Source organism: Actinoplanes sp. NPDC049668 (genome assembly GCF_044465445.1).
GTDB lineage: Bacteria > Actinomycetota > Actinomycetes > Mycobacteriales > Micromonosporaceae > Actinoplanes.
Window position 1 is genome coordinate 1335350 of record NZ_JBITLR010000001.1, and the last position, 55898, is coordinate 1391247.

Annotated in this window: 56 protein-coding genes, 2 tRNA genes, 1 other RNA gene and 1 riboswitch (1 of these 60 cut by a window edge); of the genes, 24 read left to right on the top strand and 35 right to left on the bottom strand. The window is 70.7% G+C overall.

The annotated features are described in order from the left end of the window. The first annotated feature begins 252 nt into the window (after positions 1–252). A complete protein-coding gene (locus ACIBSW_RS06230) occupies positions 253–819 on the top strand; it encodes a hypothetical protein (protein WP_354728706.1) in 567 nt (188 codons plus the stop codon). A 71-nt stretch (positions 820–890) separates the two neighbouring features. Here the strand turns inward: ACIBSW_RS06230 and ACIBSW_RS06235 are convergent, their stop codons facing one another. The 5 genes from ACIBSW_RS06235 to ACIBSW_RS06255 all read right to left on the bottom strand — a co-directional run bounded on the left by ACIBSW_RS06235 (position 891) and on the right by ACIBSW_RS06255 (position 4714). Continuing rightward, positions 891–1169, bottom strand: a complete 279-nt coding sequence (locus ACIBSW_RS06235) for a hypothetical protein (RefSeq protein ID WP_354728704.1) — start codon at positions 1167–1169, stop codon at positions 891–893. 195 nt (positions 1170–1364) lie between these two features. Further along, positions 1365–1679, bottom strand: a complete 315-nt coding sequence (locus ACIBSW_RS06240; protein ID WP_354728702.1) for an SMR family transporter — start codon at positions 1677–1679, stop codon at positions 1365–1367. Between the two features lie 10 nt (positions 1680–1689). Then, positions 1690–1752: riboswitch (guanidine-III (ykkC-III) riboswitch) on the bottom strand. A 46-nt stretch (positions 1753–1798) separates the two neighbouring features. Next, entirely contained in the window at positions 1799–2767 is a 969-nt protein-coding gene (locus ACIBSW_RS06245; protein WP_354728700.1) for a hypothetical protein, read from the bottom strand. 73 nt (positions 2768–2840) lie between these two features. Beyond that, complete coding sequence (locus ACIBSW_RS06250) at positions 2841–3071, bottom strand: hypothetical protein (protein ID WP_354728699.1); 231 nt, start codon at positions 3069–3071, stop codon at positions 2841–2843. Positions 3072–3127: 56 nt separating this feature from the next. Then, a complete protein-coding gene (locus ACIBSW_RS06255; RefSeq protein WP_354728697.1) occupies positions 3128–4714 on the bottom strand; it encodes an FAD-binding protein in 1587 nt (528 codons plus the stop codon). 144 nt (positions 4715–4858) lie between these two features. Between ACIBSW_RS06255 and ACIBSW_RS06260 the strand changes: the two genes are divergently transcribed. Then, a complete protein-coding gene (locus tag ACIBSW_RS06260; RefSeq protein WP_354728695.1) occupies positions 4859–5275 on the top strand; it encodes a hypothetical protein in 417 nt (138 codons plus the stop codon). Positions 5276–5313: 38 nt separating this feature from the next. Here ACIBSW_RS06260 and pyrE read toward each other — a convergent pair whose 3' ends face one another. Beyond that, positions 5314–5829: an orotate phosphoribosyltransferase gene (gene pyrE, locus ACIBSW_RS06265; RefSeq protein ID WP_354728693.1), complete on the bottom strand. Its 516-nt coding sequence runs from the start codon at positions 5827–5829 to the stop codon at positions 5314–5316. Positions 5830–5980: 151 nt separating this feature from the next. Here pyrE and ACIBSW_RS06270 point away from each other — a divergent pair, with 151 nt between their 5' ends. Both ACIBSW_RS06270 and ACIBSW_RS06275 read left to right on the top strand, forming a co-directional pair. Further along, on the top strand, positions 5981–8215 hold the full coding sequence (locus tag ACIBSW_RS06270) for an EAL domain-containing protein (RefSeq protein ID WP_354728691.1): 2235 nt from the start codon (positions 5981–5983) through the stop codon (positions 8213–8215). A 105-nt stretch (positions 8216–8320) separates the two neighbouring features. Further along, the gene (locus ACIBSW_RS06275) at positions 8321–8617 is read left to right on the top strand and encodes a hypothetical protein (RefSeq protein WP_354728689.1); all 297 of its coding nucleotides are present in this window, start codon (positions 8321–8323) and stop codon (positions 8615–8617) included. Between the two features lie 57 nt (positions 8618–8674). Here ACIBSW_RS06275 and ACIBSW_RS06280 read toward each other — a convergent pair whose 3' ends face one another. The 3 genes from ACIBSW_RS06280 to ACIBSW_RS06290 form a co-directional block, all read right to left on the bottom strand. Continuing rightward, the gene (locus tag ACIBSW_RS06280) at positions 8675–9769 is read right to left on the bottom strand and encodes a glycoside hydrolase family 19 protein (protein WP_354728687.1); all 1095 of its coding nucleotides are present in this window, start codon (positions 9767–9769) and stop codon (positions 8675–8677) included. 151 nt (positions 9770–9920) lie between these two features. After that, positions 9921–10985 (bottom strand): aspartate-semialdehyde dehydrogenase, encoded by a 1065-nt coding sequence (locus tag ACIBSW_RS06285; RefSeq protein WP_354728685.1) that lies wholly within the window; start codon positions 10983–10985, stop codon positions 9921–9923. A gap of 7 nt (positions 10986–10992) precedes the next feature. Then, the gene (locus ACIBSW_RS06290) at positions 10993–12258 is read right to left on the bottom strand and encodes an aspartate kinase (RefSeq protein WP_184998508.1); all 1266 of its coding nucleotides are present in this window, start codon (positions 12256–12258) and stop codon (positions 10993–10995) included. A gap of 227 nt (positions 12259–12485) precedes the next feature. Here ACIBSW_RS06290 and ACIBSW_RS06295 point away from each other — a divergent pair, with 227 nt between their 5' ends. The 4 genes from ACIBSW_RS06295 (at position 12486) to ACIBSW_RS06310 (ending at position 16262) form a co-directional block, all read left to right on the top strand. Next, positions 12486–13292, top strand: coding sequence for a hypothetical protein (locus tag ACIBSW_RS06295; protein WP_354728683.1), 807 nt, complete (start codon positions 12486–12488; stop codon positions 13290–13292). Between the two features lie 203 nt (positions 13293–13495). Next, positions 13496–15235 (top strand): 2-isopropylmalate synthase, encoded by a 1740-nt coding sequence (gene leuA / locus ACIBSW_RS06300; RefSeq protein ID WP_354728681.1) that lies wholly within the window; start codon positions 13496–13498, stop codon positions 15233–15235. A gap of 116 nt (positions 15236–15351) precedes the next feature. Then, complete coding sequence (locus tag ACIBSW_RS06305) at positions 15352–16020, top strand: HNH endonuclease family protein (protein WP_354728679.1); 669 nt, start codon at positions 15352–15354, stop codon at positions 16018–16020. Beyond that, positions 16017–16262, top strand: a complete 246-nt coding sequence (locus ACIBSW_RS06310) for a hypothetical protein (protein ID WP_404799232.1) — start codon at positions 16017–16019, stop codon at positions 16260–16262. The genes ACIBSW_RS06305 and ACIBSW_RS06310 overlap by 4 nt, the downstream gene beginning before the upstream one ends. A gap of 9 nt (positions 16263–16271) precedes the next feature. On the opposite strand, the gene ACIBSW_RS06315 is transcribed toward ACIBSW_RS06310, so the two are convergent. From ACIBSW_RS06315 to ffs, 9 genes are all read right to left on the bottom strand, one after another. Next, the gene (locus ACIBSW_RS06315) at positions 16272–17318 is read right to left on the bottom strand and encodes a dipeptide ABC transporter ATP-binding protein (RefSeq protein ID WP_354728677.1); all 1047 of its coding nucleotides are present in this window, start codon (positions 17316–17318) and stop codon (positions 16272–16274) included. Then, complete coding sequence (locus ACIBSW_RS06320) at positions 17318–18355, bottom strand: ABC transporter ATP-binding protein (RefSeq protein ID WP_354728675.1); 1038 nt, start codon at positions 18353–18355, stop codon at positions 17318–17320. The genes ACIBSW_RS06315 and ACIBSW_RS06320 overlap by 1 nt, the downstream gene beginning before the upstream one ends. Next, positions 18355–19368, bottom strand: coding sequence for an ABC transporter permease (locus ACIBSW_RS06325; RefSeq protein WP_404799233.1), 1014 nt, complete (start codon positions 19366–19368; stop codon positions 18355–18357). The genes ACIBSW_RS06320 and ACIBSW_RS06325 overlap by 1 nt, the downstream gene beginning before the upstream one ends. A 91-nt stretch (positions 19369–19459) precedes the next feature. Continuing rightward, positions 19460–21217 (bottom strand): ABC transporter substrate-binding protein, encoded by a 1758-nt coding sequence (locus ACIBSW_RS06330; RefSeq protein ID WP_354718446.1) that lies wholly within the window; start codon positions 21215–21217, stop codon positions 19460–19462. 72 nt (positions 21218–21289) lie between these two features. Beyond that, positions 21290–22267: an ABC transporter permease gene (locus ACIBSW_RS06335; RefSeq protein WP_354718448.1), complete on the bottom strand. Its 978-nt coding sequence runs from the start codon at positions 22265–22267 to the stop codon at positions 21290–21292. An 870-nt stretch (positions 22268–23137) separates the two neighbouring features. Next, positions 23138–23731, bottom strand: coding sequence for a recombination mediator RecR (recR, locus tag ACIBSW_RS06340; protein WP_184998500.1), 594 nt, complete (start codon positions 23729–23731; stop codon positions 23138–23140). 4 nt (positions 23732–23735) lie between these two features. Beyond that, on the bottom strand, positions 23736–24044 hold the full coding sequence (locus tag ACIBSW_RS06345; protein WP_221480028.1) for a YbaB/EbfC family nucleoid-associated protein: 309 nt from the start codon (positions 24042–24044) through the stop codon (positions 23736–23738). A gap of 96 nt (positions 24045–24140) precedes the next feature. Beyond that, on the bottom strand, positions 24141–27671 hold the full coding sequence (locus ACIBSW_RS06350) for a DNA polymerase III subunit gamma and tau (protein ID WP_354718449.1): 3531 nt from the start codon (positions 27669–27671) through the stop codon (positions 24141–24143). 86 nt (positions 27672–27757) lie between these two features. Beyond that, positions 27758–27853: signal recognition particle sRNA small type (gene ffs / locus ACIBSW_RS06355), an RNA gene on the bottom strand. Positions 27854–27935: 82 nt separating this feature from the next. Here ffs and ACIBSW_RS06360 point away from each other — a divergent pair. Further along, positions 27936–28023 (top strand) — tRNA-Ser (locus ACIBSW_RS06360). A 188-nt stretch (positions 28024–28211) separates the two neighbouring features. Here the strand turns inward: ACIBSW_RS06360 and ACIBSW_RS06365 are convergent. Further along, positions 28212–28349: a hypothetical protein gene (locus tag ACIBSW_RS06365; RefSeq protein ID WP_354718451.1), complete on the bottom strand. Its 138-nt coding sequence runs from the start codon at positions 28347–28349 to the stop codon at positions 28212–28214. Between the two features lie 260 nt (positions 28350–28609). Here ACIBSW_RS06365 and ACIBSW_RS06370 point away from each other — a divergent pair, with 260 nt between their 5' ends. Next, positions 28610–29038: a hypothetical protein gene (locus tag ACIBSW_RS06370; protein ID WP_354718453.1), complete on the top strand. Its 429-nt coding sequence runs from the start codon at positions 28610–28612 to the stop codon at positions 29036–29038. A gap of 414 nt (positions 29039–29452) precedes the next feature. Here ACIBSW_RS06370 and ACIBSW_RS06375 read toward each other — a convergent pair whose 3' ends face one another. Then, positions 29453–30886 carry a calcium-binding protein gene (locus tag ACIBSW_RS06375; RefSeq protein WP_354718455.1) on the bottom strand — a complete coding sequence of 478 codons (1434 nt, stop codon included), beginning with the start codon at positions 30884–30886 and terminating at the stop codon, positions 29453–29455. Positions 30887–31150: 264 nt separating this feature from the next. Between ACIBSW_RS06375 and ACIBSW_RS06380 the strand changes: the two genes are divergently transcribed. Continuing rightward, a complete protein-coding gene (locus ACIBSW_RS06380; protein ID WP_354718457.1) occupies positions 31151–31789 on the top strand; it encodes a PilZ domain-containing protein in 639 nt (212 codons plus the stop codon). A gap of 77 nt (positions 31790–31866) precedes the next feature. Here ACIBSW_RS06380 and ACIBSW_RS06385 read toward each other — a convergent pair whose 3' ends face one another. From ACIBSW_RS06385 to ACIBSW_RS06395, 3 genes are all read right to left on the bottom strand, one after another. After that, complete coding sequence (locus ACIBSW_RS06385; protein ID WP_404799234.1) at positions 31867–32196, bottom strand: STAS domain-containing protein; 330 nt, start codon at positions 32194–32196, stop codon at positions 31867–31869. A gap of 95 nt (positions 32197–32291) precedes the next feature. Beyond that, positions 32292–32816, bottom strand: a complete 525-nt coding sequence (locus ACIBSW_RS06390) for a DUF6886 family protein (protein WP_354718461.1) — start codon at positions 32814–32816, stop codon at positions 32292–32294. 105 nt (positions 32817–32921) lie between these two features. Further along, a complete protein-coding gene (locus ACIBSW_RS06395; RefSeq protein ID WP_023562955.1) occupies positions 32922–33131 on the bottom strand; it encodes a hypothetical protein in 210 nt (69 codons plus the stop codon). An 840-nt stretch (positions 33132–33971) separates the two neighbouring features. Between ACIBSW_RS06395 and ACIBSW_RS06400 the strand changes: the two genes are divergently transcribed. Continuing rightward, positions 33972–34385 (top strand): glutaredoxin domain-containing protein, encoded by a 414-nt coding sequence (locus ACIBSW_RS06400; RefSeq protein ID WP_354718463.1) that lies wholly within the window; start codon positions 33972–33974, stop codon positions 34383–34385. A 60-nt stretch (positions 34386–34445) separates the two neighbouring features. Here the strand turns inward: ACIBSW_RS06400 and ACIBSW_RS06405 are convergent, their stop codons facing one another. The 4 genes from ACIBSW_RS06405 to ACIBSW_RS06420 form a co-directional block, all read right to left on the bottom strand. Continuing rightward, positions 34446–34574, bottom strand: coding sequence for a hypothetical protein (locus tag ACIBSW_RS06405; protein WP_354718465.1), 129 nt, complete (start codon positions 34572–34574; stop codon positions 34446–34448). 202 nt (positions 34575–34776) lie between these two features. Then, complete coding sequence (locus ACIBSW_RS06410) at positions 34777–34929, bottom strand: hypothetical protein (RefSeq protein WP_354718466.1); 153 nt, start codon at positions 34927–34929, stop codon at positions 34777–34779. A gap of 26 nt (positions 34930–34955) precedes the next feature. Beyond that, on the bottom strand, positions 34956–35612 hold the full coding sequence (locus tag ACIBSW_RS06415; RefSeq protein ID WP_354718467.1) for a hypothetical protein: 657 nt from the start codon (positions 35610–35612) through the stop codon (positions 34956–34958). 171 nt (positions 35613–35783) lie between these two features. Further along, positions 35784–35873 (bottom strand) — tRNA-Ser (locus ACIBSW_RS06420). Positions 35874–35981: 108 nt separating this feature from the next. On the opposite strand from ACIBSW_RS06420, the gene deoD reads away from it, so the two are divergent. After that, positions 35982–36689 carry a purine-nucleoside phosphorylase gene (gene deoD, locus ACIBSW_RS06425; RefSeq protein WP_354718469.1) on the top strand — a complete coding sequence of 236 codons (708 nt, stop codon included), beginning with the start codon at positions 35982–35984 and terminating at the stop codon, positions 36687–36689. Here the strand turns inward: deoD and tadA are convergent. The 4 genes from tadA to ACIBSW_RS06445 all read right to left on the bottom strand — a co-directional run bounded on the left by tadA (position 36686) and on the right by ACIBSW_RS06445 (position 38422). Further along, the gene (gene tadA, locus ACIBSW_RS06430) at positions 36686–37132 is read right to left on the bottom strand and encodes a tRNA adenosine(34) deaminase TadA (RefSeq protein ID WP_354718471.1); all 447 of its coding nucleotides are present in this window, start codon (positions 37130–37132) and stop codon (positions 36686–36688) included. The two genes, deoD and tadA, sit on opposite strands and share 4 nt — an antisense overlap. Then, entirely contained in the window at positions 37132–37653 is a 522-nt protein-coding gene (locus tag ACIBSW_RS06435; RefSeq protein ID WP_354718473.1) for a tRNA adenosine deaminase-associated protein, read from the bottom strand. The genes tadA and ACIBSW_RS06435 overlap by 1 nt, the downstream gene beginning before the upstream one ends. A gap of 99 nt (positions 37654–37752) precedes the next feature. Beyond that, positions 37753–37956, bottom strand: coding sequence for a hypothetical protein (locus ACIBSW_RS06440; protein WP_354718475.1), 204 nt, complete (start codon positions 37954–37956; stop codon positions 37753–37755). Positions 37957–38023: 67 nt separating this feature from the next. Further along, positions 38024–38422: a hypothetical protein gene (locus ACIBSW_RS06445; protein WP_354718477.1), complete on the bottom strand. Its 399-nt coding sequence runs from the start codon at positions 38420–38422 to the stop codon at positions 38024–38026. A gap of 70 nt (positions 38423–38492) precedes the next feature. Between ACIBSW_RS06445 and ACIBSW_RS06450 the strand changes: the two genes are divergently transcribed. Then, entirely contained in the window at positions 38493–39266 is a 774-nt protein-coding gene (locus ACIBSW_RS06450; protein ID WP_354718479.1) for a M23 family metallopeptidase, read from the top strand. Between the two features lie 78 nt (positions 39267–39344). Here the strand turns inward: ACIBSW_RS06450 and ACIBSW_RS06455 are convergent, their stop codons facing one another. Beyond that, a complete protein-coding gene (locus tag ACIBSW_RS06455; protein ID WP_354718481.1) occupies positions 39345–40484 on the bottom strand; it encodes a hypothetical protein in 1140 nt (379 codons plus the stop codon). 104 nt (positions 40485–40588) lie between these two features. Here ACIBSW_RS06455 and ACIBSW_RS06460 point away from each other — a divergent pair, with 104 nt between their 5' ends. Both ACIBSW_RS06460 and ACIBSW_RS06465 read left to right on the top strand, forming a co-directional pair. Beyond that, on the top strand, positions 40589–41557 hold the full coding sequence (locus ACIBSW_RS06460) for a prephenate dehydrogenase/arogenate dehydrogenase family protein (RefSeq protein WP_354718482.1): 969 nt from the start codon (positions 40589–40591) through the stop codon (positions 41555–41557). Positions 41558–41586: 29 nt separating this feature from the next. Further along, complete coding sequence (locus tag ACIBSW_RS06465; RefSeq protein ID WP_354718484.1) at positions 41587–42171, top strand: DinB family protein; 585 nt, start codon at positions 41587–41589, stop codon at positions 42169–42171. Here the strand turns inward: ACIBSW_RS06465 and mtnA are convergent. Further along, on the bottom strand, positions 42168–43130 hold the full coding sequence (gene mtnA / locus ACIBSW_RS06470; RefSeq protein WP_354718486.1) for an S-methyl-5-thioribose-1-phosphate isomerase: 963 nt from the start codon (positions 43128–43130) through the stop codon (positions 42168–42170). The two genes, ACIBSW_RS06465 and mtnA, sit on opposite strands and share 4 nt — an antisense overlap. Before the next feature lie 9 nt (positions 43131–43139). Next, the gene (locus tag ACIBSW_RS06475) at positions 43140–44981 is read right to left on the bottom strand and encodes a M48 family metallopeptidase (protein WP_354718488.1); all 1842 of its coding nucleotides are present in this window, start codon (positions 44979–44981) and stop codon (positions 43140–43142) included. Between the two features lie 114 nt (positions 44982–45095). Here ACIBSW_RS06475 and ACIBSW_RS06480 point away from each other — a divergent pair, with 114 nt between their 5' ends. The 8 genes from ACIBSW_RS06480 to ACIBSW_RS06515 all read left to right on the top strand — a co-directional run bounded on the left by ACIBSW_RS06480 (position 45096) and on the right by ACIBSW_RS06515 (position 54521). Beyond that, positions 45096–46163: a PHP domain-containing protein gene (locus ACIBSW_RS06480; RefSeq protein ID WP_354718490.1), complete on the top strand. Its 1068-nt coding sequence runs from the start codon at positions 45096–45098 to the stop codon at positions 46161–46163. Positions 46164–46202: 39 nt separating this feature from the next. Further along, positions 46203–47873 (top strand): DUF885 domain-containing protein, encoded by a 1671-nt coding sequence (locus tag ACIBSW_RS06485; protein WP_354718492.1) that lies wholly within the window; start codon positions 46203–46205, stop codon positions 47871–47873. A gap of 460 nt (positions 47874–48333) precedes the next feature. After that, positions 48334–49440 carry a hypothetical protein gene (locus tag ACIBSW_RS06490; RefSeq protein WP_354718494.1) on the top strand — a complete coding sequence of 369 codons (1107 nt, stop codon included), beginning with the start codon at positions 48334–48336 and terminating at the stop codon, positions 49438–49440. Then, on the top strand, positions 49427–52180 hold the full coding sequence (locus ACIBSW_RS06495) for a nitrate- and nitrite sensing domain-containing protein (protein ID WP_354718496.1): 2754 nt from the start codon (positions 49427–49429) through the stop codon (positions 52178–52180). The genes ACIBSW_RS06490 and ACIBSW_RS06495 overlap by 14 nt, the downstream gene beginning before the upstream one ends. Beyond that, positions 52177–52647, top strand: coding sequence for a roadblock/LC7 domain-containing protein (locus ACIBSW_RS06500; protein ID WP_354718498.1), 471 nt, complete (start codon positions 52177–52179; stop codon positions 52645–52647). The genes ACIBSW_RS06495 and ACIBSW_RS06500 overlap by 4 nt, the downstream gene beginning before the upstream one ends. After that, a complete protein-coding gene (locus tag ACIBSW_RS06505) occupies positions 52644–53126 on the top strand; it encodes a DUF742 domain-containing protein (RefSeq protein WP_354718500.1) in 483 nt (160 codons plus the stop codon). The genes ACIBSW_RS06500 and ACIBSW_RS06505 overlap by 4 nt, the downstream gene beginning before the upstream one ends. Further along, positions 53104–53736 (top strand): ATP/GTP-binding protein, encoded by a 633-nt coding sequence (locus tag ACIBSW_RS06510; protein WP_354718502.1) that lies wholly within the window; start codon positions 53104–53106, stop codon positions 53734–53736. The genes ACIBSW_RS06505 and ACIBSW_RS06510 overlap by 23 nt, the downstream gene beginning before the upstream one ends. Positions 53737–53831: 95 nt before the next feature. Next, positions 53832–54521: a hypothetical protein gene (locus ACIBSW_RS06515; protein WP_354718504.1), complete on the top strand. Its 690-nt coding sequence runs from the start codon at positions 53832–53834 to the stop codon at positions 54519–54521. A 58-nt stretch (positions 54522–54579) separates the two neighbouring features. Here the strand turns inward: ACIBSW_RS06515 and ACIBSW_RS06520 are convergent, their stop codons facing one another. Then, on the bottom strand, positions 54580–55898 hold the end of the coding sequence (locus ACIBSW_RS06520; RefSeq protein ID WP_354718505.1) for a DNA repair ATPase. The gene runs 3550 nt beyond the window's last position; only the last 1319 of its 4869 coding nucleotides appear in the window; its start codon lies off the right edge, out of view; it ends in the stop codon at positions 54580–54582.

Sequence of the window (55898 nt, forward strand, 5' to 3'; positions counted from 1 at the left end):
TGGGAGATGTGGATACCGCAGGAGTCGGCACGGGCTTCGGCTCGGTGCAGCCCGACAGCGTTGCCAGTCCGGCGAATACGGCGACTCCGGCGAGCAGCAAGCGACACGCGGCAGACATGACTCTTACATCGGCACCCTCGGTGGCGGGGTGAGCGACTGCGCGGAAGCCATTGCTCAACCCCATGCCCGGAGCTTCCGTTGATGGCATCCGCTTCCCTCAGGTTCGGGCTGCCCTTGCCGATGTTGCGGCCCGTGACAGCGAGGTATCCGTGGCCCCGCGTGATAGCCGTGCTCCTCGGCATCGCGGCGATCTTGGTCGCGTTGGTCGTCGTGACGAACCGATACGGACAGGAGCGGGGAGCGGCCGATATCAACCGCCGCGCTGATGGGCCCGGCGAGTTCGGCACAGATCTTCTCGCCCGCGACATAGTCGAGCGCTCGCCGTTTGTCGGATCGGTTCCCCTCGGCGAGGAGCTGACCATGAGGGGCGATTCCGGCTTCATGGCGCGGGTCCGGGTCCTCCGCGGAATCGATGCGGCGTCCTATACGGTGTGGGTTCGAAACGGTGGGACGGAGCCGTTCGATGGTTCATTCTCGACGGGCGGCGCAGTGCTGTTCACCGACCAGCACAAGTTGTTACGGCCCGAGGTACGAACCCTCTCGACAGGGACTGCCGAGCCGTCCGCGATTGGCTCAGACGGCGAAGCTGACCTTGCTCTCACCTTCAAGATCCCAGCGCAGGAACGGCCCAGTTCGCTAGTGCTCACCCTCCACCTCGGGCAGTACAACCCGCACGCGCTATGGACCCTGACCCCCTGATCCAGTCGGAATCTCGGTCAGAGGTCGCGTCAGAACGACGGTGCCGGTCGTTCGGCTGCGTGCTGAATCGGCTAATGGCAGAGCGCGAGCAGCTTGATACCCGCGCCGCACGAGACGATCAGGGCGATCGTGACGGCGAGCAGGGCGCGGACGACGGTCAAGCCTGCCTCACGGCCGTTCCAGGTGACCGGAAGCAGCTGCTCCACGACGACCGCGAACAGCCAGCCGAGCAGCAGCAGCGGGTAAACCAGGTCCCAGGCTTCGTTGGAGAACGCGCTGGCGTTGCCGCTGCCGCCGTAGTTCGGGCAGTCGCGCACGTCGGTAGCCGGCCGGAGCGCCACCGTCAACATCGCGAGCAGGGCACCGCCTACCAGCAGTGCCCAGAAGCCGGCCAGCGGAGCCCGGCGCTTCGCCAGTCCGGCACGCTCGCCTTCAAAGAAGAAGATCGTCGGCTCCCTGCGTTGCGGTGTTCAAGGCACCGATGAAAGCACGTCCCGTCCACATTGATCAGGTCAGTGGCGAAAGGATCCGGCCGTGCGGGTCGGTCAGTGACTGGCCTTCAGGCCGATCACGCCGCCGATGATCAGGGTCAGAAAGACGATCTTCATGGGCGAGACCGACTCGGTGCCGGCGGCCATCGCGTACACGACGGTGAGGACGGCGCCGATGCCGACCCAGACGGCGTAGGCGGTGCCGACCGGCAGGGTGCGCATCGCGTACGCCAGGCCGGCCATGCTGGCGATGATCGCGACGGAGAAAACCACAGATGGGACGATCCGGGTGAAACCCTGGGTCTTGCCCAAGGCCGTGGCCCAGACCGCTTCGAGGACACCGGACAGCACGAGTACGAGCCAGGACATCAGAGTCTCCCGCGCGCCGTCTTGTCGCTGACCGGGTACGGCACCCTCGTCCGGGAGCCCGTGCGAGCTCTACTACCCAAGCTGTCACCAACGGGCGCGCTAACGCAATGTCAGGTCAGTCACCGTTTGGTGAGCAGATCGGGCAGGTCCGCAGGGGCCTGCCGGAGCGCGTCGGAACCGGTGCCCCGCGCCAGGACTCGCCGGCAGCCGTCCAGCTCAACGTAGATCTCGCCCGGCATCAGCAGGGCGAAGCGGCTGGCCGGGGTGTCGCAGGCTCGCACCGGCCCGGCCGCCTTGATCCGCCGTTTGACGACCGGCCAACGCCCCTCGGGCAGCAGTTCCCGGGAGACGATCTCACCGCGCGGCTTGTCGCCGCCCCGCTCGTCCGCCGGGACCCGGTAGACGCACACGTTCACCAGAGCACCGTCGAACGGCAGGTCGGCCAGGTCGACGGCGGGCCTCGCGGCGCCGTCGGCACCGGTCACCCACACCATGTCGGCCCATTCATCACCGCATCCGGTCACCGCGGCCTCGGCCGATTCCACCTCCTGGAGTACGCGGGTGGAGATGCGATTCCGCGGCGCCCCCTCGATGGCCTTCATGACCTCCGCGCGGGGGCCGCCACAGGCCTCGCGGGGAAGCCCCGGACGTATCCACCGGCCCGCGGCGTCGAGCAGCGCCAGCCATGGCGGGAGGACGAGCATCCTGTTGCAGGCGATGTCGGCCGAATCGTCATCGTCGAAGGGCTGCGGCAGATCGTCAGGCAGCCGTAGCGCGGTGAGCAGCGCCGCCATGTCGCTGACCCGGTCCTCGGTGGCGACCAGATCCGCGCCGCCGTCCGGTCGACGCTGTGGCTCCCGCCCGCAGATGACGGCGGCCACCGGGCGGAAGGTGTCGGCGAGTTGGGGCATCGTCAGCACGTCGCTCTGGGTGAACTGGCGCTGTGCGGACGGTTCGTTGTCGCATGACCGCCAGCGCGGGTGGACCTGCGGTTCACCCCACAACCGCGGGTCAAGATTGGGCACGGCCGGCTGCGCCGCATCGCTCGCCCGGCCGGTACTGCCGAAGGCCGAGAGGGTGAGCAGCATGGCGACCGCGAGCGCGGCGCGACATCGACCCTCGTTCATGACGCAAGGCTAGAACAGCCAGGCCAGCGACCGATTACTGCCGCACGATGCTCAGCACGCCGGCCACGACGACGGCCACAGCGGTGAGGACGATGAGCACCTCACCGGTGACGGCGACCGCTCTGCGCCAGCCGTGACGCGTCTGCTTGAGGCCCGCGGCGAACTTCGTCGCCTGCTCGATCTGCCCCAACGGCGTAAACGCACTGTGCGCGGGCTGGGGAAGGCCATCCCAAGCCTGCGATTCGGCCTTGCTGACGGCGTCCATACCGCCAGTATGCGTTCGATAGTCAAGGCGAATCGTCAAACTACGGCGTGAAATATTCAGACATCACCCGGCTCCACGGAAAGAGCGTGCCGGAAGAGGCCGCGCGGGTCCCAGCGGGCCTTGATCCGCTGGAGGCGGGGATAGTTGTCCTTGTAATACAGGGTGCTGGCCGGCACCCCGGAGGTGGTCCACGCCGGGTCGGCCAGGTCGACGTCCGGATAGTTGATGTAGGAGCCGTCGTTGACCTCACCGGGCACCGGCACGCCGCCGGTCTCCGCGTAGACGTCGCGGTAGAACCTGCGTACCCAGGCGAGGTTCGCCGCGTCGTCGGCCTGGTCGGCCCAGATCGTCTGGTAGATCGCCTTCATGACCGTGTCGCGCTGGGCGACCGCGGTGGCGGCCGGCGGCACCGTGTTGACCTGCCCGCCGTACCCGAGCAGCAGCACGCCGGCTCCCGGGCCGGCGGCGGGGTCGGTCAGGTTGCGGTAGACGGCGGCGAGCTGCCGGTCGGTCGGCGCGCGGCGGAAGTAGCCGGCTTTGATCTTGTAACGCCGGCTGTTCGCGTCGCCTGGCTCGCCGGTGCCGGGCCAGGTCAGCTTGTGCAGCCACGACGCCGTCTGCCGGCCGGTGAAGGCCGGGTCGACGCCGGCACCGGCGCCCACCGCGGCCAGGAATTCGGTCGCGAGGTCGTCGGCGCCGGGCAGGTCGGCGTCGATCTGCCCGACCAGCGTGAGGTAGCCGGTGCTGGGGTGCATGAGAAGGAAGATCCCGTAGACCCCGGTCCCCGGCGAGCCGGGCGCGCTGTTGCGCTCGTGCCAGGTACCGAAGTTGCGCACCAGCGTGGTGAACGCCGCCTCGGTCATGCCCTCCCACGACCAGGCGGCCGCGCACTCGAGCATGTTCTTCGGCGCGGGCGGCAGCAGCCGGGACGGGTCGCCGGTGGCGCCCGGCGTGCGTAGCCAGTAGCGAGTAGCCACGCCGAAGTTGCCGCCGCCACCGCCGGTGTGTGCCCACCAGAGGTCGTGGTGGGGGTCGTCCGGCTCGCTGGTGGCGATCACCGCCCGGGCGGTGTTCCGGTCGGCCACCACGACCTCGACGGCGTGCAGGTAGTCGACCACCGAGCCGTATCGGCGCGAAAGCGGACCATACCCGCCGCCGGCGAAGTGCCCGCCGGCGCCGACGGCCGGGCAGCCGCCACCGGGGATCGTCACGCCCCAGCCCTTGAACAGCGTCCGGTAGACCCGCCCCAGCGTGGCGCCGGGCTGCACCACGAACGCGCGCATACGCGGGTCGTAGCCGACGTCGTCCATCGGGGACAGATCAAGCAGCGTGCGTACCGCGGGGTCGGCGGTGAAGTTCTCGAAGCAGTGGCCGCCGCTGCGCGCGGCGACCCGCCGCCCGGCCCGCATCGCCTCGGTCACGGCGCGGACGACCTGATCGGTCGAGCCGGCCACGCGGATCTCGTCGGGCCGGCCGGCGAAGCGGAAGTTGTTGCCCCGCAGCAGGCTTTCGTATCGCCGGTCGGCCGGGCCGATCCGCACCGCCCCCGGCTCGCCGGCCGCGGCCGGGCGACCGTCCACACCGGCTCCCAGCACGCCGCCCGCGACGGCACCCGCCCCGGCCAGCAGCGCGCGACGGCTCACGTGTTCGTGCTCCGAATGGCCCATCCCGTTCCCCCTCCGGCTGACTTCCTCGGCAACCTCATGGTCGCAGCAAGCCGGCCGGAGCGCATCGACCGATCTCGCTATGGGTCGACTGGGGCGATCGGGAACTCATACGGTGTCCGCATGATTAGAACCGCGCCGCTGGCGCTGTTGCTCGCCGCGGCGTTCCTCGTCGGTTGCACGTCGACCCCGCCGGAGCAGGAGATCGTCCGCAGCGGAAAGAACGTGCGGATCGAGCGGATGGACCACCTCGGCGTGGTCGAGGAGGGCTACTGGGTCAACGAGGAGACCAAGGACATCAGCCCTGGCGAGTCGCCGGACGCCCCGTGGCAGCAGGGTGTGGCACGGCTGTCGCAACCGGACTTCGATCGCCTGCTCGACAGCAACGACTGGCTGCCGGTCAGCACCTCGCCGATCATCCCGATCGACCTGAAGGGCAAGCTCGACGCCGGCGATACCTGGCTCCTGGGGCACGACGGAGACGACGTCTACTACCTGGAGTCGGACACCCGCTTCGTACTCTTCCTGGTCCGGGAGTAGCCGGGCCACGAGGCCCGGCTACCTCGACCAGGTACGCGCTAGGACAGGTCGGCCCGGGTGAGCAGTGCGCGCAGCGTGATGCCGTCGGCCGCCAGCGCCTCGGCGCCGCCCTCCTGGCGGTCGATCACGCAGAGCGCGTGGTCGACATGGGCGCCGAGCTTGCGCAGCTCGCCGGTGGAGATGACCACCTGGCCGCCGGACGTCACCACGTCCTCGACCACCAGGACCCGCCGGCCGGCCACCTCCGCGCCCTCGGCCAGGCGGGCCGTGCCGTACTTCTTCGCCTCCTTGCGCACGAACGCGCACGGCAGCTTGGCGTGCCTGCCCAGGGCCGTCACCACCGCGATGCCGCCCATCTCGAGACCGGCCAGCACCTCGGTGCCGTCGGGGATGAGCGCCGCCATCTGCTCGGCGAGCCGGTCCAGCAGCACCGGGTCGGACTCGAACTGGTACTTGTCGAAATACTCGGTGGCGGTCCGGCCGGAGCGCAGAACGAACTCGCCGGTCAGTCGGCTCACGTCGCGGACCTGCCGCGCAAGGTCAGAGTCAGTCACAAGGCAACAGCCTGTCAGGCCCGGTCCGGGCGGGCGAAGGCGGCCCGGGCCCGGCTCAGTTCCCGCCCGGAACTGCCGAATCGGGAGGTATGCAGACTGCCCCGGGACGAGGGTTCGGCGCCGGTCACGACTCACAGGTCCCGGTGTGAACATGCCTACCTCGTCGACACATCAGCTGACCGAGTACTTCACGGCCGTCACCGCGTCGGCCGACGAGGACACGGCGATCGCCGTCGCGGTCGAACGCGCCGTCGAGATGGTCGCGGCCGAGGCCGGCGCGGTCGTCCTCGGCGAGGAGGTGCGCGGCGAGCGGGGTTTCGGCGCCGAGGCGCCGGTGCAGGGCCTGCTGGCGCTGGCCGACGCGCCCGGCACGCTGTCGGTGCCGAGCCTCGGTGACCGCTACGCCGTGTCCAGCGCCCTCGGCTCGGACCTGGCCGGCGCGCTGATCATGGCCCGGGAGGGCGACCCGTTCGGCGAGCCGGAGCGCCAGATCCTCGACGGCCTGGCGCAGGGGCTCGGCCTGGCCATGCGCAGCATCCGGGTGCTGCGCGGCGAGCGGACCGTGCGGGTGGAGCGCGAGCGGGAGGCCGCCGACCGCCTGGTGCTGCTGGAGCAGGCGCAGACCCGGCGGCAGCTGGTCGAGTCGCTGCTGGCGATCCAGCGGGAGATCTCGAGCCGCAAGTCGCTGCCGGAGATTCTGGACGCCGTCACGGCCGGCACCGGGCTGCTGCTCGGCGGCGTACCGGTCGCGCTGATCCTGGCCGAGGCGGGCCGGGACCGCCGGCTGACCGTCGCGTCGACCTCCGGCGCCGGTGACCACGACTTCATCGACCCCGAGGGCCCGCAGACCGAGGCCCGCGTCGCGATGTCGACCTCCAACGTGATCATGCGCGCGGCGGTTCCCGGCCATCCGGAGCGGGGCACGGTTCTCGCCGCCCCGGTGCGGGTCACCGGGGAGATGTCCGGCAGCCTTGTCGCCCGGCTGCCCAGCGCCCCCGAGGCCTCCCGCGAGTTGCGTGACTTGCTGGCCGCGTTCGCGCAGCAGGTCAGCCTCGCGCTGACCGATGCCCGTACGGTCGAGGCGGTCCGCGAGGCGCACCACGACTCGGTGACCGGCCTGCCGAATCGCGGCCTGTTCCTGAAGATCTCCAACCGGGTGCTGGCGGCGCGGGGCGAGCCGACCGAGCCGACCAGCGTGCTCTTCATCGACCTGGACCGGTTCAAGGCGGTCAACGACAGCCTCGGCCACGAGGCCGGCGACGAGCTGCTGGCCTCGGTGGCCGACCGGATCAAGGGCTGCGTCCGGGCCAGCGACACCACCGCCCGGCTCGGCGGCGACGAGTTCGCGGTGCTGCTGCACGATTCGCCCGTCGAGTCGGCCACCGCGATCGGCGAGCGGGTGATCGCCGCGATCAAGGAACCGTTCCGGATCTCGGGGCGGGACGTCTTCATCGGCGCGAGCGTGGGCGTCGCGGCCAGCCGGGAGCCGTCCGCGGACTCCAAGAGCCTGCTGAACAAGGCCGACCTGGCCATGTACCGCGCCAAGAAGGCGGGCACCGGACGGGTCGTGGTCTACGAGCCGCACATGCACACCGAGGCGCTCGACTACCTGAGCCTGCACGGCGACCTGCAGTACGCGATGCACGAGGACCAGTTCCGCCTCCAGTACCAGCCCCTGGTCCGCCTGGACACGGGCGAGATCGCCGGCGTGGAGGCGCTCGTACGCTGGCACAGCCCGACCCGCGGCCTGGTGCTGCCGACCGACTTCATCCCGATCGCGGAGGAGTCCGGCCTGATCGCGGAGATCGGCCAGTGGGTGCTGGAGTCGAGCGCGAACCAGGTCGCGGCCTGGCGCCGGATCAACCCCGATCTGACGCTCAACGTGAACGTCTCGGGCCATCAGCTCCGGCACCGGCAGTTCGCCACGAACGTGACCCGGGCGCTGGCCGTGGCCGGCATGCCGGCGAGCGCGGTGACCCTCGAGCTGACCGAGTCGGTGCTGATGAACGACTCCGAGGCGGCGATGGCGTCGCTGGCGAGCCTGCGGGAGATGGGCGTACAGCTCTCCATCGACGACTTCGGCACCGGCTATTCGTCGCTGGCCTACCTGCGGGAACTGCCGGTCAACGAATTGAAGATCGACCGCGCGTTCGTCGACCGGGTGGAGTCGACGACCGAGGATCTGGCGCTGGTGCGCACGATCGTCGACCTCGGGCACATCCTCGGGCTGCGGGTCGTCGCCGAGGGCATCGAGAGCCCAGAACAGCTCGCCGCGCTGCGTCGCCTGGGCTGCTCGTACGGGCAGGGGCATCACCTGTGCCGGCCGGTCGACCCCGTGGATATGCCCGGAATCCTGACAGACAAACCGATAACACCCGCTGCCTGACAACGGGGTCACTCGTACGCGTCATTGATTAGTTGGGTTGCCTGGGGCCGGAGCCATTTCAGCTATTTTGCGGGCTATAGACCGAAATACGCTGAGAGGCTCGCCGTGACACCCTTCGCCCTGCTATTCCTACTGGCCCTCGCCGGGTCGTCCTGCTTCGCCCTCGGACGCGCCCTCGGACGCGGTGAACGCTACGAAAAGGGTTATCGCGAGGGCTTTCGCGATGGCGAGACCGGCTCGCTGGCCCGCGCGGCACGCCTGATCCAGTTCAACGAGCGCCGGTCGATCGCGCCGGCGCTCGAGTCGATGCTGGTGCCCAGCCCCGTACCGCAGCAGCCGCCCGCCCGATCGGTCAGCCCGGCCGTCGTCGGGGTCCCGGCCCGTCCGCAACTCGCCCTTTAGAAAGAGCGCGGAGGGTACGGCCGAACCGGCCGCACCCTCCGTGTTTCCGGGATCTGCTCAGCAGTAGAGGTTGCCGCCGGGGCTCACTCCCAGAATGCCCGCGAACCGGTTGTACGCGTCAACGCGGCTCTGCACCTGCGCGGGGTTGCCGCCGTTGCACTCCAGCGAGCCGTTGATGCTGCGGATCGTCTCGCCGAAGCCACGGCCGTTGACCATGGCGTCGTGCGGGGTCATCGTGCCCGGGCCGCGCTGGGTCATCCAGTACCAGACGGCGGTCTGGTACGCCACCGATGACTCGTTCTTGACCCGGTCCGGGTTGTTCAGCAGGTCGATGCCGAGCGCGTCGCCGGCCGCCTTGTAGTTGAAGTTCCAGCTCAGCTGGATCGGCCCGCGCCCGTGGTACGCGGACTGACCGGCCGGGCAGCCGTACGGCTGCGAGCGGTCGCAGTAGAGCGGCCAGTTCGCCTGGTTGATCTCCTCGACGTAGACCAGCCCGCCGGACTCGTGGTTGACGTTCGCCAGGAAGGCCGCGGCCTCCTGCTTCTTCACCGTGTCGCTGCCGGTGGTGGTGAACGCCGGGTACTTCTTGATCGCGTCGATCAGGCCGGCGTACGAGTAGAACCCGATCCGGTTCGGGAACATCTGGTTGAACTGGGCCTCGCTGACCGGGAAGCCGCCCGATCCGCCGCCGCCGGGCGGCGGGGTGGTACCGCCGCCGCTGCAGTTGTAGACCTCCCAGTACCAGGTGCTGATGACCGGGTCGTAGCCCGGGTTCTCGTACTTGGCCCGGTAGTAGTTGCCGTTCGTGTACCTGACGATCGAGCCGGCCGCGTAGTACTGGCCCGCCGCCCAGTTCGGGTAGTTGCAGGACGTGCCGGGCGGTGGCGTGGTGCCGCCGCCGCAGGAACCGTTGTCGGCCCAGACGCCGGAGCCGCCGGTGCTTGGCGTCTCGCCCTGGGTCCACCACTTGGCGGTCCAGTTGTGGCTGTTGTAGGAGGCGCGCATGCCGCCGGTGTAGACCGCGGAGCTGTTGTACGCGCCGACGCAGGCCTCGGCCGCGTTCGACGCCGTCATGGGCAGCAGGGCCGCGGCGGCACCGACCACGGCGACGCCGAGGGTAGCCGCGATCGACAGGAGCCGTTTTTTGGACATGGCTCACCTTCCGTACGTGGGGGGACGCACCGGTGCGAGTGGTACGGGGATTCGCATTGACTCAACTAGATACCCGGGCCGCGAGTCAATATCTGTTAAGAAACTTCAGAAAATATTCTGGCGCGACTCCGCCGATCGACCCGAGCGGGGATCAGGAGGACGACTTGGCGAACTCCGCGGCGAGCAACTCCGCGATCTGCACCGTGTTCAGCGCCGCGCCCTTGCGCATGTTGTCGCCCGTGATGAAGAGATCCAGCGCGCGCGGGTCGTCCATCGCCCGGCGGATCCGGCCGACCCAGGACGGGTCCGTGCCGACCGCGTCGATCGGCATCGGGTACTCGCCCGCCTCCGGGTCGTCGACGAGGATCACGCCGGGGGCGTTGCGCAGCACCTGGCGGGCGCCCTCCGCGTCCAGCTCCGAGCCGAAGACGGCGTGCACCGCGATCGAGTGGCCGGTCACCACGGGCACCCGTACGCAGGTCGCCGAGACCTTGAGGTCGGGCAGCCGGAGGATCTTGCGGGACTCGTTGCGGAGCTTCAGCTCCTCCGACGACCAGCCGTCCGCGGCGAGGTCGCCGGACCACGGGACCACGTTCAGCGCCAGCGGCGCGGTGAAGGGTCCGAGATCGTCGCCGATCGCCTGCCGCACGTTGCCCGGGCGCGAGCCGAGCAGCCGGTCGCCGGCCACCTTGCTGAGCTGGTCGTGCAGGGTGTCCACGCCGATCTGCCCGGCGCCCGAGACCGCCTGGTAGGACGCCAGGACCAGCTCGCGCAGGCCGTACTCGCGGTGCAGCGGCGCGATGGCCATGATCATGGCCATCGTCGTGCAGTTGGCGTTGGAGACGATGCCGCGCGGGCGGCGACCCAGCGCGTCCTGGTTGACCTCGGGCACGACCAGCGGGACGTCGGGATCCATCCGGAAGGCCGACGAGTTGTCCACGACCGTGACCCCGCGCTCGACCGCGACCGGCGCCCAGGCCCGCGACACGTCGTCGGGCACGTCGAACATGGCCACGTCGACGCCGTCGAAGGAGTCCGCGGTCAGCTCCTGGACGACCAGCTCCTCGCCCCGGCAGGACAGCACCTTGCCGGCCGACCGCGCGGACGCGATCAGCCGGATCTCGCCCCAGACGTTGCGGCGCGAGCTGAGCAGCTCACGCATGACCGTGCCGACGGAGCCGGTGGCCCCGACGACGGCGAGCGTGGGCTGCGTCATCCGCCGCTTACCGGCCGGTGCCGGCGTAGACGACGGCCGTCTCCGAGCCGCCCAGCTCGAAGGTGTCGTGCACGGCGCGGACCGCGGTGTCGAGGTCGCTGTCGCGGCAGACGACGGACACCCGGATCTCCGAGGTCGAGATCATCTCGATGTTGACGCCGGCCTCGCCGATGCAGGCGAAGAACGACGCGGCGACGCCCGGGTGCGAGCGCATGCCGGCACCGATCAGCGAGACCTTGCCGACGTGGTCGTCGAAGAGCAGCCCCTTGAAGCGGGTCTGCTCCTTGATCTTGTCGAGCGCGGCCATCGCGGTGGGGCCGTCGGCCTTCGGCAGCGTGAACGAGATGTCGGTGCGCCCGGTGCCCTCGGTCGACACGTTCTGGACGATCATGTCGATGTTGATCTCGGCCTGGGCGACCGTCTCGAAGATCCGGCCGGCCGCGCCGGGCTCGTCCGGCACGCCGACGATCGTGATCTTCGCCTCGCTGCGGTCGTGGGCGACCCCGGTGATCAGCGCTTGTTCCACTCCCGCGTCCTCCATCGATCCGGTGACCAGCGTGCCCTGCTTGTTCGAGTACGAAGAGCGTACGTGGATCGGCACCTTGAACCGGCGCGCGTACTCCACGCATCGCAACATCAGCACCTTCGCCCCGCCCGCGGCCAGCTCCAGCATCTCCTCGTAGGTGATCTGGCTGATGTGCCGGGCGTTCGAGACGATGCGCGGATCGGCGGTGAAGACGCCGTCGACGTCGGTGTAGATCTCACACACGTCGGCGTGCAGCGCGGCCGCCAGCGCGACCGCGGTGGTGTCGGAGCCGCCGCGGCCCAGCGTGGTGATGTCCTTGGTGTCCTGGGAGACGCCCTGGAAGCCGGCGACGATCGCGATCGCGCCCTCGTCCAGCGCGGTACGCAGCCGGCCCGGCGTCACGTCGATGATCCGCGCCCGCCCGTGCACGGACGTGGTCAGCACGCCGGCCTGCGAGCCCGTGTAGGAGCGGGCCTCGTAGCCGAGGTTGTGAATCGCCATCGCCAGCAGCGCCATCGAGATGCGCTCGCCGGCGGTCAGCAGCATGTCCAGCTCACGGCCGGGCGGCAGCGGGCTCACCTGGTTGGCCAGGTCCAGCAGGTTGTCGGTGGTGTCGCCCATGGCCGACACCACGACGACCACGTCGTGCCCCGCCTTGCGCGCGGCCACGATCCGCTCCGCCACCCGCTTGATGCGCTCGGCATCGCCGACGGACGAACCGCCGTACTTCTGCACCATCAGGGCCACGGCAGCCGGCTCCCTTCCACCCACACGTGCCGACGCCGCCCGGCCTGTAGATCCAGTTCAGGCCAGGCGGCGCCGGTCAGGTCAATCGAGCCCCCAGACTAGCGGCGGCCGTCCCGCCCGCCGACATGCGATCCCAGATTCCGGCCCGGTGAGTGCCGCGACACGCCGGGAAAGGGTTCGACTGCCCGCAACGACCGGTCCGAGGGTCGAGAGGCGAGAATGTCTCGATGCGCTCCCGCAACGCCACGCGTGTCCTCCCCGCGCTGGTCGCCGCCCTGCTGACCGCCGGCGCGGCCGCCTGCGAGGGTTCGGCGCCCGTGCCGGAGCCGCCCGCCGCGCCGCCGTCGTCCGGGCCGCCGCCGGCCGAGGACGCCCGGATCGAGCTCGCCGCGCGGGCCGCGGCCGCCGAGGACCACCGCTTCGCGGCGCTGTACACCCTCGAGGTGCAGGGCCAGGCGCCCCGCACGGTGCTGGCGACGGTGGCCGTCGACGGCAGCTGGCGGGTGGACATCCCGTCCGGCGCGCTCGGCGGGACGGCGGACGTATCGATCGTGCAGACCGCGGCCGGCGTCTTCCAGTGCGCGCTCGCGTCGGCGGCCAACCCGATCGCCCCGTCCTGCGTGCGGGTCGCCGACAAGGGCAAGCGCGTACCGAAGAAGTACGACCCGAAGATCGAACGGGTGTTCCGGCAGTGGCTGCCGGTCTTCACCGACCGCCAGTCCGCCCTGTCCGTGACCGCCGCCGCGCCGCTCAAGGGCTCGTCCGGCAGCTGCTATTCGGTCGACACGATCTCCACGTCGCTCTCCGCCCCCGTCGACGTCGGCATCTACTGCTACGCCGCCGACGGCCTGCTCACCGCGGCCCGGGTCAATTTCGGCCGGCTGACGATCTCCAGCCCGGCGGCCGCACCGCCGCCGACGATCGACCTGCCCGGCCCGGTGACCGCCGGCGAGCCGATGGGCATGACGGCGCCCCCGCCCCCGCCGGTGACCGTCGATCCGTCGACGCCGTCCGTGCCGGCCCCGTCCGCGTGATCCCGGCCCGCTGACCCTGCGGTTCCCACGATCCGGGCGTAGGGTTAACAGGATCCGGGTTGATCACGTAGGGTGACGTTCGACATGTGGCACGCGCTTCTTCTTCGCTGCCGCGACGAGGCCCCATCACAGGCCGGCACCTCGTCGCGGAGTTGACGCGCGCCGGTCGGTCCTCGAACTGACCACTTCACAGGAGCCAGCACATGTCTTCCGACGTAACTGCCGATCCCATCGCGCGCCAGCGTCCCAGCCGGATGCCGTTCGAGCGCTACCAGCCGTACCAGAAACAGTTCGCCGTCGACCTGCCCGACCGGCAGTGGCCGGGCCGGCGCATCGAGACCGCGCCGCGCTGGTGCGCCGTCGACCTGCGCGACGGCAACCAGGCCCTGATCGACCCGATGTCCCCCGAGCGCAAGCGCCGCATGTTCAACCTGCTGGTCGCGATGGGCTACAAGGAGATCGAGGTCGGCTTCCCGGCCGCCAGCCAGACCGACTTCGACTTCGTCCGCCAGCTCATCGAGCAGGACCTGATCCCGGACGACGTCACCATCCAGGTCCTGGTGCAGTGCCGCGAGCACCTGATCGACCGCACCTTCGAGTCGATCCGCGGCGCCAAGCGCGCCATCGTGCACTTCTACAACTCGACCTCGACGCTGCAGCGCCGGGTGGTGTTCGGCCTGGAGAAGGACGGCATCACCGACATCGCCACCACCGGCGCCCGGCTCTGCCAGAAGTACGCGGAGATCCACACCCCGGACACCGAGATCTTCTACGAGTACTCCCCCGAGTCCTACACGGGCACCGAGCTGGAGTACGCGCTGGAGATCTGCTCGGCGGTGATCGACGTGATCGACCCGACGCCGGACCGCCCGCTGATCATCAACCTGCCGGCCACCGTCGAGATGGCCACCCCCAACGTGTACGCGGACTCCATCGAGTGGATGCACCGCCACCTGCCGCGCCGCGAGAGCATCATCCTGAGCCTGCACCCGCACAACGACCGGGGCACCGCCGTCGCCGCCGCCGAGCTCGGCGTGCTGGCCGGCGCCGACCGCGTCGAGGGCTGCCTGTTCGGCAACGGCGAGCGCACCGGCAACGTCGACCTGGTCACGCTGGGGCTGAACCTCTTCTCCCAGGGCATCGACCCGATGATCGACTTCTCGGACATCGACGAGATCAAGCGCGCGGTCGAGTACTGCAACCAGCTGCCCGTGCACGAGCGGCACCCGTACGTCGGCGACCTGGTCTACACCGCGTTCTCCGGCTCGCACCAGGACGCGATCAAGAAGGGCTTCACCGCCCTGCACGCCGACGCGGGCGAGGCCGGCGTCGAGGTGGACGCGTTCACCTGGGGCGTGCCGTACCTGCCGATCGACCCCAAGGACGTCGGGCGCAGCTACGAGGCCGTCATCCGGGTCAACTCGCAGTCCGGCAAGGGCGGCGTGGCTTACATCATGAAGGAGGAGCACAAGTTCGACCTGCCGCGGCGGCTGCAGATCGAGTTCTCCGGCGTGGTGCAGCACTTCACCGAGGCCGAGGGCGGCGAGGTCGGCCCCGAGGCGATGTGGGACATCTTCGCCGGCGAATACCTGGTCTCGCACCAGCAGTTCGGCATCCTCGACTTCGAGGACTACTCGACGGCCACCGTCGACGGCAAGGTCGAGATCGACGCGGAGGTCCGGCACCGCGGCACCCGGCGGCCCATCGTCGGCGTCGGCAACGGCCCGATCGACGCGTACGTGCAGGCGCTGCAGCCGCTGGCGATCCAGGTCCGGGTGCTCGACTACGCCGAGCACGCGCTCTCCTCCGGCGGTGACGCGCAGGCCGCCGCGTACGTGGAGTGCGAGGTCAACGGCCGTACCGTCTGGGGCGTCGGGCTCGACGCGAACATCGTCACCGCTTCGATCAAGGCCGTGACGAGCGCGGTGAACCGGGCACGCTGAACCGCGCGCTGATCGATGTCCGCGCGCCGTCCGGGTCAGCCCGGGCGGCGCGCGGAACGTATCCGGCACGGATGACGAGCCGCGCGAAGCGGGCGCGCCGCGCATACGCTTGAGGGGTGCCCCCTCACCCCGCTCCTCAGTGGATCATTCGCGCCGCCGCCGCCCTGCTCATCCTGACCACCGCCACGGCCTGCGAGGTCACCGTCGACCCGGGCGGCTCCGCGCCCGGCGGCGCCTCGACCCGTGACACCGGCGACGCCGGGGACTCCGGGGCGCTGCTCGACAAGCTGAAGGTCGCCAAGGCCGGCTCGATGCGCGGATACAGCCGGGAGAAGTTCCCGCACTGGCGCAGCGCCGGCAGCAACTGCGACGTCCGCGACACCGTGCTCAAGCGCGACGGCACCAAGGTCAAATTCTCCGGCTGCAACGTCGTCGCCGGCACCTGGGTCAGCGTGTACGACGGCGACCGGATCGCCGACCCGAGCAAGGTCGACATCGACCACATGGTCCCGCTGGCCAACGCCTGGCGTTCGGGCGCCGCCGCCTGGACCACGCAGGAGCGCGAGGACTTCGCAAACGATCTCGACGACCCGCAGCTGCTGGCGGTTTCGGCGTCCTCGAACCGGGCAAAGGGCGACCAGGACCCGTCGACCTGGAAGCCCGAGCGGACCGACGCCTGGTGCGTGTACGCACAGGACTGGATCACGGTGAAGGCCAAGTGGAAGCTCACCGTGACCACCGCCGAGAAGTCCGCGCTGACCGACATGCTGGAGAGATGCGCATGACCAAATCAACCGACATCACCGCAGGTCAGGGCGGGGTGATGACCGACGAGGTCGGCGTCATCACCGGCGACCTGACCCTGCGGACCGAACTCTCCGGCGATCAGGCCAAGGTCAGCGTCCAGTACCGCGACGCCGACGAGTGGTACGCCGTCACGGGCGCGACGGCGACCCTCAAGGACCCGGCCGACCTGGACGCCGTCCACGCCATCGCGGTCGGCATCCTGAACCGCCCCGAGGGCTGACCCGCCGCCTCAGGCCGAGGTCTTGGCGGGAGCGCGTCCCGCCACGGTCTCGTCCTCGGCGATCGGGAAGTGGCAGGCGGTCTGGTGCGACGCCGGGTCGTCGAGGCGGGCCACCAGCGGCGGCTCCTCGGTCGCGCAGATGTCCTGCGCCTTCCAGCAGCGGGTGCGGAACCGGCAGCCGGACGGCGGGTTGATCGGGCTCGGCACGTCGCCGGTCAACAGCACCCGCTCGCGCTGGGTGCGGTCGCGCCGGCGCGGGTCGGGCACCGGCACCGCGGAGAGCAGGGCCACCGTGTACGGGTGCCGCGGGTTCTTGTACAGCGACTCCCGGTCGGCGATCTCCACCACCTTGCCGAGGTACATGACCGCGACCCGGTCGGAGATGTGCCGCACCACGGACAGGTCGTGCGCGATGAACACGTAGGTCAGGCCGAACTCGTCCTGCAGGTCGTCGAGCAGGTTGACCACCTGCGCCTGGATCGACACGTCCAGCGCGGAGACCGGCTCGTCGGCGATGATCAGCTTGGGCCGCAGCGCCAGGGTGCGGGCGATGCCGATGCGCTGGCGCTGACCGCCGGAGAACTCGTGCGGGTACCGGTTGTAGTGCTCGGGGCTGAGCCCGACCAGCTTCAGCAGGTCCTGCACGGCCCGCTTCACGCCGTGCTCGGTCTTGACGCCCTGGATCCGCAGCGGCGCGCCGACGATCGAGCCGACGGTGTGCCGCGGGTTCAGCGACGAGAACGGGTCCTGGAAGATCATCTGCATGTCGCGGCGCAGCGGCCGAAGCTGCCCCTGCCGCAGGTGCGCGATGTCGCGGCCGTCCAGCTCGATCGAGCCGGCGGTCGGCTCGAGCAGCCGGGTCAGCAGCCGGCCGGTGGTCGACTTGCCGCAACCGGACTCGCCGACCAGGCCGAGCGTCTCGCCCCGGTACACCTCGAAGTCGATGCCGTCGACCGCGCGCACGGCGCCGACCTTGCGCTGCAGCAGGCCCTTGGTGATCGGGAAGTGCTTCTCCAGCCCCTTCACCTTCAGCAGGGCGTCGCCTCGCTCGCTCATCACGCCTCCAGCTTCGGCTTGATCTCTTGCAGCCAGATCCGCTGGCGCTCTTCCGTCGGCAGGTGGCAGCGCACCAGGTGCTTGCTGCCGCCGGCCCGGTTCAGCTCCGGCTGAACCGTGGTGCCCAGGCCCGCCGTCCGATCCTCATAGGCACAACGAGGATTGAACGCGCAGCCGGTAGGCAGGTTGATCAGCGACGGCGGCAGACCCGGGATGGGCACGAGCCGGTCCAGGTTGGGGCGGTCCATGCGCGGCATGGACCCGAGCAGACCCCAGGTGTACGGGTGCTCGGGGCGGTCGAAGATCGTGGTGGCCTCGGCGAACTCGATGCACCTGCCGCCGTACATGACCAGCACGTCGTCGGCGAGCTCGGCGACGACGCCGAGGTCGTGGGTGATGACGATCAGCGCCGAGTTGAACTCCGCCTGCAGATCGTGCATCAGGTCCAGGATCTGCGCCTGCACTGTCACGTCGAGCGCGGTGGTCGGCTCGTCGGCGATCAGCAGCTGCGGGTCGTTGACCAGCGCCATGGCGATCATCGCGCGCTGGCGCATGCCGCCGGAGAACTGGTGCGGGTAGTCGTCGACCCGGCGGTCCGGCTGCGGGATGCCGACCCGGCCCAGCATGTCCACCGTGTGCTTGCGGGCGACCTTCTTGGACACGTTGTGGTGCACCTGGTACGCCTCGACGATCTGCTTACCGACCGTGTAGTACGGGTGCATCGCGGACAGCGGGTCCTGGAAGATCATCGCGAGCTTGTTGCCACGCAGCTTGCGGACGGTCTCCGCGCCGGCGCTGACGATCTCCTCGCCGTCCAGCCAGATCTCGCCCGAGACCTGGGCGTTGCGCTTGTTGTAGATGCCCATGATGCCCAGGCTGGTGACCGACTTGCCGGAGCCCGACTCCCCGACGATGCCCAGCGTGCGGCCGCGTTCCAGGGAGAAGTTCAGCCCGTCGACGCTGCGTACCAGGCCGTCTTCGGTCGGGAAGTGGATCTTGAGGTCTTTGACCTCGAGGAATGGCTGTCCGCCGGACATCAGCCCACCCTCACTCTCGGGTCGACGACCGCGTAGAACAGGTCGACGATCAGGTTGGCGATGACGACGAAGAACGCCGCCATGAGGGTCACGCCGAGCACCTTCGGCAGGTCGTTGTTGTTGATCGCGTCGACCGCGTACTTGCCGAGGCCGGGCAGGGAGAACACCTGCTCGGTCAGGACGGCGCCGCCGAGCAGCAGACCGAAGTCCAGGCCGAAGATGGTCAGGATGGGGGTGAGCGTGGCACGCAGGCCGTGCTTGATGTTCACGTCACGTTCCCGCAGGCCCTTGGCCCGGGCGGTACGGATGTAGTCCTCGCCCATGGTGTCGAGCATGCCGGCGCGCGTCAGTCGCGCGTACTGGGCCGAGAACTGCAGCGCCAGCACCAGCCAGGGCAGCAACAGGGCGTACGCCCAGTCGATCGGGCTCTCGGTGAACGGCGTGTAGGTGCCGCCCGGCGCCGTCCAGCCGAGCTTGTAGCTGAACACCAGCAGGCTGATCATGCCGGTGAAGAAGATGGGGAGGGAGACGCCGGCGAGCGAGAAGGTCATCGCGGCGCGGTCCAGCAGCGAGCCGCGGCGCAGCGCGGACACGACGCCGGTGGAGAGCCCGAACAGCAGCCAGAGGAACGACGCGCCGACCGCGAGCGACAGCGTCACCGGCAGCCGGTCGAGCAGGTCCGGCCACACCGGCTGCTTGGTGATGAAGGAGTAGCCGAAGCAGGGCGCGGGGCAGTGCTCCACGCCGGAGCCGTAGTCGTACTCGGAGCCGAGGAAGATGCCCTTGACCCAGCGGCCGTACTGCAGCCACAGCGGGTCGTAGAAGCCCAGCTTGTGCGCGATGAGGTTGACCGTCTCCGGAGTCGCTGCCCGCCCGACGTACCGGGTGGCCAGCGTCTCCGGGGTCGACCCCACCAGGCGCGGAACCAGGTAGAAGATCGCGAACGTGGCGGCGCTGACGATGAAGAGCAGCACGACGGCCGCAAAGAGACGCCTGATGATGTATGTGATCACGGAGCCCGGCTGTAGCGGCCGGCCCGGGTCGCCCCGGGCCGGCCGCCTGCTGCCTTCACCTACCTAGCTGATGGAGAAGTGGCGGAGAGGTTTACGCGACGCCGAGCGACAGGTAGTCGTACATGCTGTACGCCTCGCTGACGAAGACGTTGGAGAGACGCTTCGGCCGGATCATCAGGCTCTTCGCGTAGACGCCCGGCAGGATCACCGCCTCTTCCATGACGCGCTTGTCGATCGGGCCCCACTGCGCGTCGCGCTTGGCCGTGTCGGTCTCGGCGACCGCCGCGTCCAGCATCTGGTCCACCTGCGGGATCCGGACGCTGGTGTTGGACGAGCCACCGGTCTCCCGGATGACCCGGCTGTCCACGATCTGCGACAGGAAGCCGAAGCCGTCGTTCCAGTCCGCACCCCAGCCGTTGGTGACCAGGCCGAGCTTGTTGGCCTTCACGTACGGCGGGTTGCCGGCGTACTGCGAGAAGTAGTCACCCTGCGGGAACGGCTTCAGCGTGAGCTTGATGCCGACCCGGGCCAGCGACTGCTGCAGCGACTCGGCGGTCGCCTTCTCCTTGGGCCGCTCGGCGCGGTAACCCATGTTCGTCTCGAAGCCGTTCGGCTGGCCACAGGCGGCGAGAGCGGCCTTGGCCTTCTCCACGTCACCGGTGTTGTCGGCGCCGGCCGGGTAGAGGTCGAACTTCTCGTAGCCCGGGATCATCGGGGGCAGGATCGTCGTGGCGATGTCGCCACCGGCCAGCGGGCCGCCGTAAGCGGTCTGGTAGCCGGTCTTGTCCGCGGCGAACTCGACGGCCTTGCGGCACTCGATGTTGTCCAGCGGCGCCACGGTCGGGTTGATCGAGGTGTACCAGAGCCGGGCGAGGACCGGGTTGTCGGTCTGCGCCTTGAGCGCCGGGTCACCGACGACGCGTCCGAGGGCCGCCGGCTGCACGCCGGTGCCCACGACGTCGAGGTCGAGGTCGCCGGAGAGCAGACGGTTGTCGATGTCGTCCGCGTTGACGTTCAGCGAGACCTCGTAGCCGTCCGGCAGCGCCTTACGGTTCGGGTCGGTCGTCTGGTCCCAGTTCGGGTTGCGCTTGAGCGAGAAGTTCTTGCCCAGGTTGTTCTGGTCGAACATGTACGGCCCGGACGAGACCACGTGCTCCTTGTACTTGGCACCGGTGTCCTTGGCCGCCGGGACCGGAACGGTCTGCGGAAGCGCCGCCAGGTAGTCGAAGCCGCCGAACGCCGACTTCAGGTGGAAGACGATGGTGCTGTCATCCGGGGTGGTGATCGCCGAGTCGGTGTTCACACCCTTCGACTTGTACGGACCCTTGTAGCCCTCCGGGAGGTTCAGGAACCCCTCGAAGTAGGCCGGGCCGTTCGGGAACGTCTCCTTGTCGATGGAGCGCAGAACCGCGTACTTGACGTCGGCGGCCTTGACCTCCGCGCCGTCCTCGAACTTGACGCCCTTGCGGATCTTGTACGTCCAGGTCTTGCCGCCGTCCGACGGCACACCCAGGCCCTCGGCGAGGTCGGGGGTGACCGTGTTGCCTTCCGCACCCGGGACGGGCTTGAACATGAGCAGACCACGGCCGTACAGGCGGAGGAAGTTCCACGAGTAGCCGTAGTAGGTCTCACCGGGGTCGACGGTGTCCCAGTCGCCGGAGTTGGCGAGCTTGATGGTGCCGCCCTTCTTCTCGGAAGGGTTGAACACCTTGGTCATGGCCGCGTTGAACTCGGCCTTGCTCGAGCTGGTCGAACCATTGGTGTCGTCGCTACCACCACATGCGGCGGCGGACAACGACAGTGCAAGCGCGGCCGTACCGGCCACCAGCACCTTTGACTTTCGGATCACTTGTAGCAACCTCCCTGGTGGAACGGTCCGGGTCCGGACCGCGCAGCTGGAGTGAAAGTCACGAAGCGCATCTCAGCGCTTGCCCTTCGGGTCGAGCGCATCGCGCAGGCCGTCACCGAAAAGGTTGAAGGAGAGCACGGTAATGAAGATCGCTATGCCCGGGAAGAACATGAAATGCCAGATCGTGTAGAACTGCGCGGCACCCGCCAACATGCCGCCCCAGCTCGCCGTTGGCGCCCGGATGCCGACGCCGAGGAATGACAGCGCGGCCTCGAACAGGATGTTCGTCGGGATCAGCAGCGTGGCGTAGACGAGGATCGGCCCGATCAGGTTCGGCATCATCTCCTTGAAGATGATGTACGGGCTGCGCGCACCCAGGCTGCGGGCCGCGTCGACGAACTCCCGCTCCCGAAGCGACAGTGTCTGGCCCCGGACGATGCGCCCGATGTACGGCCAGCTGAAGAAGCCGATGATGAAGATCAGCAGGGCGATGCGCAACGAGTCGCCGGTGAGGCCGAACGCCGTGTCCGGGATGACGCCCGCCAGCGCGATCGAGAAGACCAGCAGCGGGAACGCCAGGAAGACGTCCATGGCCCGGCTGATCAGCGCGTCCACCCAGCCGCCGAAGTAGCCGGCGATGACGCCGAGCGTCGAGCCGATGACGACGGAGACCAGCGTCGCGAGGAACGCGATCAGCAGCGAGATGCGGGCGCCGTAGACGATCCGGCTGAAGATGTCGCGGCCGTTCTGCGGCTCGACCCCGAAGAGATGGTCGGCGCTGATACCGGTGCCGCCGTAAGGCGCCAGCGTGCTCGTGTCGATCAGCTTCTGGTGGAACTCGTTCGGCGGCGAACCGAGAAGATCGACGATCCACGGCGCGAAGATCGCCACCAGGATCAGGAAGATAACGACGTACCCGCCGCCCATGGCGACGCGGTCGCGCTTGAGCCGGTTCCAGGCGATGCGGCCGAGCGAGCGGCCCTCGATCGCCTTGGCACCCTCAGCGGGGTCCGCAGCGATCGGAACCTGCGTGCCGGGTCCAACGACCATGGAGCGTCGGTCCTTTCCCCGGCCACCGGCCACGGCGCCTAGGCCGAACCGCGGCAGCGCCGCCGGATCGGACCGGCCCCCGCAGCGCGGGCAACCGATCGGTTGTCGCGAACGTGGGTAACTGCGTCCCCGTGCCGGCGATGGTGGTCGCCGGTGTGGACGCATAGAACCAGCGGACGGGTTAAGCCGCCGCCGTGAGAGGAACGCTCACGTATTCCTGCTCACTGGTCAATAGGCTGTAGGTGCTTTTACCAAGTCCTGGCCACGTTGTGACGGGGGCGTGACCTGGTAACCCACGTCACACGCAACATCGGCCCGCGCCGGCATCACCAGCGACTAGGGCATCACCCGTCCCACCAGCCGTTTCGGCCGGCACAAGGCGTCGCTCGGCCCCCGCCACCAGCCCAGCCGGCCCGCGCGAAGGCGCCCGTCCGGCCCACCCCGACACCCCGCGCGGCCCCCGCCACCGGGCCCGGCCGACCCTCGAACTGCGAATCACTCGGCTTCCGCTGTGGCCCACGCCGTCGTCACGCCGACAATCCCACCGACTCACGCAGGAGGCGCCGATGCCCCTCCTGCCAGCGAAAGGACCGGAGTTCGCGAGGGTCCGGCGGCACATCAGCAACATCTGTCACCCGGCCTGACGACCATCGTGGACGGCGTCGAGCGGGCCTGGGTGCCGATCCCGCCGACCGAGCCGGCTGAACCCGGTTTTGGGGAGCACGGACCTGGCAGGGTGGGGGTGGCCGCTCATGAGCCGCCAGGCGATTGGCCGCCCCCGCCCGGCCTCGGCGTGAGCGACGGTCGGCGCCATGCAACCAGGCACGACATGGTCCTGCTTTTGATCTGGCCCTTAAAGTCACACCCCGGTCACACGGCTCTGCGGCCCTCGAAGGCTCGGCCGAGAGTGATCTCGTCGGCGTATTCGAGGTCGCCGCCGACCGGCAGGCCGCTGGCCAGGCGCGTGACGGTGATGCCCATCGGCTTGACCATGATCGCGAGGTAGGTGGCCGTGGCCTCGCCCTCGGTGTTCGGATCCGTGGCGAGGATCAGCTCCTTCACCTCGCCGGTGCCGAGCCGGATCATCAACTCCCGGATCCGCAGGTTGTCGGGGCCGATGCCCTCGAGCGGATTGATGGCGCCACCCAGGACGTGGTACCGACCGCGGAACTCACCGGTCCGCTCGATCGCGACGACGTCCTTGGGTTCCTCGACGACACAGAGCACGTCGTTGCCGCGACGGGTGTCGCGGCAGACCCGGCACTGCTCGGACTCGGCGACGTTGAAGCAGGTCGTGCAGAAGCGGACCTGCTCCTTGACCTTGCGCAAGGCGTTGGCCAGCCGCGTCACGTCGGCGGGATCGGCGGACAGGACGTGGAAGGCGATCCGCTGTGCGCTCTTCGGGCCGACGCCCGGCAGCCGCCCCAGCTCGTCGATCAGGTCCTGGATGGCGCCCTCGTACACGGGCTCAGAATCCCGGGAGGGAGAGGCCGCCGAGACCGCCGGTGGCCGGACCCATCTTCTGCTCGGTCAGCTCGCGCACCGCCTCCGACCCGTTGTGGATCGCGGCGAGGACGAGGTCCTCGAGCGTCTCGATGTCCTCGGGGTCGACGGCCTTCGGATCAATCTTGATCGACTTGAACTCGCCCAGGCCCGTCACCACGACGGTGACCAGGCCGCCGCCGGCGGTGCCGGTCACCTCGGCCTCGGCGAGCTCGGCCTGCGCCTGCGCGACCTGCTGCTGCATCTTCTGCGCCTGCTTCATGATCTGCTGCATGTTCGGCTGTCCACCGGGGCGCATCGCTTAGCTCCTTATTGAAAGGGATAGTCGCGTCCATTGTCCCGCGCGCCACACAGGCCGCACGGAACCGGGTCAGGACTCGCTGATCTTCTCGGCGCCGAGCGCGTCGCGAAGCAACTGCACGGCCTGCTGCTCGCTGCTCTGGCGCGCGGTCCGCTCGTCGATCACGTCGTCGAGGGGCTCGTCACCGGGATCGAAGCCCTCGAAGGCCGGGCCGCCGCCGTAACCCGGCGAGGTACCCCGCCCCTGAGCGACACCCCGACCCTGAGCGGCACCATGACCTTGGGCCGCACCATGACCTTGGGTGGCACCGCGGCCTTGGGCCGCACCGTGGCCTTGGGCCGCGCCGGGCCGCACCGGGCCGTCGTACTCGGGGTCGTAGGGCGCTTCCTCCGTCGGCGAGCCGTCGGACCAGGCGTCGTTCCTGTTCGCCGCGGCGCTGCCGCCGCCACGGTTCGCCGCCGCGTTGCCGCGCCCCGCGCCCGCCGCCGCCGCGCGGGCCGCGGCGAGACCGCTGGACGTCGGCCGCCCGGCCCCGGCCGGCGGCGCGGAGGCCGCCGCGGGCGTGGCGTTGCGCGCCGCCGCGAGGTCACCACCCGCCGCGCCCTGGCCCGGGGCGCCTGCGGTCGCAAACCCGCCGCGCTCACCAGCCCCCGGCGCCGCCGGGGACGGGCTTGGGGGTTCAAGTCCCCCCTCGGACACCGCACCAGGGTTCGCGGAACCGTCGAAGCCCCGGCCACCGGCCGGGCCGTCAAAATCCGGTGCGCCCGCCGACCCGCTCTGCCCGACGCTCGGATCCGCGGGCCCACCAGCGCCGGCATCCCGGTCGCCCGCCGCCGCGCCGCCCAGCCTGGCCGGCTCCGGCCATTCGTCGTCCGTGGCCGAAGGGGTAACCGCCGCTGCCGCCGCCGCGTGCCCACCCGGTCGCGCCGGTTCCGGCCACTCGTCGCTGTCATCGCTCGGCGCGCCCGCGCTCTGCGCAGCCTCACGGCCGGCCGCCGCGGCACGCGGCGCCGCCTCGCGCTGCCGCGTGGCGCCGCCCGCGGCCTGCGTCTGCGCGCCACCCGCAGCCTGCGTCTGCCCGCCGCCCGCGGCCTGCGTCTGCCCGCCGCCCGCGGCCTGCGTCTGCCCGCCGCGCCCGGCGAGATCGTCCGGAGCGCCCTGGCCCTGCGGCGCCCGTTGCGCCGGGCCGGGTGACCCGCCCTGCGGACCACGCGGTGCGGGGCCGGAGCCGGGAGACGGGCCGCCCTCGCCCGCCACGTCGCAGCGGATCTGCCAGCGGCCACCGAGCGCCTCGTAGAGGGCGTCGGAGAGCAGGGCCGGCTCGGCCGCGACCATCTTGGCGTGCGCCGGGAAGCGGAACGTGAGCACCACGGTCTGGCCGTCGAGGTCGCGGACGGTCGCGCCCTGCGCGAGCGCGGCGATCTTCTTACTCTTCCGCCCGACGGCGACCATGATCTCGGGCCAGACCTCCCGGATGGACGCGACGGAGAGCTCGCCGGGCGCCCCGATGTCGTCACCGCCGGGCTCCACCGGTGCGTCCGGCATGATGCCCGCGGGCTCCGGCTGCCGAGCGGCCGGCGTCCGGCGAAGCTCCTGCAGGGGCGGCGCAGCCTCAGCCGACACGGACGGCGCCCCGGAGACCTGCGCCGAGCCCGGCACGGCCGAAACCGGACCAGCCAGACCCGGACCTGCCAGACCCGGACCACCCAGATCCGGACCACCCAGATCCGCACCCGCCAGATCCGCACCCGCCAGATCCGAGCCCGCGAAACCGGAACCCGCCAGGCCAGGATCCGTTAGGCCACGATCCGCCGATTCAGGATCTGCCAGGCCACGATCCGCCAGTTCAGGATCGGCGAAACCAGAGGGCACAGCCGAAACCGACGCCGCCGAACCGGACGGCACCGCCGAAACGGGAGTGGCCGAGCCGGGCATCGCCGAGACCGGGGCGGCGGACGCCGCCGCATCGCCCTCGGTGTGCACCGTGGCGGGCACGGCAGAGACGGGATCGGCAGACCCCGCCGCAATGCCCCCTACGGACGCCGAGCCAACGGTCGCACCCGGAACAGAATCCACGCCGCCCACAGCGGCCGAACCGACGGCCCCGGACGCGACGCCCCCGACCCCCACCAGGCCCACACTGCCCTGCGCCGCGCCATCCTGCGCGAGACCACCCTGCCCGGCACCAGCCTGCGCTACACCAGCGTGCCCAAGATCGCCCTGCGCGGCACCAACCTGCCCGGGACCGCCCTGCGCAACACCAGCCTGCGCGGACCCGCCCTGCGCGGTCGAACCGGGCGCCGGTGCGCGTCGACCCGCCGCCGCGGCCGCCGCGCGGGCCGCCGAGATCCCGCCGCCACCGCCGCCACTCGCGGCGGGTGCCGCCGCGGTCGGCGCGGCCTGCGGAGAGTCGTGCTGCGCACCGACCGCGTCGCCGCTCAGCGTGAGCCGCCGCTCCATGCGCTCCAGCCGCTGCAGCAGCGCGCCACTCGAATCGTCCGCGCCCGGCAGCAGCATCCGGGCCGTGATCAGCTCGAGGAGCAGTCGCGGCGCGGTCGTGCCGCGCATCTCCACCAGGCCGTTGTGCACGATGTCGGCGCACCGGGACAGGGTGGCCGGCCCGAGCCGGGTCGCCTGGGCGCCCATCTGGTCGAGCTGGTCGGCCGGCCCGTCGATCAGGCCCTTGCTCACCGCGTCCGGAATCTGCTGCAGGATGATCAGGTCGCGGAAGCGTTCGAGCAGGTCGGAGGCGAAGCGCCGGGCATCGTGGCCGGCCTCGGCCACGCGGTCGATGGTCTGGTAGGCGGCCGCACCGTCCCCCGCGGCGAGCGCGTCGCACATCTCGTCGATCAGCGCGCCGTCGGTGACGCCGAGCAACTGCACCGCCCGGCCGTAGTCGACGCCCTCGGGCCCGGCGCCGGCGATGAGCTGGTCGAGCACGGACAGGGTGTCCCGGGCGCTGCCGCCGCCGGCCCGGACGACCAGCGGGAGCACCGCCGGGTCGACGTGCACGCCCTCCGCCTCGGTGAGCTGCTGGAGATAGGGCCGCAGCACCGCGGGCGGGATCAGCCGGAACGGATAGTGGTGGGTGCGCGAGCGGATCGTGCCGAGCACCTTCTCCGGCTCGGTCGTCGCGAAGATGAACTTGACGTAGTCCGGCGGCTCCTCGACGAGCTTGAGCAGCGCGTTGAAGCCGGCCGACGAGACCATGTGCGCCTCGTCGATGACGTAGATCTTGTAGCGGCTGCTCGCCGGCGCGAAGAACGCCTTCTCCCGCAGGTCACGGGCGTCGTCGACGCCGCCGTGGCTGGCCGCGTCGATCTCGATGACGTCGATCGACCCGGCGCCGTCGTTGGCGAGCGACTTGCAGGAAGCACAGACCCCGCACGGCTCGGGCGTGGGACCCTGCTCACAGTTGAGGGAGCGGGCGAGGATGCGCGCGCTCGACGTCTTGCCGCAGCCGCGCGGACCGGAGAAGAGATAGGCATGGTGCAGCCGGCCGCTGCGCAGCGCCTGCGACAACGGCTCGGTGACGTGCTCCTGCCCGATGACCTCGGCGAAGGTCCGCGGCCTGTACTTGCGGTAGAGGGCTAGTGCCACTCCTGCCACCTCCTGGACGACCGCGCCATTCTCCGTCGAGGGTGTGACAAGAACAAACCGCGTCCCGCGTTGGTGGGTACGAGGAAAGCAAGGACCCCCCGTGCACCCGCCAGAGCTCGCTTATCCTTGCTGCCTTCCGGCCCTGGGGAGGTTCACAAGATGACGCCGCACGAGGGGCTGCGGACTAGAGTACCCGGCGCCCGCCGACGCGCCGCCCCGCCCTCCCGCCGAAGGGGACACCGACGGGTCTGTATCCTGTCGGACGGAGGATTCGCCTAGAGGCCTAGGGCGCACGCTTGGAAAGCGTGTTGGGGGAAACCCCTCACGAGTTCGAATCTCGTATCCTCCGCCAGCTTGACCAGGCAAACGCTAGGGCCGACCCCCAAGGGGATCGGCCCTTCTGCGTGAGTGGTCTCAGTTGCCCGTCAGGCGGCCTCCGAACCGCCGTCCCGCTCCCCCGCAGGGTCGGCGGCCGGCATCTCGGCAGGCTTCCGGATGGGGGCCGCCCCCGCTTGGCGATGTCTGCCCGGATCGGGTCGGTCATGTGCTGGCACCAGGCCGCCATGCCTGGAGGTTGAGCAGCACCCGGGCGTCGTGCGAGCGGCCGTCACGTAGACCAGCGTCGCGCAGGATCTGCTTCCATCCGTGGTAGTCGGTTTCGGCGTCGTGAATACCCATCCGCCTTCCCCCCGCTGTTGGGCCGCCTTGGGCATGAGTCGACGGGGACAGGATGGCGCCAGTGAGGTTGGAGTGGCTGAGGACCTCGAGGTCGAGCCGAACGCGGGGATGACTTTGGACCTTCGGGCGTGTCGGACCTCCGAAAACGATGTTGTACTCGCCCGGCAATTCAGCCGTCTCGCAGTGCCTTGATACGAGCGACAGCTCTCGGTCTTTTCGTCGCTGTCGTGAGATCGCGTTAACCGTCGAAGGAAGCGTTGATGAATCTCCGCAGCACCGGTTTACCGCCGTGGGTTCGGCGAGTTGCTGCGGCGGCAACCCTCATGGTCGCCCTCATGTTGACGCTGCATTTCCGCGCGAACCTTGTCGTTGAGCGCACCGCCGTTGGTGACGAGGCGTTGTTCTCGATGGCGCGGGAGCTTTGCGGCGGCGCCGAGAGCACAGCCGTCGACCCGTATCCGGGTTCGCGGGCAAGCTGGGCGTGTGAGTCGGGGCGGTTCACCCGTGAGGCCAGCGCCAAAGAATTCCTCATTGGTGCAGGGTTCTTCATCGATCCGCAGCAGCCGGTAAGGGGCGTTGCCTGGCAGGTGCGGGCGGAGCGCGATGGCGTGCAGATCACCGTTGTCAGCGCCACCCCGGCCGTGCTGGAGCTGCATGCCGTTAAGCGTTGGCCGGGCCTGTTGGGATGATCTCCATCGGCGGCGCGACGGATGTTCGCGTGTCCCGGCTCTGGACAGGAGCGGACGCTTCTCGCGGCGAATCTGATCCTTTCTTCGATGCTCTCCATCGTCACCATCGGAACCCTGTCCGATAGCGGTGTCATCGGTGAGACCCCGACGCGGATATTGATCGGCGTGCTGGCCGCAGTGGTTGTGCTGTCAGCCATCAGCGCCCTAGCAATCTATTGGTTCAACCAGCCGAAATTCCTCGTCCCCCCGCGTTTGCGGAGGGAGCGGGGAAGATGGCGACAGAACCACAGAGGTTAGGATTGTCAGTAATTCCGGGCCGTGCCACTGGCACCTCAGTGGCACCGTCCCGCCCGATCGACTGCACCACACGAATGTGGCCCGCCGGCATCCCGGCGGGCCACATTTTCGCGCTCGTCAGTTGTAGGACTCGCAGTCGATCGCGGTGTCCTCGGCGTCGTGGGTCCGGCAGTTGTCGCCGGTGGCGGTCAGGTTCTCGCCCCCGTTCAGGCTGTCCGCGCCGTCGCCGTACCAGCCTGCGTTGAGATTGTCGTCGCCGGCGTCGCCGTAGATGGTGTCGCGTCCGAGTTCGCCCTCGAGCCGGTCGTTGCCGGCGCCGCCGCGCAGCACGTCGTCGCCGAAGTAGCCGAGGATCTCGTTGTCGGCCGCGTTGCCGGTCAGCCGGTCCGAGCCCTGGCCGCCCTGGATGTCCTCCACGTCCACGCCGACCGTGTCGTGCTCGCCGGGCAGGCCGTCGTCGCGGGCGGCGCCGTCGAGGTCCACGGTCACCGGCTTGCTGTAGCTGCCGTAGTCCACCTGGTCACGGCCGGGGCCACCGAGCAGCACGTCCGCGGCCACGCTGTCGCCGCTGTCGCCGGCGAGGCCGTCGTCCCCCGGCCCGCCTTCGAGCCGGTCGGCACCGAAATCGCCGGAGAGGTAGTCGTTGCCGGCACCGCCCAGCAGGGTGTCGTTGCCGGCGTTGCCGAACAGCCCGTTGGCGCCCGCCGAGCCGACCAGGCGGTCGTTGCCGCGGCCGCCGACGATGCCCTCGACGTCCGTGGCCAGGGTGTCGTGCTCGCCGGCCTGGCCGTCGTCGCCGGTGGCGCCGTCGAGGTCCGCAATGATCGCCTTGGACCGGCCGGCGTACTGCACGTAATCGGAGCCGCTTCCGCCGCTCAGCAGGTCGGCGTCGGACCGGCCGGCGAGCGGGTTGAAGCCCTCCTCGAGAGAGTCGTCACCGGGACCGCCGTACACCCGGTCGTTTTCGGAATCGCCGTACAGGTGGTCGTTGCCCGCCTCACCGTAGAGCCGGTCGTTGCCGTCGTTGCCGCGCACATAGTCGTTGCCGGCACCGCCGTACAGGTAATCGGCGCCTTCGTGGCCGTCGATGTCGTCGTTGCCGCCGCCGCCCCAGATCTTGTCGTTGCCGGCGTCGCCCCGCAGGTAGTCCGCCCGGGGACCGCCGGTGAGGCGGTCGACGCCGGTGCCACCGGTCGCGGTCATCGGCAGGTCGGTGCGGTTGGCCACCGAGTCGTTCCGGGAGCCGAGGTACACCTGTACCCGGGTCGGCGCCTTCCCGGTGGTGCAGCGCACCTTGGTCTTGTCGCCCTTGACCGCCTTGCAGCCCTTGCCGGCCTTCACCGCGACCTTGTCATCGATCGTGATCGTGTTCCCGGAGCGGGTCACCACGACCTTGTTCTGCTTGCCGGTGGCGGCCGTGTACCGCACCTTCGTGCCGCTGACCGTGGCCACGCCGGCGCCGGCGGCCTCGGCGGGAGCGGCGAGCGCTCCCACGGAGACGGTCGTGAGCAGCGCCAAGCCGGCGCGAGCCGACCACATGGACCGGGACATCTGAATCCTCCCCGTACGTCGGCGACCGCAACGGCCACACACGACGTGGGGATCATAGAACGCTACCGTCTCGACGTCACGCGCCGGATCGAGATCGACCAATTGTCTGCCCTGGGAGTCCTAGCGCGCTCGCCGGCCGGCCGGGTACGGCGGCAGAGGGCAATTGCCGGTTCTGGATCCGGACGCCGGGCACCATGGCTATCGTTCCAGTAGGGGAGGTGCCCGCACGCCCGTTTGCAGACGCAACGGTGGGGGGAGGACCAGGTGAGCACTACCCTCGCGGACCTGCCCGACATCAACGATCTCGTCGACGTCACGCTCGACTCGCGGCCCGAGCCGCTCGCCGCGGTGATCAGTGCTGTCACGGCCGACACCGTGCTGCTGCGCGAGCCGATGGATCGCACCGGGCGGATGGTGCGACCCGATACCGGCGAGCGCGGCCTGCTCGTCTGGGGCGAGGGCAGCCAGCTCCGGCAGGCACCCATCGCGGTCCTGGAGACCAACGGCAGCCCCGCACCGACCTGGCTGGTCCGCCTGACCGCGCAGGCGGAGCGGACCCAACGACGCTCCTTCGTACGGGCCAACGTGAGCCTGCCCGTCGTGGTGCGGCACGCCGGCGTCGATCTCGAGGTCACCGCCGTCGACCTCAGCGAGGGCGGGATGCGCTGCTACTACACGGGTACGGAAATCAACTTCGGCCGCGGGGACGAGGTTGTCGCGGCGTTCGAGACGGGGCGGGAGCTCTCCGCCACGGCCATGGTGGTCCGCATGCAGCGCGGCGACGAGGAGAGGCCCACCGAACTCGGGCTCCGGTTCGCGGACCTGAAGATGGGCGAGGCCGACGACATCCGCAGGTACGTCTTCCGCCAGCTGCTCGAGCAGCGGCGACGCGGCACGGACTGACAGTCGCTCGATCAGCGGCGGCGCGCCGCACGGACTGACAGCTGCTCGGACAGCGGCGGCGCGCGGCGCGGACTGACCTAAAGCTGCGCCGCGGCGATCGCGTCGTCCACCTCCGGGAAGATCGCGAAGTACTTGCTCAGCCCGACGGTGTCCAGCAGCGTGGACAGGAACTGGTTCGCGCCGGCAAAGCTCAGCCACCCGCCCCGCGCGGTGATGACCTGCTTGGCGGTGATGAAGGCGCTGAGCCCGACGGAGTCACAGAATTTAAGGTCGTTGAGATCGACGACGATCCGCGGCACCGGGCGTTCGAGCAGGTCCGCGAGCAGTTTGTGCAGTTGGTTTGCGGTATTGGCATCGAGCTCGCCGCTCAGGCGCAGCACGGCGACATCGGAACGGGTGTCAGTCACAGTGGCCTGCATGGGACATCACTTTCGTCCTTGTTGGGTGGATTCACAGGCTAGATCAACCCGGACGACCGCTAGCGGACAGTTCGTCCGCCGGTTCACTTGGGCGGTGTGGCGTAGCGCAGCCGGATCCCGCTGAACTCCGCGGAGCTGGCGACCACCTCGTCCATGAACGCCAGCAGGTTCACGACCAGCCGCAACTGGATGCCCGCGGCCTCGTGCAACGAGAGCAGGTCGCCGACCGGCTCCGCCGGGCCGAGCGGTGTCACCGTCGTGGTCGCGACCATCGCGTGCGGGTTCGGCATGCCGAAAGGCTCGAAGGACCCAGCATCGAATCGGTACGCGAAAAGGCGCACCGACCGCAGCGCCGGCAGCCAGCCGTACTCGATCGCATGAACGCGCCCGCCCGAGAGCAGGCGGCGGTCGGCGGCCGTGGTCCCGGGGCCGGGCCAGGCGAGCACCCGGGGGCAGTCACGCGGAAACCAGTACGCGGGTGCCTGCTCGGCATCGACCGCCCACACGTACGCCTCGGGCTGTCGCGCCGTTGCCGCGACGTGTGGCACGAAGGTTTCGATGCGCGGGTCTTCGGAGAAGTGCAGGACCTGACCGGGCGCGGGACGCATGATCGAGATTTAGCACATCGGGCCGGACCCCGCGGGGTCCGGCCCGATCGAAAATCGCGGCTGGCCGAGAAGTTCAAGCATGCGGCGCAGCCCGGCTCCTGGCGCCTAGAGCTTGCGCCACTGCCAGCGTGGCCCGCGCCACGCGTCGGCCAGGATCAGCGCGGACGCCTTTCCCGGACACTGCTGCACCTTGGATTTGCCCTGAGGCCCGCCCATCTGAGCTTCGACCTCCCAGACTTCTCCGTCGGTGCGGACGTAGACATCCCGGCGCGCGAGCCGGATGTCACCATTCCACCAGTGATGCTCAACTCTCACCTGACCAACCTTAGGGCAGACATCGACACCTCTGCGCGAGGCCGTCTTGTGAATCTTTTTCGCCGCCAGGTTAGGACGGGTTGTCCGATCCGGTGGATTCCGGCGCAACGCCTTGCAAAGACGCGACATATTAGGGCGGCGTATTCGCTGTCACTTTGAGTAATCTTCCCAGGTACCAACGCCGGCCCGCCAGGGACGAAACGGTCACAACGCCCACCTGTCACCTGATCAGCGAATTTGATCATGGCGTCGGAGCCGCGGAATACTACCGATCTCGGGCGTGACGACCCGTCGGGCCAGCAAAACTTGACACGGTGCGTGATCGACGACAAAGAGCGCACAAAGTGCGAAACCATGCTAAACACACCGGCTACGCGAGCTGGCACCGTGGGGTCGGCGCACCGAGCGGACGACGGCCACCCGCGCCGGCCGCGCCACCTCCCGGCGAGATCGCCGAAGATGCCGGGCGGCGGCCACACCCGGCCGGCACGATTCGGCCTCTGCCAGCGGAAACCGCGGGTCCACGGTTCCACCCGGCCGCACATCGCCGCCGCCGCGGAGACAGGCCCGGTACGCGGCGCGGCGGCGCGCGGCCAGGGTCGCGCACGGCGCCGGAACACGCCCGTCGGCCGCACGCGGATCGCGTCGGAACCCCCGCGACCAGACCCTCGGACTTACCCAGAGTGACGCAACAGCGACCGGACGCCGGGGTGGCGCCGCCAGAGCGTCGAGCGGAAGCAAATTCACCCGTCCAGGGCGGGTGACCCCCCGCCGGTGGGCGTGGAATCCGGCGCTGGGCGGCGGGCGCAGGAGAACGCGGGCCTGGCGTAGCGTCGGCTCATGCTCCGTCGATGGACTCTCGCGGGTGCGGTCCTGCTCGCCGGCGCCGCGCTCGGTATCGCCACCGGCTCCGTGGCCGTCGTCGTGGTCTTCGCGGCCCTGGCGGCGATCGGCTCGCCGCTGATCTTTCCCCGCCCGGTGACCCAGGCCGAGATCCAGCGCCGAGGCGCCGAAAACGGCCGCGCTGTCATCTACTGGCGCCCGGGCTGCCCGTTCTGCGTGCGCCTGCGGGCAACCCTCGGCCCGGTCGGCCGGAAGGCCGACTGGGTGGACATCTGGCGGGACCCGGAGGCCGCCGCGGCGGTACGCGCGGTGGCCGACGGCAACGAGACGGTCCCGACGGTCGTCCTCGCCGGCGTGCCACACGTCAACCCCGACCCGCTGTGGCTACGCAAGCAACTGCTCGCCGACTGAACAGGCGCTGCGCTACCTGGCGGGACGAACGCCGAACGAGACGGTAGGGAACCGGAACGGTCAGCCGGCGGTACTGGGGCCGGCAGCGGGCTCGTCGGTGCCGATGCCGCAGGCCCGGAAGACGTCCATCAGGCCCTTCGGCTGGGGAATCCCGAAGGTCTCGGCCGCCTGCTGGTGGTCGTCCGCCATCGCGACAAACGTGTCCGCCGCGATCTCGCGAAAGACGCTCGCCTGCGCCCGGTAATACGCCGCCTAAATCCGCTGGCGCTCTTCCTCCGGTAGCGGCGCGCCCTTGCGCTTGCTCTCCATCGCCCGCCGCATCTCCTGCGCCTCGGGCCCGGCCGAGCGGTTGCTCGGAGAGAACGACTGGGTCAACGCCACCTTGTACCGCTCACACGATTTCGAGGTCAGTGAACTCGGCACTGCCCGGACCACCGTATTCGGTGCAATCATGCGCGACCGCACGCGAACGAGACCGGAGCGCCGCGATCCGCGCCCGAAGCTCGTCGCCGAGCTCCGGGCCGGCAACGAATTCAACAGCCATGCGGCCATCTTGCAGGGCGCAGCCGCTCAGGTTCCCTCGATCCCGATCGTCAGCGGCATCACGACGACACTCGTGAACTGTCCGTCGCCGTCCTGCTCGGTCAGCACCAGGTATCCGGGGAACGGGTTCGCGTCCCTGGTGAAGTTGGCATTCGCCTGCCAGTCCAAGTCCGGGTCGATGTTCTCCGACCAGCTGGTCAACTCCTTGGAGTTGCGGGCGTCCAGTAGGCGTACCCGCGCCGTGTCGTCGGTTTGGGGCCGGAAGTTGACCGACAGCGGCGGGTTGACCGCGCCGTTCGGCTCGGGGTGGCGCACGGTGGTGCGCGGCGACTGCATTGCCTGCACGCCCCACGCCCCGCCGTCGGCGTCCCGGCGCAGGCTCACCGTGCCGAGCACGCTCCCATTCCGGTTAGTGACCTTGACCAGCCGTGCCTCGCCCCGGTTGTCCTGTTCGACCGAGAAGGCCAGGTCGGACGTGGGGACGCCGAGTTCGTCGAGGAACTGCTCGGCGGCCGGTCCCGGATCATCGGTCGCTGGTCCCGTTCCGGTCTTCCCGTTCACCAGGGCCTGCGGCCAGATGATCGGATAGTCGGCGGTCGCGCCGGCCGTGGGTATGTCGCTGTCCGAGCGATGGTTCACCGTCACCGCGGCGACCACCATGAGTGTGACTGCCAGCGCCGCCATGGCCGTTATCAGGAAACGCTTCCGCACGGCTGCCTTTCGCCCTTGGGTCCGCTCCGCGATTCGTTGCCATCCGTCACCGCTGAGCTGTATCGAATCCGAGACCAAAACTGAGACCAGACAGAGAGACGCCCGGTGGCTCACTTGGAGTCACCGGGCGTCTGCCCTGCTTGCTGGCGGTGGTGAAGGGATTTGAACCCTTGGAGGGCTTGCACCCTCACACGCTTTCGAGGCGTGCTCCTTAGGCCGCTCGGACACACCACCGCGAAGTAGGTTACCCGACGCCCGCCGAGCCTCGCGGCCGGGTCGGCTCCTGTGCCGAACCTTGAGGTCATCGCGCCTTGGGCCGGCCCGCCTGGCAGGATCCAGGTCATGAGTGTGCACATCGGCGCGCAGCCGGGCGACATTGCCGAGCGGGTCCTCCTACCGGGTGACCCGATGCGGGCGAAGTGGATCGCCGAAACGTTCCTGAAGGATCCCGTCTGCTACACGCAGGTGCGGGGCATGCTGGGATTCACCGGCACCTGGCAGGGCGTGCCCGTCTCCGTGCAGGGTTCCGGCATGGGGATGCCCTCGGCCTCCATCTACACCCACGAACTGATCAACGAGTACGGCGTCAAGTCCGTGATCCGGATCGGTTCCTGCGGGGCGCTCGCCGAGGACCTTCAGCTCGGTGACGTCATCGCCGCCATCGGATCCGCCACGGACTCGAACATGAACCGGGTCCGGTTCGACGGGCTCATCGACTACGCGCCGGTCGCGGACTTCTCGCTGCTGCGCACGGCGGCCGACGTGGCCGAGCGGCGGGGCATCGCGCTGCGGGTCGGTCCGATCCTGGCCGCGGACGCGTTCTACACCGACCGTCCCGACCTCTACGACACGCTCTGCGACTACGGCGTGCTCGCCGTCGAGATGGAGTCCGCCGCCATCTACACGATCGCGGCCCGCTACGGCGCCAAGGCGCTGACCATCCTGACGGTCAGCGACCACATCAAGCGCGGCGAGAAGATGGACTCCGCACAGCGCGAGCAGGGCTTCTCCGACATGGTGCAGATCGGCTTGGACACCGCGATCAGCTAAGGCCGGAAGAACGTGCGCAGCATCGCCGCGCACTCGTCCTCCAGAATGCCCGCATAGACCTCCGGGCGATGGTTCAGGCGCCGGTCCCGGACCACGTCCCAGAGGGAGCCCACCGCGCCCGTCTTCGGCTCCCAGGCCCCGAACACGAGCCGCGAAACCCGGGCCAGCACCAGCGCCCCGGCGCACATCGTGCACGGCTCCAGCGTCACCACCAGGGTGCAGCCCTCGAGACGCCAGCTTCCGGTGAGCACGGCGGCCCGTCGCAGCGCGATGATCTCCGCGTGCGCGGTCGGGTCGCCGTTCAGCTCGCGCTCGTTGCCGGCCGCGGCCAGCTCCGTGCCGTCCGGGTCGTAGACGACGGCGCCGACCGGCACGTCCTCCGACGACGCGGATGCGACCGACAGCGCCCGCCGCATCCACTCCTCGTGCTTCGGACGGAGCATCAGGCCTCGCGCAGCTCTTCCATCTCGTCGCCGCAGCCCAGCTTCTGGCAGATCTCCGCGGTGACGTCCGCCGGCAGCATGCCCTCCAGCCCGCACAGCGTCAGCAGCCGGTGCGAGCCCACCCCGAGATCGGTCAGGATCTCGACGTCGCCGACCGGGTCGGCGTCGGGGTCCGCGGCCGGGCGGTCCTCCTCGTCGTCCGAGCCGGGCCTGGGCGTCGCCAGGTCGTCCAGCTCGAGCGCGGGCGTCTCGATGTCGGCTAGCAGCAGCGCACCGAGGCGCGACTCGTCGGCGTAGGCCGAGTCGGAGCCGAACACGCGCAGGTCCTCGCCCTCGTCGAGGCGCAGAATCACCAGGTACTGATCGTCGGCCTCGACGAAGAGCAGCGACAGCTCTGCGTCCGGCTCGGCGTCGCGCAGCCGGTCCACGACCTCGTCCAGGTCGGCAAGGCCGGTGAGCTCCAGCTCCGACGCCGTCCACCCGTTCTTGCCCCGAACGACGGCGGCAGCGAAAATCGACACGAATCCCCCCACGGAACTGTGGTCCTCAGCGCCTGACGGTAGCCGTTGGCGCGGCGCAAGTGCAGCGCCACGCCCCGAAGGAGGCCAAAGCCGGAAAACTCAGTTCGCGTGGCGGCGGCGGTTCGCGATCAACTCGCGGAGCCGGGCGCCGCGCAGGCGCTGTGGCTGGCTGTGCTCGCGAGCCGACTTCGCATCGGCCAGGGCCGCCAGTAGCTCAAGGCGGCGACGGCGGCGATCCGGGTCGAGCCGTTGCGGTACGTGGGCCATGAGCCCGAGCGTGCCCAGCGGCGCGACGTTCGTCAAGGCCAAGTGCGTTGCGCCACCACAGGTACACGTTTCGTCGATGACACACCGGCTCAGAGCTGGACATTCACCACAGCGGCCAGTCGCTTGTGGTGATCCATCGCACTGCGACGACAGCGGCGGCTATCGATAGACCGACGGCGGCGGAGAGGGCGACCCCGGTGGCCGCGCCGCGGTCGCCGAGCACGGCCAGCACGGCGGCGACGGCCCAGGCCGAGATCGCGGCGGCGATCGTCCACCACGCGTAGCTGAGCAGGTCCCGGCCGAGGACGCCGAAGAGCGTGAACCAGACCAGGGTCGCGCCGGCGCCGGCGAGCAGCGGCCCGGCGCCGACCGGGTGCGGCTCGCGGTAGACCGGACGCGGCGGCGGGCCGGGCGGCAGCCCGCGGGGCGGCGGCGGGCGACCGGGCAGCCAGCCGGCGGGCGGCTGGGCCGCGGCGGGCCAGGCTCCGTGCTGTTCGGCCATGGTCGCACCCCTCCATCCGGTTCGCCGGCGCGTGACGGCCAGCCTATCCAGGATCGGTAGGTCGGCGCCGATGGATGACTTCTGCCAGTATGGCCCGGTGGTTTCCCTGCGCCTGCTCCCCGCCCTGACCGTCGCGGCCTGCTCGCTCGCCGCCTGCGGCTCGCCCGCCGGCACGCCGTCGGCGACGGTGACGCCCGAGTTCGTGGTGCCGTCGCCGACGGTCGCCGCGGACGCGGCCACCCCGGAGAGCGCCGCCGGGGGCGCCCTGAGCGCGGCGCCGACGACGACCGCGGCACCGACGACGAGCGCGGCGCCGACGAGCAAGGCGCCGGTGCGGGTGAAGTACGTCTTCCCGGTGAAGGCGTCGAACGTGGCGTTCCACCCGACCCACTCGAAATATCCCGCGACGGACATCTTCGCCGACTGCGGCGAGCCCGCGGTGGCCACGACGAGCGGCGTCGTGCTCGAGGTGAGCCGCACGGACGCGTACGTGAAGGGAAAGCCGGACGGGCCGCTCAACGGCGGCCTCTCGGTCTCGATCGCCGGCGATGACGGCGTGCGCTACTACGGCTCGCACCTGAGCAAGATCGCGTCCGGGATCGACGCGGGCGTCCGGGTCGAGGCGGGGCAGCGGCTCGGCGACGTCGGCCGCACCGGCAACGCCAACGGCGTGTGCCACCTGCACTACGGGATCTCGCCGCCGTGCGCCGGCACCGGCGACTGGAAGGTCCGCCGCGGCGTGATCTGGCCGGCGGACTACCTGAAGTCCTGGCGCAAGAACGGCGGCAAGAGCCCGGTGTCCGAGGTCGCGGCCTGGAAGAAGGCGCACGACTGCAAGGCCTGAGCAAGGGGACGGGGCCGCATCCCTCGCCCAAAGGGATGCGGCCCCGCGGTGCGGAGTAATGCCTAGTGCTGAGCGGCCTCAGCTGAACTGCACGAAACGCTTCTGTGTCCGCCCGCCGATCGTGGTGAAGGCGCCGCCGGCCGCCACGGCGGCGAGGCTGGGATTGACGGCCATCGCGAGGACGCCCTCGATGCCGTTGCCGTCGGCGGCCCAGTCGCGCAGGTGGCCGTCGCCGACCGCGAGCCCCACGAGCTTCACCCGGTCGTCGGCGCCGTCGACGCACACGCCGTTCGTGCCCGTCCGGGCCGTCCGGCAGGCCGCGTCGAAGTGCCCGCCGACGTAGACCGTGTCGCCCAGCACCCCGATGGCCTGCGCGTCGCCGTCGAACGTCGCGGTCCAGCGCGTGCCGCCGGTGAGGCTGTACGCGGTCGCCGTGCCGCCGCGGCCGCCGTTGGCGGTGTACACCCCGCCCGCGGTGACCGCGATGGCGAAGGTGATGACCGGCGACCTCGGCCGGAAACCTGTGACGATCTTGGCGGCGGTCGGGTCGAGGGCGACCAGCCGGTCGTAACCGGCGGTGTTGTTGACCTTGCGGAACCTGCCGCCGGCGTAGATCCGCCCGGCGCCGGCCGCCAGCGACTCGACCTGGTTGTCGACGGTCGGCTTCCACTTGCCGTCCAGGGCGCCGGTGCTCAGGTCGAACGCGGCCAGCCCGGATCGGGCCTGCCCGTCGACCCCCGTGACCGTCCCGCCGAGGTAGAGCCGGCCGTTGCCGGCCACCAGCGCGTACGGCCGGCCGTCGATCGCGTGGTCGAACGTGGCGGACGGCGCCCCGCTGCGGGCGTCGAGCCGGGCGAGGCTGTCCCGCCGCTGCCCGCCGACGGTGCCGAAGTCGCCGCCGACGTAGACGGAGGAGCCGCTGACCGCCAGCGCCTTGACCCGACCGTCCGCGGCGGGCGCCCAGGGCAGCAACTCGCCGGTCACCGCGTCGACCGCCGCCAACCTGGACCGCTTGACCAGCTTGCCGTTGACGAGCGCGGCGGTGAAGTCGCCGCCGATATAGACGGTGTTGCCGAGGTAGGCCACCGCGAGGACGGCCCCGTTGAAGCCCGGCACGGCGTCCGGTGTCTCGGAGGGTGCCGCCTTCGCCGGCGTCGTCAGCGTCGCGAGGACGGCACACACGATGCCGAGGACGAGAAGTTTGCCCCTGTACGTCACATGATCAACGTAAACGTGTCGATCACCGCCACCCAGTGGCGAAACGGACGAAAAGCAACACGTCCTTACGGCTGATATCGAAGGGGTGTGCAAGAGTCTCCGGCGTGAATGTCGCGGTCATCGGACTCGGTCTCATCGGCGGCTCCCTGCTGCGGGCCCTCGCGTCGGACGGACACCGGGTCACCGGCTACGACGCCGGCGCTGACACCCGCGAGGTCGCCCGGTCCCTGGCGAAGTCGTCCGGGAGCACCGACGCCTGGCGGGTGGCCGACAGCGTCGCCGAGGCCGTCGCGGGCACCGAGGTCGCCGTGCTCGCGGTCCCGCTGCCGGCGATACCCGGCGTCCTGGCCGAGCTCCTCGGTTACCCCGGGCTGATCACCGACGTCACCTCGGTCAAGGGGCCGGTGCGGGACCTGATCGGCGGCCGCCGGTTCGTCGGCGGCCATCCGATGGCGGGCAAGGAGTCCTCGGGCTTCCCGGCGAGCGATCCGCGGCTCTTCGACGGCTGCGCCTGGGTGCTCTGCCTCGAGCCGGACGACACCGACCCGGCCGACTGGCTGACCCTCGCCCGGTTGTTCACCCGGCTCGGTGCGCGCGTCGTGCCGGTGACCGCCGCGGAACACGACCGGGCGGTGGCCGGGATCAGCCACGTGCCGCACCTGCTGGCCGCCGCGCTCAGCGGCGTACTGGCCGGCAACCCGCTGGCCGGCACGCTGGCGGCCGGATCGTTCCGGGACGGTACCCGGGTGGCCGCGACCCGGCCCGAGCTGATCGCGGCCATGTGCGGCGGTAACGCGCCCGCGGTGCGCCGGGTGCTGGCGGGAGTCATCGAAGACCTGCAGTCCTTCGCCCGGGAGCTGGAGCTCGACGACCCGATCCCGGCGCTGACCGCCGGGCTGCGGCCGTACGGCGAGCTGCGGCGGGCCTGGCCGCCACAACCCGGCGAGCCGGTCGAGGTCGCCGCCGACGTCGAGGCGCTGCTGGCGCTGGGCCGGGCCGGCGGCTGGGTCACTGCGACAAAAGACGATTACGGCCGGAAACTGACCGCAATGGTTCCTAGGCTGAGGCGGTAAGCCCGGACAACAGGACAGGAGACAGGCCAATGCCTGGTCAGGTCGGTGCCATCGCCAACGAGCAGGAGGGCCTGCTCGCCTACCTCGCCCAGATGCGCTACGTCATCAGGCTCACCGCGCACGGGCTCACGCCCGAGCAGCTGCGCGCGGCGCCGACCGCGAGCGAACTGACCATCGGCGGCCTGATCAAGCACTGCGCGTCGACCGAGGAGAACTGGATCGACACGGTACGCCGGGAGCCGCGCGAGCTGGACTTCCAGGCCTACGCCGACAACTTCGCCCTGCGCGACGACGAGACGATCGAGGACGTCTTCGCGAACTACGACCGGATCGCCGCCCGGACCGAGCAGACCATCGCCGAGATCGCGGACCTCGGGCAGGACGTGCCGGTCGACCACTCGGTGCCGTGGAACCCGAAGGACCTGGACAACTGGTCGGTCCGCTGGGTGCTGCTGCACCTGATCCAGGAGACGGCCCGGCACGCGGGGCACGCCGACATCATCCGCGAGGCCCTGGACGGCGGCACCGCGTACCCGATCATGGCCGCCGCCGAGGGCTGGCCGGAATCGCCGTGGATCAAGCCCTGGAAGCCGGCGGCGGGGCAGCTGGCCTAAAGACGTTCGCCGCGGTCGAGGCGGACCACCCGCCGGTCCGTCACGATCGCGGTGACCAGGTCGTGCGGCGTCACGTCGAAGGCCGGGTTCACCGCGTCCGAGTAGCCGGTGACCTCGGCCGCGCCGCGGTCCTCGATCTCCACCGCGGCGCCGTCCGGGGTGCCGGCGTCCACCGTCGACTCCGGCGCGACCACGACGAACGGGAGGCCCGCGCGGCGCGCGCCGAGCGCGTGCGCGTAGCTGCCGATCTTGTTGATCACGTCGCCGTTCGCGCAGATCCGGTCCGCGCCCAGGATCACCGCGTCGGCCTCGCCCCGGGCCAGCAGGAACGGGCCGGCCGAGTCGACCGCGACCCGGAAGTCGATGCCCGCCTCGCGCAGCTCCCACGCGGTCAGCCGGGCGCCCTGCAGCAGCGGCCGCGTCTCGCTGGCGATCACCGCGGCGAGCGCGCCGCGGCGGTGCAGCTCGGTCACCACGCCCAGCGCCGTGCCCCCGGTCACCGCCGCGAGGCGCCCGGTGTTGCAGTGGGTCAGCAGCCGGGGCCGCGGGCCGCAGAGCTCGACGATCAGGTCGGCGCCGAGCGCGGCCATGGCGGCCGAGGCGGCGATCTCCTCGTCGCGCACCGCGCACGCCTCCGCCAGCACGGCGTCCGGCCCCTGCGGGAGCCGGGCCGCGGCCCGCCGGGCACCGGACGCGAGGTTCACCGCCGTCGGACGGGCGTGCTCCACCTGGCGTACGGCGTCGGCGAGCGCCGCGTCGTCGCCGGCGAACTGCCGGGCCGCGAGCGCCACCCCGAAGGCGCCGGCGACGCCCAGCGCGGGTGCGCCGCGGACCGCCAGCGACCGGATCGCCGCGACCAGCTCGGCGACCGTGGCCAGCCGCAGCACCCGCAGCTCATCCGGCAGCGCCGTCTGGTCGATGATCTCGATGGCGCCGTCCGCCCAGTCGATGGTCCGCATGCGGGCAGCCTAAGCCGCGGTGCGTTCCACGATCCGGTCGAGGAGCGCGAGCAGGGCGTCCTGGCTCTTGCCGAGCTCCTCGCCCGTCCAGCGGCCCTCCAGCGGGAGCACCGAGCCGCCGTGCAGACGCAGCTCGGCCCGCACCGGGCTGCGCTTGGTGATCGTCACCGAGGCGATCTCCTCGTACGGCAGGAAGTGGTAGCGCTTGGCGAGCTCCTCGGCCGGTCCCGAGCTGATCAGCGACTTCAGCCGGTCCTTGCCGTTGTCGGTCGACTTGGGCCCGGGCACGAAGACGAAGCCGCGGTCGAGCAGGATCACGTCGGTGTGCACGCCGTCGACCTTGAAGTTGGCCAGGGCGCCGACGACGTCCGCGCCGGTCGCCGTCGCGGCCCGCTCGACGATCGCGGCCGCCTCGACCCGGACGCCGGCCTCGGCGAGCCGGGCGCGGGCCTGCTCGACGGTGTCCGGCGAGACCGCCAGCTTCGCCGGCTCCTCGAAGTCGACCTCGGCGCCGTCCGCGTCGGTCAGGCTGACCGGCGCCGTCCACGAGTGCCGCCAGTACGCGGCGCCGGACCGGACCGCGGCGAGCACGAACAGCATGTCCATCATGGCGGCGAACCGGACCGCCGCCTCCTCGCGGGTGACGTCCGGGTGGAACTCCTCGGCGAGCTCGCCGAGCCGGCCGGCGGCCACCAGGTCGAAGAGGGTGCCGAGGCCCGGGTCGGCGACGCCGGTGAGCCGGCCGAGCGAGCGGAAGATCCGGTCGGCGTTGCGCTGCAGGCGCGCGGTGGCGACCGCGGCGGTGAACTCGGGCCAGGGCAGCACCTGCCGGCTGCCGACCTCGACAACGGCCTGCTGCAGGGCGACGCCGGCGACGGCGATCGACGGCAGCAGCGCACCGGCCGGCCGGCCGTCGACCGGGTGCGGCGCCTGCGGGGCGGCGCGCATGGCCGCGATCCGCTCGGTGTTCGACGGGTGGGTGTCCCAGCGCGACCGGTGCTCCTCGGGCTCCTCGCCGCGCATCTTCGCCAGCTCCTCGTGGCGGGCGGCGACCAGCGCGCCGAAGCCGCCGAAGATGTCGTCCGGCGCGAAGCCCGCCTCCCAGCCCCACGCCACGTACGAGCCGAAGTAGAAGTCCCAGGCCGCGTCGATGACCGGCAGCTCGCGCAGCGCGGAGGTGGCGACCTCCGGGCCGGCCACCCGCACCGAGGCGCGGTCGGCGTCGAGCTCCTGGCGCCGCGAGGCGGCGTTGTCGACGAGCAGGTAGAGCCGCGCGTAGCCGCGGAAGACCCAGCCGACCGGGTTCCAAGGCCCGATCCGGCCGATCGTGTGCCCGATCGCGAGCCGCCCCCGGTACGCGACCGCGCCCAGCCGCGTGTGCCGCCCGGAGTAGTGCCCCAGCTCGTGCGCGACGACCGAGCGCAGCTGGTCGACGGAGAGCGCCTGCAGCAGCGGCATGCCCAGGTAGAGCCGGCGCCGGCCGCCGATGAGCCCGAGCAGCCGGGCGTCCTCGCTGACCGCCGCGTTGACCTCCGGCACCAGCCGGATCTCGTCGGGCGTCCGGGTGCCGACCTCGGTGGCCAGGGTCTGCACGAGGCCCCACAGCTCGGGAGCGTCGTGCGGCGCGACAATCAGCCCGTGCATCGGCTCGGGCCGGGTACGGATCGCCCGCCACAGGCCGACCGCGGTCGCGCCGACGGCGAACAGCAGGGGCAGGCCGAGCTTGAGGCCGATGGTCGCGTTCGACTCGACGGAGACCCAGACCACCAGGGCCAGCACGGCCACGAGCTGTAGCAGCGCGACGACGTAGAAGCCGAGCAGCATGAATACGGACGCGGCGGCGCGCAGCATGACGTTTCCTCCCCGTGGCAACGCCCGGCAGACCGGACAGGGCAGGGAAGATACCGATCAAGATTCACCCCGGCAACCCCGTCCGCGCCGGCCTGCGGCTCTACTCTGGGCGGCATGGCATCCCGTGATCCGGTCGCCGATCTGCGGCGCATCGCCTTCCTGCTGGAGCGCGCGAACGAGGCGACGTACCGGGTAAAGGCCTTCCGGTCGGCGGCCGCGACCGTCGCGGCCCTGCCCGCGGCGGAGCTGGAGCAGCGCGTGGCCGCCGGCACGCTGGCCGAGCTGTCCGGGGTCGGCGAGGTCACCGCGCGCTGCGTCGCCGAGTCGTTCAACGGCGAGGAACCCGTCTACCTGCGGCGCGTCGAGTCCACCGAGGGCACCGACCTGCAGGGCGCGGCCGCGGCACTGCGGGAGGCGCTGCGCGGCGACTGCCACGCGCACTCCGACTGGTCGGACGGCGGCTCGCCGATCGAGGAGATGGCGCTCGCGGCGGTCGAGCTCGGCCACGAGTACCTGGTGCTCACGGATCACTCGCCGCGGCTCACCGTGGCCCGAGGGCTGACCGCCGAGCGCCTGCGCCGGCAGCTCGACCACGTGGCCAAGCTGAACGCCGCGCTGCCGGAGGGCTTCCGGATTCTCACCGGCATCGAGGTGGACATCCTCGCCGACGGGTCGCTCGACCAGGAGGACGAGCTGCTCGCCCGCCTGGACGTGGTGGTCGGCTCGGTGCACAGCAATTTGCGCGACGACTCGGCGAAGATGACCCGCCGGATGCTGGCCGCGATCGCCAACCCGCATCTCGACATCCTCGGCCACCTCACCGGCCGCAAGGTCGCGGCGAGCGGCGCCGGCGACAAGGGGCACCGGGCCGGGCGGACCCGGCCGCCCAGCGACTTCGACGTCAAGGCCGTTCTCGGCGCCTGCGTCGAGCACGGCAAGGCCGTGGAGATCAATTCGCGGCCGGACCGCCTCGATCCGCCGAAGCGGATGCTCACCGTCGCGGTCGAGGCCGGTTGTCTGTTCAGCATCGACACCGACGCGCACGCGCCGGGCCAGCTCGACTGGCTCCGGTACGGGTGCGAGCGCGCGGCGCTCTGCGGCGTACCGGTGGATCGGGTGGTGAACTCCTGGCCGGCCGACCGCCTGCTGGAGTGGACCGCGGGCCACGCATCGGGGAATTAGGGCGGCGTGGCGGCTCCGGGTTCACGTAGGGTTCGGCGGGTGGGACAGATTGATGACCTCGCGAATCGCTACGTCGACGATTGGGCTCCGCTCAACCCGTCCGGCGCCACCTTCATCGGCGTGCCCGGCCACGACGACAAACTCGACGACCTGTCGCCGGAGGGTTTCGAGGCGCACGCCGAGCTGACCCGGCGCACGCTGGCCGAGCTGGACCCGATCGAGCCGGCGACCGAGGCGGAGAACGTCGCCAAGGACGCCATGCAGGAGCGGCTGGGTCTCGAGCTGGCCCGCCTGGAGGCCGGCGACGTCGCGAGCGGCGTGAACGTGATCGCGAGCCCGGTGCACGAGCTGCGCATGGTCTTCGACCTCATGCCGACCCAGGGCGAGGAGGCGCTCGCCAACATCTCGGCGCGCCTGGCCGCCTTCCCCCGGGCCCTGGAGCAGTACCGGCGCACGCTGCTCGAGCAGGCCGCCAAGGGCAACGTCAGCGCGAGCGTGCAGCTGGTCGAGGTCGGCGAGCAGTGCGCCGCGTGGACGGATCCGGCCCGCGACAACTTCTTCCACCGGCTCGCCGACGGGCTCGAGGCCGACGGGGCGCTCGCGGCCGACCTGCGGCGCAATGCCGCCGCGGCGACCGCGGCGACGGCCGAGTTCGGCGAGTTCCTGCGTACGGAGCTGGCTCCGCTCGGCCGCGACAAGCAGGCGGCCGGCCCGGAGCGGTACGACCGCGCCTCGCAGTACTTCCTCGGCGCGCGGGTCGATCAGCAGGAGACCTACGCCTGGGGCTTCGAGGAGCTGGCCCGGCTCGAGGCCGAGATGCGCGCCGTCGCGGCGCAGATCGTCGGCCCCGGCGCGAGCGTCGACGAGGCCGTCGCGGCGCTCGACGCCGACCCGGCCCGCCGCATCGCGGGCAAGGAGGCGTTCCGGGACTGGATGCAGGCGCTGGCCGACAAGGCGGTGTCGGAGCTGAACGGCACCCACTTCGACATTCCCGAGCCGGTGCTGACGATCGAGTGCTGCACGGCACCGACCAGCGACGGCGGCATCTACTACACCGCGCCGAGCGAGGACTTCAGCCGCCCGGGGCGGATGTGGTGGGCCGTGCCCGAGGGCATGACGGAGTTCTCCACCTGGCGCGAGGCCACCACCGTGTATCACGAGGGCGTGCCGGGCCATCACCTGCAGATCGGGCAGACGCTCTACCGCGCCGAGCTGCTCAACCGCTGGCAGCGGCTGCTCTGCTTCTGCTCCGGGCACGCCGAGGGCTGGGCCCTGTACGCCGAGCGCCTCATGGACGACCTCGGCTACCTGGCCGACCCGGGTGACCGGCTCGGCATGCTCGACGCGCAGGCGCTGCGGGCCAGCCGGGTGATCGTGGACATCGGCATGCACCTGGAGCTGGAGATCCCCCGCGACAACCCGTTCGGCTTCCACCCGGGCGAGCGCTGGACGCCGGAGCTGGGCTGGGAGTTCCTGCGTGCGCACACCCGGATGGACGAGGAGGTGCTGCGCTTCGAGTGGAAGCGTTACCTCGGCTGGCCCGGGCAGGCCCCGTCCTACAAGGTCGGCGAGCGGATCTGGCTGCAGGCCCGGGACGACGCGCGGGCCCGCAAGGGCGCCGACTTCGACCTCAAGGCGTTCCACCGCGACGCGCTCAACCTCGGCGCGCTGGGCCTGGACCCGCTCCGTAAGGCGCTCGACCGGCTCTGAGCACCTGCTCCGCGCCTCGCAACGGCCCGCCCGGCTCTCCGCCGGGCGGGCATTCTCAGGAAATGGTCCAAATCGCGGGACGTTCAGCGTGTGCGCCTGATCACTCTGAGCAAGATTCTCGCACTACGTAATGTATTCGTTACCAAACGGTGACTGCTGCGGGGCTCCCAGATCCATTCCATTGTGGAACGCTCGGGCTACGTCGGCCGTTGCGTCATATCGGCCATGCCGTGCGCACGGCCGCCGCACCCCGCCGCTGCTGGGGGCCGTTTTTCTCCGCGTAGTACAACCACTGCGCCCGGTAGGCGTATCCCCCGATCAGCCGAGCCAACTCTGACCCTTGGAAAGGGGTCGCATGAATATTTCTCGGTTAGATTGACCCGGATCGGTTGCGCCCGCACGGCTACGGAGGGTAGCCGCCAAAACGGTCTATCGCGGATGCATGGCGGAGGAATTGGCAATGTCAGTCTCGGTGGACAACCGACGAACACGTCTGCGCCCTGCGCTCGCGGCTGTTCTGACGGTCCTGATCCTCGTCCCGGCGGCGATCCTCTTCGCCCGAGTCTGGGGCACCCTCTCCGACGAGCGGGACAGCACGGAGCTCGAGAAGCAGGGTGTCGAGTACGTCGCCGCGTTGGCGCCGCTGGTCAGCTCGCTCGCCGAGGCGCAGTCCTCGGCGCTGGCGGGCGTCGCGGCCGCGCCGGGCTCGCTGAACGCCGCCGTCAACGGTGTCGCCGCCGTCGATCAGCGCCTCGGCCAGACCCTGGGCACCCGGGAGCGCTGGACCGACCTGCGCGACAAGATCGACAAGCTGCCGAAGGCCCCCAGCAGCCCGCTGCTCGTCTTCCAGGCACACGTCGAGGTCACCGACCTCGCGCTCGCCCTCTACAACACCGTGCGCGACAACTCCGAGCTGGCCCGCGACCCCGACAACGACATCTCGCACCTGCAGCAGGCCGTCGCGGTCGACCTGCCCGCCGCCGTCGTGCAGGTCAGCCGCATGGGCGACCTCAGCCAGCTGGTCGCCGAGGCGACACCGCAGCTGCGTACCCAGCTCGCGCCGCAGTTCGGCGCCGCCGTGCAGTCGGTCAACTCGACGGTCAACAGCCTGACCGACAACCTGCAGGCCGCGGTCGACGACACCGGCAGCACCACCCTGAGCGGCGAGCTGGTCAGCGGGCTGGACTCGTTCCGCCGGGGCGTGGAGTCGCTGACCCGCGGCGCCAACCCGGGCGGCGTCCCCAACACGGCCACCATGGCGACCGCGCAGAGCCAGCTGCAGGTCTCCCTCGCGAACCTCTCCGGCATCGTCTCGCGCGAGATGACGGCGCTGCTCGACGACCGGACGGACGACCTGGACTCGCAGGCGCTGGTGGCCCTGGCCGCGGCCGGCGCGGCCGTCCTGCTCATCGCCGCCGCGGTCGTGACGACGCTGACCGGCCGGAATCGCCGGGGACCGGAGCAGACCACCGAATCGGCATCGGCCGGGCGCGAGCCCGGCGCGACAACGCCCGCGTACGGCGACGACAACGCGACATGGCGGGAGCGATCCGGTGCTCTTCGGTAGGTTCCGCATCCTCGGCAAGCTCACGCTGCTCGTCCTCGTGCCGCTGATCGGCGTCGTCGCGCTCGCCGTGCCGATCGTCGTCAACCGCGTCGACGTCGCCCGGGACGCGCAGTCGATCTCCGACAAGGTCGAGCTCGCCACCCGGGTCGGTTCGGCGGTGCAGGAGCTGCAGGAGGAGCGCCTGCTCTCCGTCGGCTATCTGTTCGGCCTGATCCAGGCGCCGGAGCTGGTCGTGCAGAGCGCCAAGACGACCGATCGCATCCAGGGGCTCAAGCGCCTCGACCAGCCGGCCACGCCGGAACTGCTCGACGCCGTCGACGGCCTGAAGCGGCTGGACACCACCCGGGCCAGCGTCATCAACCGGACCATCCGGCCCGACCTGATCGTCACCGAGTTCACCGCGGTCATCACGCCGTTCTTCGACGCGATGGCGCTGTCGAAGAGCGCCGACCTGACCACCTCGACGGGCGGACAGGTCTACGCCCTCGAGCAGTCCCTGCGCACCGACGACATGGTCAGCCAGGCCATCGCCTACCTGACCGCCGCCGCGGTGACCAAGAACGCCTCGCTGGTCGGCCTCTTCTACACCACGCTGGCGCAGCTGCGGCTGGTCATCAGCAGCGCGCGGCCGTACTTCACGGACGGCCAGTACAAGCTCTACCTCGGCGCGCTGGAGGCGTTCTCCTCCCGGGTCGGCAACCGGTTCCTCGTCGCGGCCGCCACCGACCCGGACGCGGCCGTCCGGCTGCTGAACCCGAAGACGCTCTTCCCGGCGATGCGTTCGGTCATCGTCCTCGGCGGCTTCGTGGAGAAGCGGGTCGCCGCGGACGTCGACGTCGCGGTCGAGGACAGCCGGGACAGCGCCCTGCGGGTCGCCGGCGTCGTCGGCGGCGGCACCGTGATCCTGCTGCTGGTGGTGGTCGCGCTGTCGCTGATGATGGCCCGCGCCGTCGCCCGGCCGCTGCGCCGCCTCACCTTCTCCGCCGACCGGATCGCCCGCGCCGCGGAAACCGAGCTCGAGCGGGTCGCCGACGACGACCTCGAGCACGCCCGGGCGATCCGCCTCGACCCCGTCGACGTGCAGGCACAGGACGAGATCGGCGACCTGGCCCGGGCCTTCGACCGGGTGCAGAACACCGCCGCCAAGCTGGTGGAGCGGCAGGTGGCCGGCCGGCGCAACGTCGCGCAGATGTTCGGCCACGTCGGTCGCCGTACCCAGAACCTGGTCGGCCGCCAGCTCGCCCTGATCGACAGCCTGGAGCGCCGCGAGACCGACAGCGACCGCCTGCGGGAGCTGTACCGCCTCGACCACCTCTCCAGCCGCCTGCGCCGCAACGCGTCCAGCCTGGTCGTGCTCTCCGGTGCCGTCGGCGCGAACGACCACATGGCCCCGATGCCGCTCTCCGACGTCGTCCGGCTGGCCCTCGCCGAGATCGAGGACTACACCCGCGTCGACATCGAGGTGCCCGAGGAGATCGTGATCGTGCCGGCCGTCCTGGCCGACCTCACGCTGCTGCTGGCGGAGCTGATGGAGAACGCGACGTCGTTCTCACCGCCGCACACCCGGGTCAAGATCACCGGCGCGGAGCTGCGCGGCGGCGCCCGGCTCGCGATCATCGACCAGGGCCTGGGCCTGACCCCCGAGCGGATCGCCGAGGAGAACTCCCGGCTGACCCACCGCGAGCGCCTCGACCTGGCGCCCAGTGAGGTGCTCGGCCTGTTCGTGGTCGGCCGCCTCGCCCGGCGGCACGGCATCGAGGTCACCCTCGCCGACACCCCCGAGGGCGGGATCACCGTCTGGGTCGACCTCGGCCCGGAGCACCTCCTGGCGGCGCCCGAGCCGCTGCCGAGCATCCGGCTCGGTCCGATCCAGGCGACCGTGCCCAGCCACCACACCGAGTTCGGCCCGCTGCTCGCCGGCTCGTCGGGCCGCTCGGTACCGGGCAGCGCGCTGCCGTTCGACGCCAACGTGCTGAACCGGGCCACGAAGACCCTCGAGGCCGGCCGGTCGTGGAACGCGTTCGCGCCGGTCCGTGCCGCCGCGCCCGCGCTCGAGGCGGCGCCGCACGGCAGCCCGGCGCAGTCGGTGCCGCAGCTGCCGGCGCCGCGGCCCGCCAGCCTGGCGGCGGCGCCGTACATGTCCGGCTCGCCCGTCGCCGGGCGCTTCCCTCCGCTGGAACTCCCCTCGGCGGGCCGGTTCGCCGAGCCCGAGCCGGCCATCGTCGTAGAGGGACCGATCGTCATGTCAACGCCCTCCGACGCCATCCAGCTGCCGCACCAGCGGCTCGAGCCCCTCGCCGACCAGCGGCCGGCCCAGCCGCACGCCCCGGAGGCGCGCAACGCCGCGCCCGCCGCCGGCCCGCTGCGCCGCCGCGTGCCCGGCAACCAGATGCCGCTCGAGGCCGGGCCCCGGCCGACGGCCGCCCCGACGCCCACCTCGGACGACGCGCTCGCGGCCCGAGAGGCGTTCGACGCCTTCGAGGAGGGCGTGTCGCGCGCGCAGTGGGACGTCATCGAGCAGGACATGTCCTCGCCGCCCGCCGCCGGGCACCCGCCGCTGACCCGCCGGGTGCCGGGCGCGACGCTGCCGGCCACCGATTCCCCGAAGACCCCGGCGCCGGCCTCCCCGCCACAGCCGCTCGACCCGGAAGCCGCCCGGGCCGCGATGGAGCAGTTCGAATTCGGCGTCGCACGCGCCATGAGTGAAACGCAGCCACTACCCGAGGGACAACCGCGATGACTTCCCCCTTCCCCACCGAAACCGGCAACGGTCAGGACTTTGCGCAGTCCCAGCTGAGCGCCGAGGCGAAGACCTTCAACTGGTTGCTGGACTCGTTCACGTCCGGCACCGCGGGAGTCGTCGAAGCGATCGCCGTCTCCTCCGACGGCCTGCTCATGGCGATGTCGGCGATCAAGGACCGGCCCAACGCCGAGCGCCTTGCCGCGGTCGTCTCGGGCCTGACCAGCCTCGCCGGCGGCGCGGCCAGCTGGTACGCGCTGGGCAGCCTCAACCGCGTCATCATCGACATGGCGGACGGCTACCTGCTGGTGACCGCGATCAGCGCCGGCTCCGTGCTCGGCGTCATCGCGGACCGGACCGCCAACCTCGGCACCCTCGCGTACGAGATGACGCTCTTCGCCACCCGCGCGGGTGGCGCCCTCAGCCCGCGACTCATCGCTGAATTGAAGAACGCCGTCCAGCAATGAGGCATTCGGCCGACCCCGACGACCCGGAACACCCGGCGGCGCCAGGTGTCCGGCCGTTCCTGCACAGCGCCGGCTCCGGCGGGCGGCACCAGGCGGCGCTGCCGGCGGTGCCGCACCAGCCCGCGGTGCCCGCGCCCCCGCCGGGCGAGCAGACCACGTCGCTGCGGCCGTTCGTCATCACGTCCGGCCGCGTCGACGGGCTCGACCCGAACGTCGGCCTGGAGACCCAGGTGAGTACCCACCCGGGCGCGCTGTCCGCGCGCCTCTCACCCGAGCAGCGGGCGATCGTGCACCTCTGCGACGAGCCGCTGTCGGTCGCGGAGATCTCCGCCCGGCTCCGGATGCACCTCGGCGTCACCCGGATCCTCGTCGGCGATCTGAGTGCCGCCGGGCACCTGGACGTTCACGTGTTGGACAGCGAATTCCCCGACCCTGAGACCATCATGCGAGTGATCCGTGGACTTCGATCCATATCCTGACGGCAGGGCCTTCGGCTCTGCGCGCGTGCCCGACGCGCCGCGGCGGGCCAAGCCCCCCGTACCGGTCAAGATCATCGTGGCCGGCGGCTTCGGCGTGGGCAAGACGACCACTGTCGGCGCCATCTCGGAGATCTCCCCGCTGACCACCGAGGCCGAGATGACGCTGGCCGGGGTCGGCGTCGACGACCCGGGCCAGGCGGCCGGCAAGACCACCACCACCATCGCGATGGACTTCGGCTGCGTCACGATCGACCAGACCCTGAAGCTGTACCTGTTCGGCACGCCCGGTCAGACCCGCTTCGCGTTCATGTGGGACGACCTGGTGCGCGGGGCCCTCGGCGCCCTCGTCGTGGTCGATACGACCCGGATTGATGACTGTTATCCCGCCGTGGACTACTTTGAGCGGGCGGGCCTGCCGTTCGTGGTCGGCGTCAACACCTTCGACGGGCAGCTAGGCTACAACCTGGACGAGGTGCGCTGGGCCCTTGCCGTGCGTGACGAGGTGCCGGTTGTCCAGTTTGACGCCCGTTTTCGGGGATCGGTGCGGGATGCTCTGCTCGTGGTGCTCGACCAGGCCCTCGACAAGGCCATGAAGATGAGAACGTCGTAAGGTGTTCGCCGACTCGCTCCGTGCCCGGTTCCCAAACCACCCGTCGAGCGGGCAAAGTGAGTACGGGCAACTGCGTGTGACGGGAGGACGGTGACGTGCGAGGCGGATTAGACGACGCGCTCGACAAGCTGGCGCGCCGGGATGAGCTGCGTCGTCGTGCCGCGGGGGAGGTCAACGGCACCCCGCCGTCGGTGACGGAGCTGGTCGAGGCGATCGCCGCTGTCGTCGGCCGCTATCCCGAGCTCGGCGTGACGGTGGGTGTCGAGGGCGCCGGTGATCCGGTGCTCCTGCACTTCGCGGTCGAGGACGGCATCGTGCAGGTCAGCGCGGACAACTCGGTGGCCGATCGGGTCGCCGAGGCGGCACCGACCTCGCCGCGGCACGCGGACTTCGACATCGACCCCGAGGACCCGGAGCCCTACACCCCGCCGTACGGCTACGTGTTCGAGCAGCCGGTGGACCAGGGCTACGACCGCTACGCCGAGCCCGCGGGGCCGCGCGCCCAGGATACGTTCGCGCCGCACCCGTTCGCGGCGACCCCGCCGCCCCCGGTCCCGCCGCAGACGAGCCGCCGCGCCCACGCGGAGCAGCACCGCGCGCCGGAGGAGCCGGTCGCGGCCCGGCGCGGCGCACACCAGCCGGTGCCGGAGCAGCGTGGCATGCCGGCCCCGCTGCCGGAGCCGATCCCGCTGCAGGTCGACACCACCGAGGAGACGGAGATCGCCGCGAAGCGCCTGGCGGCGCTGCTGCGCGACAACCCGTCCCTGCTGCGCTCGCAGGAGTGAAACGGCAGTAAGCAGGAGTGAAACCGGCGCCGCCACGAGGCGGCGCCGGTAACGCCGCTCAGCCCTTCGGGCCCAGCTTCCCGATCGCCTTCTCCACGCCGGCGACCCGGTCGGCGAGCAGCCCCACCGCGCCGACCGCCCTGGACATCGGGTCGTCGGCCGCGCCGCCCAGCGCCTGGTCGCGCACGTAGGCCGCCTTGACCTCGGCCCAGCGCTCCGCCTGCTCCGGCGTGAGCCGCCCGCGCAGCTCGGCCAGCTTCAGCAGGTTCGCCTCCGCGCCCGTCGTCAGCGTCTGCGCCTCGCCGCGGTAGTGGTCGTCGATGACCGTCTCCAGCTCGGCGTCGTTCATCACCGGGACGATCCGCTCGGCCAGCTTGTTCATGTTGCGGTACGAGCCCTGCAGCTTGAACGGCGGCTCGGTGCGCCCGGCGTCGGCCTGCCCCGCCGAGGCGATGTAGGCCCGGTTGTTGTTCAGCACGATCCGCTGCACCCGGCGCATCTTGCGCAGCACCGACAGCACCTGCTCCAGCTCCGTCGCCGAGTACGGGTGGCTGAGCCGGTCCGGCCGCACCGACTCGTCGCCCTCGGCGAGCCGGACCAGCAGCGGCAGGTCGGCCCGGTCGCGGGACGACAGCGGCGCCAGCACGGTGTTCGACGTCAGCGCGTTCTCCAGGTACGACATCTCGAACACGTCGTCGCGGCCCGCGAGCACGTCGCCGAGGTTCCACACGTCGGCCCGGTTGGCCAGCATGTCCGGGATCCGGAACCGCTGACCGCTCTCCGTGTACGGGTTGCCGGCCATGCACACCGCGAACCGCTTGCCCCGCATGTCGTACGTGCGGGTCCGGCCCTCCCAGACGCCCTCCATCCGGCGCTGCGCGTCGCAGAGCGAGATGAACTTCTGCAGCAGCTCCGGCGAGGTGTGCTGGATGTCGTCGAGATAGAGCAGGACGTTGTTGCCCAGCTCCAGCGCGAACGAGATCTTCTCGATCTCCTGCCGCGCCGTCGCGTTCGGCGCCTGCGCCGGGTCGAGCGAGGTGACGTCGTGCCCGAGCGCCGGGCCATTGACCTTGACGAAGACCAGGCCGAGGCGGTTGGCGACGTACTCCATCAGCGTCGTCTTGCCGTAGCCGGGCGGCGAGATCAGCAGCAGCAGGCCGGACTGGTCGGTGCGCTTGGCGTCGCCGGCCGCGCCGAGCTGCCGGGCCAGGTTGTCGCCGATCAGCGGCAGATAGACCTCGTCCAGCAGCCGGTTGCGCACGAACGCGCTCATCACGCCGGGCTTGAACTCGTCCAGCCGCAGCCGCTCGCGTTCGGCGGCGGCCAGGGCCGTCCGCTGCTTCTGGTACGCCCGGTACGCCGGCACCGCGGCCGCCC

Excerpts from the sequence above, each read along its gene's own strand:
- ACIBSW_RS06410 (WP_354718466.1), bottom strand. The coding sequence starts at position 34,929 with ATGGCTGTTGAATTCGTTGCCGGCCCGGAGCTCGGCGACGAGCTTCGG.
- ACIBSW_RS06315 (WP_354728677.1), bottom strand. The coding sequence starts at position 17,318 with ATGAGCGAGCGAGGCGACGCCCTGCTGAAGGTGAAGGGGCTGGAGAAG.
- ACIBSW_RS06465 (WP_354718484.1), top strand. The coding sequence starts at position 41,587 with ATGCCTGGTCAGGTCGGTGCCATCGCCAACGAGCAGGAGGGCCTGCTC.
- ACIBSW_RS06400 (WP_354718463.1), top strand. The coding sequence starts at position 33,972 with ATGCTCCGTCGATGGACTCTCGCGGGTGCGGTCCTGCTCGCCGGCGCC.
- ACIBSW_RS06270 (WP_354728691.1), top strand. The coding sequence starts at position 5,981 with ATGCCTACCTCGTCGACACATCAGCTGACCGAGTACTTCACGGCCGTC.
- ACIBSW_RS06450 (WP_354718479.1), top strand. The coding sequence starts at position 38,493 with ATGGATGACTTCTGCCAGTATGGCCCGGTGGTTTCCCTGCGCCTGCTC.
- ACIBSW_RS06445 (WP_354718477.1), bottom strand. The coding sequence starts at position 38,422 with ATGGCCGAACAGCACGGAGCCTGGCCCGCCGCGGCCCAGCCGCCCGCC.
- ACIBSW_RS06235 (WP_354728704.1), bottom strand. The coding sequence starts at position 1,169 with ATGTTGACGGTGGCGCTCCGGCCGGCTACCGACGTGCGCGACTGCCCG.
- ACIBSW_RS06260 (WP_354728695.1), top strand. The coding sequence starts at position 4,859 with ATGATTAGAACCGCGCCGCTGGCGCTGTTGCTCGCCGCGGCGTTCCTC.
- ACIBSW_RS06285 (WP_354728685.1), bottom strand. The coding sequence starts at position 10,985 with ATGACGCAGCCCACGCTCGCCGTCGTCGGGGCCACCGGCTCCGTCGGC.
- ACIBSW_RS06500 (WP_354718498.1), top strand. The coding sequence starts at position 52,177 with ATGACTTCCCCCTTCCCCACCGAAACCGGCAACGGTCAGGACTTTGCG.
- ACIBSW_RS06405 (WP_354718465.1), bottom strand. The coding sequence starts at position 34,574 with ATGGCGGACGACCACCAGCAGGCGGCCGAGACCTTCGGGATTCCCCAG.
- ACIBSW_RS06480 (WP_354718490.1), top strand. The coding sequence starts at position 45,096 with ATGGCATCCCGTGATCCGGTCGCCGATCTGCGGCGCATCGCCTTCCTG.
- ACIBSW_RS06240 (WP_354728702.1), bottom strand. The coding sequence starts at position 1,679 with ATGTCCTGGCTCGTACTCGTGCTGTCCGGTGTCCTCGAAGCGGTCTGG.
- leuA (WP_354728681.1), top strand. The coding sequence starts at position 13,496 with ATGTCTTCCGACGTAACTGCCGATCCCATCGCGCGCCAGCGTCCCAGC.
- ACIBSW_RS06245 (WP_354728700.1), bottom strand. The coding sequence starts at position 2,767 with ATGCTGCTCACCCTCTCGGCCTTCGGCAGTACCGGCCGGGCGAGCGAT.
- ACIBSW_RS06345 (WP_221480028.1), bottom strand. The coding sequence starts at position 24,044 with ATGCAGCAGATCATGAAGCAGGCGCAGAAGATGCAGCAGCAGGTCGCG.
- ACIBSW_RS06390 (WP_354718461.1), bottom strand. The coding sequence starts at position 32,816 with ATGCGTCCCGCGCCCGGTCAGGTCCTGCACTTCTCCGAAGACCCGCGC.
- ACIBSW_RS06490 (WP_354718494.1), top strand. The coding sequence starts at position 48,334 with ATGTCAGTCTCGGTGGACAACCGACGAACACGTCTGCGCCCTGCGCTC.
- ACIBSW_RS06295 (WP_354728683.1), top strand. The coding sequence starts at position 12,486 with ATGCGCTCCCGCAACGCCACGCGTGTCCTCCCCGCGCTGGTCGCCGCC.
- ACIBSW_RS06250 (WP_354728699.1), bottom strand. The coding sequence starts at position 3,071 with ATGGACGCCGTCAGCAAGGCCGAATCGCAGGCTTGGGATGGCCTTCCC.
- ACIBSW_RS06370 (WP_354718453.1), top strand. The coding sequence starts at position 28,610 with ATGAATCTCCGCAGCACCGGTTTACCGCCGTGGGTTCGGCGAGTTGCT.
- ACIBSW_RS06320 (WP_354728675.1), bottom strand. The coding sequence starts at position 18,355 with ATGTCCGGCGGACAGCCATTCCTCGAGGTCAAAGACCTCAAGATCCAC.
- ACIBSW_RS06365 (WP_354718451.1), bottom strand. The coding sequence starts at position 28,349 with ATGGGTATTCACGACGCCGAAACCGACTACCACGGATGGAAGCAGATC.
- ACIBSW_RS06505 (WP_354718500.1), top strand. The coding sequence starts at position 52,644 with ATGAGGCATTCGGCCGACCCCGACGACCCGGAACACCCGGCGGCGCCA.
- ACIBSW_RS06415 (WP_354718467.1), bottom strand. The coding sequence starts at position 35,612 with ATGGCGGCGCTGGCAGTCACACTCATGGTGGTCGCCGCGGTGACGGTG.
- ACIBSW_RS06475 (WP_354718488.1), bottom strand. The coding sequence starts at position 44,981 with ATGCTGCGCGCCGCCGCGTCCGTATTCATGCTGCTCGGCTTCTACGTC.
- ACIBSW_RS06310 (WP_404799232.1), top strand. The coding sequence starts at position 16,017 with ATGACCAAATCAACCGACATCACCGCAGGTCAGGGCGGGGTGATGACC.
- deoD (WP_354718469.1), top strand. The coding sequence starts at position 35,982 with ATGAGTGTGCACATCGGCGCGCAGCCGGGCGACATTGCCGAGCGGGTC.
- ACIBSW_RS06335 (WP_354718448.1), bottom strand. The coding sequence starts at position 22,267 with ATGGTCGTTGGACCCGGCACGCAGGTTCCGATCGCTGCGGACCCCGCT.
- ACIBSW_RS06375 (WP_354718455.1), bottom strand. The coding sequence starts at position 30,886 with ATGTCCCGGTCCATGTGGTCGGCTCGCGCCGGCTTGGCGCTGCTCACG.
- ACIBSW_RS06280 (WP_354728687.1), bottom strand. The coding sequence starts at position 9,769 with ATGTCCAAAAAACGGCTCCTGTCGATCGCGGCTACCCTCGGCGTCGCC.
- mtnA (WP_354718486.1), bottom strand. The coding sequence starts at position 43,130 with ATGCGGACCATCGACTGGGCGGACGGCGCCATCGAGATCATCGACCAG.
- tadA (WP_354718471.1), bottom strand. The coding sequence starts at position 37,132 with ATGCTCCGTCCGAAGCACGAGGAGTGGATGCGGCGGGCGCTGTCGGTC.